This is a genomic window from Bacteroidales bacterium, from assembly GCA_026418905.1.
In the GTDB taxonomy this organism is placed as follows: Bacteria; Bacteroidota; Bacteroidia; order Bacteroidales; family DTU049; genus JAOAAK01.
Map to the genome: position 1 here is coordinate 1 of JAOAAK010000022.1, position 57,671 is coordinate 57,671.

Sequence of the window (57,671 nt, forward strand, 5' to 3'; positions counted from 1 at the left end):
TTAGAAGGGCTTCGCAAGTTGTCTTTCGAAAATTGGGATCTAATGGCCATCCCCTACCCAGCAATATATCCATCATTTCCTGGCACAACTTACACTGAACCTCTTTTTTTTGATGATTTTATTCTTTACTGTTCTGATTCATTTCAAGATTCTTCAAATTTGGAACAATTTGATTCAATTCGTAAAGCTTGTTGTATCCTCCCCTATCAATGGGACAAATTTATCCTTCACTCTTTCTTTTCAGATATTTGTGTTTGTATAAAAAATGTTTCATGGAAAAAACTTCGAGAAAACTTTATCTGTTCCGACACCCTTCGCCATTTACTTTTTTTGGGCCCACAAAAATGGATGTCTTTTCTCATTGGGTTTAAGAAAAAAAACGTCAAAAGCTACAAACAAATCCCATTTTGTTGGGTTGTACGAATCGATGCCGCTGCTTTCATTCATGAAATAAACTCATGGATCAAAAACCAAAAAAAAACTGGCGTTATTAATATTCTTCTGACAAAATACTACAACTATGTTTTTCCATTGGCCAATCCACTTTCAAAATCGTTTCACTCATTCTATTCGTCTACTTTGTCAATATACGATGACATTATAAAAAAATACGCTGGCATGATCGGATTGGAATGGCTTCTTGCCGCCTCCTTAATTTATGAGGAAAGTAAATTTCAAACTAAGCTAACTTCCCGTTCAGGGGCTTATGGAATTATGCAACTCATGCCCTTTATTATGGAACGATACGGTATCGATACTTCTAGTTCTGTTGATAAGCAGATATATGTTGGTTTTTTACTGCTAAGCGAATTTAACAAAGTATTTGATAAATTTTCTCTCCCTCCCTCAGTACGCGACCGTGTGATTATTACAGCTTACAATATGGGATTCTTTCCACTTAAAAAATGCATCGAACTAATTCAGAAAAAGCAAAGCTTGAAAGAAGTTACCTTTAAACAAATACTAGACTGTCTTGAAAATAATCAGGAAGGATTCCGATTACCTCGACCAATGTTAAAGCAGGGAAAAGTTTTTGTCAGTAATATATTCGAACGTTATCAAATTTACCGCGAGCTCTACGACTAAGCTTATAAGATTAAACAGAAAATGATTTACTTTTGTTCATCATTATGAACGGAAAGTTCATTAAACACTCTTTCATCTACATGGTTGTTGGAGCTCTTCCTCTAGCAACTAGCATACTATTATTACCTTTTTATGGCAATAAATATCTTCTTACGACTGAACAATTTGGCTTGTTGGCTATATACATTCTGCTTTCAGATTTTGCAAGATTAGCTTTTACATTTGCTCTCGAAAATTATGTCGGTGTAAATTTTATCCATGTAGTTCAAGATCCACAAAAACAAAAAATATTCATTGGAACTGTTTTTGGATTAATGACACTGCTAGGAACATTTATGTTGGTTTTGTTCACCACAACAGGAAATTTGCTTTTTGGAACAATCTACCCTGGTGGAAAACTAATTTTTTTCCCATATGGTTTTCTCTCTCTTGCTACAGGCCTTTTCACAGCTATTTTTAAAGGTTATGGCAATCTGATGATTTATCAACAGAAACCCAAATCTTATTTTTGGGCTCATTTTATCCACTTTCTTTCGGTGGTTGGTATTTCCATTTCATGGCTCTATCTCCAGCCCTATTCTCTCGACGGTCCCATTTATGCAAGATGGATAGGTTCAATCATAACTCTTCTCTGGACATTTGCTTTCGTAGTTAAAAATGGCAAATTTTCTATGGACCTTCCTATCATTAAAGATGCCTTCAAATTTTCAATACCTCTGTGGATCTTTTACATTCTTTACTGGGTAGTAGCTAACATCGATCGCTACATTATTTTAGGATTCCTTACTGCTAAGGAGGTTGCTATTTACGACGTAGCTATTAAAGTAACTTTATTGATTGAATTTCTTCAAAATGGTCTTTCTTCTGCTATTTTTCCTGAAGTTTTCAAAATTTGGAAAGCAAATCATAACGCAAAAACCTCTCATCAAGAGGTAAATAAATATTTTGATTTTTTCACGTTATTAACTTCTTGGTCGATCCCTCTTACCTTTCTGGCAACAATTCTATTCTTGCCACTTTTTGTCAACAACGAAGATTTATACCAGGCTTTTCGATATCTTCCTGTTTTGCTTGCAAGTATGATCATTCGTTCGTGGTTTTATTATGAATATGCCATTATTAATTATTTTAAAAAAACCCTCGTACTTGCTTGGTCTTTTGCTGTAGTTGCTGTTTTTCAGGTTATCTTGACTTACTGGGGAGTACGTCTTGCATCTTTGGATGGAGCTATGATGGTTAATTTTTTAATCAAAATTTTACAGGTTGTTCTTCTTTATGTAGGTATTCGTTCCTGGTTTAATTTCGTTCCCTCCTGGAAAACTATGTTTTTCATGCCGTCGTTCTTTATTGTATTTTTGTTCATTGCTTATTTCTTCAATATTCCATTTTGGATAAATTTTTCTATTCAGGTGATCATGTTGCTCGTTTTGATGTATGTTTTTTATCCACACCCCATTCGATATATTAAAAAATTTGTCCAAAATTTTCTTGTATTTTAGCAACATCATTAGAGCATATTAGAATCATTTTTTTTCTTAGGTTTGTCAAAAAAAATGAGCACTTTTCGTGATAAGTATTTATCCTATGTTGTAGCGGGTATATTTATTCTCGTTTTATTATTGATCATGTTTTATCCAGCTCTGGAAGGAAAAACCATATTACAGGAAGACGTTATGAGCTGGAAAGCAAATTCAAAAGAAGCTTTTGATTACTACCATAAAACTGGAAAACAAGCTTTTTGGGCGAACAACGTTTTCAGTGGTATGCCCACGTATCAGATTACCATCAAACATTGGGGAAATTTGTTCTTACACGTAGACAAAGCACTTACATTATTTTTACCTTTCTTCATGGGAATTATCTTTTTGATATTCACCGGTTTTTATCTTTTTACGCGTTGGTTGAAGATGAATCATTCTGCTGCATTATTAGGTGCATTGGCATTTACTCTTTCATCATATTTCTTCATCATTTTGGCTGTAGGTCATAATTCAAAAGCTCATGCTATTGCTTATATGGTTCCATACTTGATTTCAGTGTTTTTCCTATACCGCGGAAAATATTTGCTAGGTACTTTATTGACAGCTGCTATTTTGGCTCTTGAGCTGAGTTGTAACCACGTTCAAGTAACATATTATCTAGCTTTCATGGTTCTTTTTCTAGTGATCAGCGAATTTATTCATGCCATCAAGGAAAAGGCTTTTAAACGTTTTTTTGTCGCAGCTGGTTTGCACCTAGCGAGTGTACTAATAGCTATTTTGGTGAATTTCTCAAACATCTATACTTCCTACCAATATGCCAAAGAAACCATTCGTGGCAAATCTGAACTGACTAGCAAAGAAAATGTTAAAGGACTGGACAAAAGTTATATCACCCAATGGAGTTATTCGCCAGGAGAAACTTGGACATTGATCATACCTAACGCCAAAGGAGGGGCAAGCCAACCTATTAAAATAGACGGAAAACGTTTTCTTTCCAGCGTCGAGAATCCACAAGTCAGAGGCTTTTTAGGGGAATGGCACCAGTATTGGGGTGAACAACCTTTTACATCTGGGCCAGTCTATGCTGGTATTGTCATAAGTTTTCTTTTCCTACTTTCTCTCTTCCTATCGTCTCATCCCCTCAAATGGCCTCTTCTTGCTATCTCGTTGCTTGCTTTAGTTCTTTCTTGGGGTCACCACGCTTCTTGGCTTACCAACTTTTTTATCGACTACATTCCTCTGTACGATAAATTTCGAGCTCCCTCCATGTGGCTTATCGTACTTGAAATTACTATTCCTCTATTAGCTGTTTTCTTTATACATGATTTACTCACTCGAAAAGAGGAACTACAGAAAAAAATTAAAGTTTTATATATTACTGGAGGTATTATGACTTTCATTTTATTGTTATTTTATCTCTCACCTTCTTCTTTCTTTTCATTCATCTCATCTAACGATACCAGCATGATCGAACAATATAAGAACTATTTTTCTCAGCAAAGTTCTGATCCAGCTCAAAATGCTCAAATCAACGCATTTTTTGAAAATTTTGAACAAGAGCTTATTGGTTTACGGATCCAGATCTTTAAGCAAGATGTCTTACGTTCTCTCATATTTTTACTTCTTACTTTTACCTTGCTTTGGGCATACTTCAAATGGAAATTTAAACCAATTGTTCTCGTATCTGGTCTAGCTTTATTCATTGCCGCCGACATGATACCTGTCAACAAACGATATTTAAATAACAAAAATTTCGTATCCAAAGCTAAAGCAGAAAAGCCATTCACTGCATCCTTTGCTGACATGCATATCTTGCAGAATAATCCTGAAGGTCATCGAACCCTTAATCTCTCTGTCAATACATTTAACGATGCCACCACATCATACTTCCATCGTAGTATCGGCGGTTATCATGCTGCCAAACTTATGCGTTATCAAGAACTTATTGAGAACCAGATATCTCCCCAGATTAAATTGCTTACATCCTATCTACAAAATAATATTACTCCTGAAAAACTAGATACTGTCTTAAGTAGAATGAACATACTTAATATGCTTAACACACGTTACATTATCGTCAATCCTAACGCTCAACCCATCATCAATCCTCATCATTGTGGTTTTGCATGGTTTGTCGATAGAGCAATTATTGTTGAAAACGCAGATGAAGAAATTCAACGTGTTGGAGAAATTGATCCGAAACGTGAAGTTACAGTAGATAAAAGATTTGCTCATTTATTTAAATCGATTGATTTCACTCATCGCGACACTTCTGCAACCATCCAAAGAACAAACATCACCCCTAACGAAGTTAGTTTCACTGTCCAAACCACTACGCCACAATTAGCCGTCATCAGTGAAATCTGGTACCCAGAATGGGAAGTTTATATCGATGGTAAAAAAGTCGATTTGCTAAGGGTAAATTACGTGTTGCGTGGAGTTGTCGTCCCTGCTGGAGCAAAGGAAATTACAATGAAAATTTATCCTCATGCTTTTATTATGAGTTCCTGGATAAGTCTTGCATCATCTATAATTTTACTTGGAGCTATTTCAACAGCTTTATTTTTCTATTTCAGAAAGAATACATCCTTTAGAAAAAATGAAAATGAATCGCATTCCTAAGCCTTATTTTTATTTTCTATTCACCATCACTTTTTCATTGCTGTTTTTTGTTTGTCTCTCCTTTATGAAAATATCTTTCTCCTTTGCTGGGATTGAATGGAAAGATAGCGGACTAAGAGAATTTTTTCTTCGCGAAAAACCTACTGCTTTACTTGCTGATACTCTCGTACATAAGCCTGATGAAAAAGAAGATCATCGTGATAGTAGCGCACAACGTTTTCTCCTCATTGGAGATTCTATGATTGAATTTTTTCGTCTACGCTTCAACGACTATTGTCGCCATAACGGCCATAAGATGTTTACTGTCATATGGTTTAGTTCTCAAACTTATTGGTTCGGTACCACAGATACCCTCAAGTTTTTTATTGAAAAATACAAACCCACTTACGTATTGCTTAGCTTAGGAGCTAACGAGCTTTTTGTTCCCAACATAAAAAGCAGGCAAAAATATATCGAACACATACTGAAACAAATCGGCAACATTCCTTTCGTTTGGATTGGCCCACCGAACTGGAAGGAAGATACTGGCATTAATGATTTAATCGTAGAAAATGTAGGACCTCGCCGTTTTTTCCCTTCAAAAAACTTAACTTATACTCGTGCCAAAGATGGAGCTCATCCCGACAAGCCCTCTGCCTTCAAATGGGCTGATTCTGTTGCCTATTTTTTACACAACCACGCTCTTCATAAAGTACTCATGAATAAACCTGATACTTTCCTTTACAAAAGCCCTCCTACTGAAATCTTGGCCCCTAAAAAAAATTAGTATGCATTGGAATGAAATTCTATTGGACTTCTTCTCATATCATTTAGATAGGCCATTACTTTTCAACAGTGCTACATTTTGGTTTTGGTTAATTGTTGTTTTAAGTGTTTATGCCCTTATCTATCAACATAACCTTGCTCGAACTATTTTCTTGCTAGCTTTTAGCCTATATTTTTATTACAAAAGCAGTGGCATTTTCGTGATTAACCTTCTTCTAACCATCATCTTTTCATATTTTCTTACCTTTCTGATGTATCAAACCAAAAATTTGCTTTTCAAAAAATTTCTACTTTTCATCACGGTTGCTTTTCCTTTGCTTGTATTGGGTTATTTCAAATACTACAACTTCTTCCTAGATAACGTGGGGGCTTTAACAGGTCAGAATTTCGACAAAGCTGATATATTTCTTCCTATTGGTATTTCATTCTATACTTTTCAGATTTTAAGTTATGTGATCGACGTTTATCGTGGTCAACTTTCCCCTGAAAAAAACTTACTTGATTTCGCATTTTACATCACTTTTTTTCCCCAATTGGTTGCCGGACCTATTGTTCGTGCAAGTTCTTTTCTTCCCCAGCTGAAAAAAAAGATCGTACTGGACAGTGTTGAAATCCAGAAAGGTTTTTTTCTGATATTACAAGGGCTTATCAAGAAAGCCATCATTGCCGACTACATTGCTCAGTACAATGATATAGTTTTCGCCAATCCATCTGGTTACAGTGGTTTCGAAAACCTTATGGCTCTATATGGTTATGCTTTGCAAATTTATTGCGACTTTAGTGGTTACAGCGACATGGCCATTGGTATGGGCAAGATTATGGGGTTTGACCTTGGTATTAACTTCAACAAACCTTACCAGGCACTTAATATTACTGATTTTTGGAGACGATGGCATATCAGTCTTTCAAGCTGGCTTCGAGACTATCTTTACATTCCCCTGGGTGGCAATCGAAAAGGAAAAATTCGCACTTATGTGAACTTATTCATTACTATGCTTCTAGGTGGACTCTGGCATGGAGCTTCATGGAGGTTCGTAATTTGGGGCGGCATGCATGGACTTGGACTTGCCATTCACAAAATTTGGCAAAAAATAGCTCCAACTAAACTGACAGAACATGTTCTTTGGAAAATTTTTTCTTGGTTACTTACATTTCACTTTGTGGTTTTTCTATGGATTTTTTTCCGTGCTAGTACCATGCAAGAAGCTATGGCAATGTTCACACAGATATTTACAGCTATGGATATGGCCTATGTTATTCCATTTTTCGAAGTAAGAAAATTATTTATTGTTCTTCTTCTCTTGGGTTTTGTTATTCATTTTATACCAACCCAGCTCTATCCCACGCTAGAAAATTGGTTTGTACGTGTACCTTGGCCTATCAAAGGATTGGTTTTCATCATCGTTGTCCAGCTCATCATCCAACTGAAAAGCGAGGGTGTTCAACCCTTTATATATTTTCAGTTTTGATAAATTTTTCGGAAAGGAATTCTTTTTTTTCCTACGGTGGAAACATATTGGTTTTCGTATTCCTGGAGCGTTCCTTCAAAGAAACGAACATTCCCTTCAGGCTCAAAGATGATAAGATGCGTACATAGTTTTTGCAAAAACCAACGATCATGACTCACAATTAAAGTACAACCGGCAAAATGCTCTATAGCAAGCTCTAAGGCGCGTAAAGTATTAATGTCAATATCGTTGGTTGGTTCGTCCAAAAGCAATACGTTAGAAGGTTTTTTCAGAGCTAAAGCTAAATGCAGTCTGTTTCTTTCCCCCCCTGATAATAAACCACATTTCTTTTCCTGTACGGGACCAGTAAACTGAAAGCGAGCTAAATAAGCACGAACAGGAATTTCATATTGATCTAAGTTTATAGTTTCTCGCCCATCACTTACCAATTCATAAACTGTTTTATCTGGATCGATAGGAGAATGCTGTTGATCAATATAGGAAATCTGAACTGTGCTCCCTAAAACGACACGACCTTCGGTGGGTTGTTCATAACCTGCTATCAAACGAAGCAATGTAGTTTTTCCAGCTCCGTTGGGACCAATAATTCCGACAACAGCAGTAGGAGGAATCGTAAATGAAAGATCGTTGATTAACCACCTCTCACCTCGCTTTACTGAAACATGCTCAAACCTAATCACATCATTACCCAAGCGTGGGCCTTTGGGGATGAAAATTTCGTAATTCTTTTCTTTCTTTGACGTTTCCTCTTCATACAGTCTCTCGTACGACTTAAGACGAGATCTATTTCGTTCTATCTTTTGTTGAGCATTAAGTTGTGCCCATTCAAGTTCATATTGTAAAGTTTTGATTTTTCGCTCTTCTATTTTTTGGTCTGTTACATACATTTGTAATTTTTGTTGAAGCCATGAAGTGTAGTTACCTTTCCAAGGTACACCTTCACCACGATCTAACTCCAAAATCCATTCGGCAACATGGTCTAAAAAATATCGGTCATGTGTTACTGCAATGATGGTCCCTGGATAATCTCGTAAAAATTGTTCAAGCCAATAAACAGCATTGGCATCTAAATGATTAGTAGGCTCATCAAGCAGAAGAATATCAGGTTGTTGCAGTAGCAATCGTACAAGAGCTACCCTTCGTTTCTCTCCACCGCTTAAAGTGCCAATTAGTCTATCTTGCGACGGACACATCAGTGCCTCCATGGCCATCTGTAAAGTTCGATCAAGTTCCCACCCCTGGTTTGTTTCAATAAAATTGGTCAACTCGCTTTGTCGGTCTATGAGCTTATTGAGTTCTTCGTCCGACATAGGTTCGGCAAAACGCATCGATATCTCTTCATATTCTTTTAATGCTTGGATAAGAGGAGCAACCCCCTCCTCTACTACTTCTCGAACTGTCTTGTTTGCATCCAATTCCGGTTCTTGTGGGAAATACCCAATGCTATACCCGGGCGAATATACTACTTTGCCTTCTGTGGGTTCCTCAAGTCCAGCAATGATTTTTAAAAGCGTCGATTTGCCAGCGCCATTTAAACCGATAACTCCAATTTTAGCCCCATAAAAAAAAGAAAGTGAAATATTTTTCAATACCCAACGGTTAGGAGGATATAGCTTCCCAACTCGAATCATAGAAAAAATAACTTTATCCATTCTAATTTTTTCTATTTAAACGATTTCAAGTCTGAAACATCAAATTTTCCATCTCGCATCGATGATGCTTTACCGAATTTATAATACAATATTTTACCATCTGATGCAGAAAAAATAAGTTTCAAATAGTAAAGCCCAGTCTTATTTTTTGGATCTAAAGTATAACCTAATGCGATCCCTTTGGTTCCGTTCATGGCTGCTTCCAGCATTTGTTCTCGAGAGACCATTTTAATTTTACCTGTGTACCATTTCTGAATGCGCTGAGGATCTTTCAAATCTTCCGTTACGTTCTCTTCAAGCAACCATAATTCCATCTGTGGAAGCGTGCCCTCATTGGCTTTACAAATATCGTCAAGTGTTACTTCTGGTTGAGTCTTGTTGTATTCAATAGCATAATGAAATACTTTTACATATCCTGGAACTTTATATAAGTATTCATTTTCTTCATCCTCATCATCTGAGAAAAAATAATTAAGTGGTGCTAGAATAACATCCTGTAGTTTATCAATTTCACCACTTTTGCTCCCCATGCTGATGCAAAGAAGATTTAATTGCACTTGAGATTTCTCGTAGGGGATTGATCCTTCCGATAGATAGAGAAAGGATGCTTGAGTTTGATTCATTTTTTTTTCAAATTCTTCTGAACTAATTACTTTCCAGGACGTAACCTTCCATGTTTTTTCAACACTTTGAACTAGTATATCATTAAACTGACCGAAAGGGTCATCAGTTTTAACTACATGCATCGTAGAAGAAAGAAATGCTTGTAAACGACTTTTCTTGATGGGAGGTATTTCCTGAGAAAAAAATTCAATCATATAAAAAACGAAAACACACAGTGTCATAAATTTTACCGTAAAACCTTTCATATGAAATTTATTTTAAATCTTAAATCAAAAATACATGAATTTTTGAATCTCTCTTGATAGAGGATAAACCCTAGAACATCAAGCTCACTCCTGTGTGAATTTTTCCAGATGAAAGTATGAAAGAACCCGGATTGGTTTTTCCTAAAGCATAATAAATACGAAAAATTCCCCCTCTCACTGAAAAAGTAAGCCCCCCTCCTACGGAAACATAATTCTTCTCGTACCATGTTTTCTGATGCCATTGTTGACCATTACAATAATCTGAAAACAAAACCACATAAGCATACTTCTCAAAAAATAGTCGCATTTCTATAGTAAGAAGTATGTATTCTTTCATGGTGATGCTATTTTCATCAAATCCACGTAGAGTCGAAAATCCCCCTAAAAACATAGCTTCATTGGGGGTGAGTTCAGGATAAAATATATTTGCATAATGTGAAGAAAAATGTACTCCTAGGAAAGACGTAAGAGGAACATAAGTTTTAAAGATAGACTTTACATCAAAAAGATAATTTTGAGTTGGAAGCGTTGTGCTATCATTTGCAGCCGGTATGGTGAGACGTGTTCCATGAGCTAAATCTAAAACAAATTCCCATCCACGCCTAGGAAGAATCCAGTCATCTGTATTTTTAAGTTCCACTTTAATTCCACCGAGATGATGACGAGTATGTAAAAAATTCCCGCCTTGAGATACTTCATTGTCAATGAGTGGCACGTTTTGTCGAAACTGATAATATGCACTTATCTGATGAGGGAAAAAAGAGTACATCAAACCGTAAGTTTGGTGAGCCTGTAAGAAAAACGTATCAACTTTATGAAGATCAAAAGTAAAACTTCCACCAAGATTTGTACCAGCCAAATATGGAATTTTGGCCTTTAGGTTAAACAACTGAGACTGACTATATCCTGTCCATTGCAAACTAAGTTCTTCTCCAAGATTAAACAAATTACATACGTATAGATTTCCTTGCCCTGTGAATTGAAGCTTATGCTGAGCTGTTCTACCAAAACCTATTAAGCCTTGAAAAGTATTGCTCTTTTTACGTCTTAGAGAAAGATGCAACGATACAGTTTCACTTTTAAATTTAAGTTCAGGTGGTGACGTAGCTTGTATCCAAGGATTGTTGTTCAGTTTTTGATTGAGTTTACGTATTTTTTTTTCTTGGTATAAATCGCCGGGTTTTATTTGTAACCATGTTTGTAGAAAAGAACGAGACAAAATTGGCAAGGGTTTTTGCACAATGCTGTCGATCGATAGTTGATTACCTGGACTCACGTAGAAGCGAACAAATGCATGATTTCTGCGAAAAGAATCTACAGTTACTTTGATGAATATAAAAGGATAACCCGCATTTTCGTATGTAGACAAAATCTTGTTAATCAAACGATGATATTTTTTCATTTTTCTAAAAACAAACTTCTTGTTCAAAAGTGACTTTATTTCCTTAACGGTATCCCCATCAATAAAAATTGAATAAAGATGGATTTTGAGTTTAGGACTATCAGAGGTAAAGGCCATCCATTTGGTGGTGTCATCTAAAGTAGGTACTTCGAAATTCTTTTCTGAATGTAATCGAATTGGTAATCCTTGATAATAAATGCCTACAAAAGAGGAATCTTTCAAATGATCGGGCGTTACCTGAGCAAAAGCAAAGCATGAAAAACACAATAAAAAAATTATAGTTGCCATTCAATTGGGGTCAAATGGTGAGAGATAAGATAAGCATTTGCTTTGGAGAAATGACGACAACCAAAAAATCCATTATGAGCAGAAAAAGGAGAAGGGTGTGCGGCCGTCAGTATGAGATGCTTTGAAGCATCAATAAGGGGGATTTTAGATTTAGCATTGCTTCCCCAAAGCATAAAAACTACATGCTCTTTTTTATCAGAAATAGTTCGAATTACAACGTCAGTAAAAATCTCCCATCCTTTGTTTCGGTGCGACAAAGGATTGTTTTCTCGAACTGTGAGGATAGTATTAAGAAGAAAGACTCCCTGTAATGCCCATTTGGTTAGGTTCCCAAACCTGGGTGGAACAAAACCTACATCGTCTTGTAGTTCTTTAAATATATTAACAAGTGAAGGGGGCAAAGGAACCCCTTCTTTGACAGAAAAACACAATCCATGAGCTTCACCATAACCATGGTAAGGATCCTGACCTAAAATAACCACTTTAACCTTTTCGAATGGAGTCAAGTTAAAAGCATTAAAAATTTCATGACCAGGTGGAAAAATTCGATATTTCTTTTTTTCTTCAATCAAAAAATTCTTCAATTCAGCAAAATACGGTTTCTGGAATTCATCCCATAAAAGTTCTTTCCAACATGGCACAATTTTTGGGTCAATCACTTTTGATTTTTTCACAAATTTCAAAAAAAATGTTATCTTTGTAAAAAATTGGTGGTATGAAAAAAGTGGCCTTTTTGTTTTTAATATTCGTAGGAATTCTAATATTTTCCTCTTGTAGAACACATAAGACTTGTCCTGCATATAAGAACGGTAGTGCTCAGGTTGTGAAAATAGAAAAGAAAAACGTTTAAATTTTTTTTACATTTGATAAGAACCTTACTGCTAATTATATTTCTTATTTGTTATTTTCTTGTATCCTCTCAGGAAAAAGGTATTACAGGGGATGAAATTGGTTATGTATATCGTGATGAATGGGATGCAGGTGTTTTCATTCATTCCAATGGTTTTGGTGCATCTTTTTATTTAGCGAGATGGACTTCTTATCGAACACGAAATTCTTTTGAACTTCAATATACCCATTTCAAACACCCCGAGGAAACGAAACGAAAAAACATTTATCAAACTGATAATGCTAAGTCTTTTATTTATGGAAAGTTATTTTATGTTAATTCTTTACAGATAGGAATAGATCGATGTATAACTTTCAACGAAAAGCCTTACTGGGGTGGAATTGATGTTCGATGGTTTTGGAGTGGAGGTGGGCAAATCTTCTGGCTTGTCCCTGTCTATGTAGAGATACTCCATAAAAGCACAACCAGTTCATTTTCATATATCACCGTCGAACGCTACGATCCTGAAAAGCATACTTTAGAAGATATTTACAGCCGAGATAGTTTCTGGACTGGTTTTAGTAAAAGCAAAATTTATCCGGGTGCATATGTCAAAATGGGCTTAAGTTTCGATTTCAGTCATACGACCAACAGGGCTCGCCTTTTAGAAACTGGAATGATGTTAAATTTTTCTCCAATACCTATAAAAATTATGGCTCACTCCCCTTCACAAAATATTTTTCTCAACGCATATTTAAAACTATTGATGGGTAAGAAATATCTTTTTCAACGATACGTAAATCAATAGCGCTAATTTTTAAAAGGTGAATCTAAAATAGCCTTTCTAATCAACCTCATCGATACTATTAAAAGAAAAGTTAAATAAAAAGGAAAAAAAATAAGCAATGATTCTTCTCCAAAAGAAGCAAAAAGAATAAAATCATATATACCGTGAGCTATAAAAGGCAATAAAAGAGCTGGAAATAATGACTTTTGGTAAAATTTTTTCTTTGCCAAATAAAATCCCATAATGATTGCAAAAAAAGCATGGGCTGGAACAGTTGTAAATGCTCTTACCACTCCTGTGGTGAGATATTCATTTACATCCTGAAACACATAAAATACATTTTCAACTAGTGCAAACCCTAATGAGACAAAAACAGCATACACAATCCCATCCATGGGTTCGTTAAAATGCTTTGATTGAAATGCAAACAAAATTAAAACTAGAAACTTAAAAAGTTCCTCTGTAAAACCAGCCACTACAAAAGCTTCCCAAAATGAAGATAGGATTGGATCACGTATTGAATTATTTATCAGCATTAAATTAAATTCAACAATAATAACAGGTATAACAGAAAGCATACCCATGCTGGTCAAGAACAAGCAAAATCGCAATGGTTCTTTTTCGTATTTATCACGTAAGTAGATATACAGAAGAATCAAAACGATGGGTGCAAGACTTAAAATTAATGCATTGATAAACATGATATTTCTTCTAAATTAGTTAATTTTTTGAATTTTATCTTCGTCATACTTTCAATGGTAAATAAATTTTCTTTTTATATTCTTCGTATTCTTCTTCTGCTACACTAAGGCTGGAAATCCCTCCTCCACTATAGTAAAAATAATTTCCATCCACAAATCCAATGTAACGAATCATGACAGTGGAAATCAGTTCTTTACCATCAAAAAACCCTGCTATACCCGTATAAAACTCTCGATCATATTCCTCAACTTCTTGTATGATCTCTAGGGTTTTTTTCTTTGGAGCTCCAGAAATACTGCCCCCTGGTAATAATGTATATAAAATTTCACCCGCTTTAAATTTCCAATCCGGAGGGAGTTTACCTTTTATATGAGAACTCATCTGCCATAAAAAATTTCCATCAGAAAGATGAATCTTTTCTAAGTATTTATATTTTTCCACGGTAATATCCCCTGAAACCATAGCTAGATCGTTTCTTAATAAATCCACTACAGTAGCATGCTCTCGACTTTCCTTTTCCTTAGTCAATAAAAGATTTCCATCTACATCAATTTTGCTGTGAGAAGTTCCTTTCATGGGAAAAGTATGAATAAAATTATCCCTATCAATGATCACAAAAGGCTCGGGGCTAAAAAAAAGAAACTTATGAGGCCAAAAACCCACAAATTTTCCCGTCACCTTCTCCGATAATTCATCGAGCGAATACGGAAGAGTAATTTTCGTCCTCAGAGTTAAATTAAGCAAATAAGTATCCCCCCTCCTAATGTGAAACATAACTTGCTCAAACTTTCTCTTATATAAATCAAAACAAATAAACTCAGGTTTTAAATCATAAAAGCGATGGGAAACTCTTTGATCATGAGAATGAATGAAAAAAATTCCTTTGCGCTTTGCATCATTGGGAGAAAATACGTGAATTCTTTTCTTATCAAAGGAAATGAAAAAAATGCAAGGTTCACTACGAGCTGTAAAAAAAGTCAGCTCTTCAAACATATTATTCTTCTAACATTTCTTTCCATGCATCAGCGAGGTGATAAATAAGATCTGTAGCGGTCATGGCTTCAACTGTCTTTTGCTTGGATGCCAAATCCCCTGCTAAACCATGAAGAAATGCTGCTGCCATGGAAGCATCTTTGCTATTCTTCAATCGAGCTAAAAGGCCTGCCATAAGACCCGTAAGGACATCACCGCTCCCTCCTTTAGCCATGCCAGGATTACCCGTTGGATTAAAATAAGTTTCTCCTTCAGGAGTATGTATGGAAGTATATGCTCCTTTTAAGACAATCAGTATCTTTCTTTCTTGGGCAATCTGCCTGGCAGCTTCAATCCGTTCAAGATGATTAAGGAAATGACCAAATAATCTTTCAAATTCGCCAATGTGAGGAGTGAGTATAGAATTTTCTGGCAGGAGATCGAGCCACTCTTTATGATTTGCCAAAATATTTAATCCATCAGCATCTATCACTAAGGGCAATTTAGTTTTTGTTAGCAAGTCGTATAGTGCATTGGCAGTTATTTCATTATTTCCAACGCCAGGCCCAAATGCAACTGCTGTTGCTTTTGAAGGTATTTGAATTGAACTGATAAAAGAAGAATGATCGTCAAGCGATAAAAGAGCATCAGGTACATGAATTTGTATGGGTAAAACACATGATTGAGGTACGTGAGCTGTAACAAGTCCAACGCCTGATCGGGTTGCTGCCATTACAGATAAAGCAGCTGCTCCAGGCATTTGCTTTGATCCACTACAAATCAATACATGACCGTAACATCCTTTATGAGAATGAATAGGGCGAGGTGGAAATATTTGCTGAATATCCTGAAAGTCAATTAAAAAATATCTTGTCTGTGCTTGTGAAAGATATCCTGGATGTAGTTGTATATCAAGAAACTCCCATTCACCTACATATGGCTCATTTTCTGGAAGGAAAAGAGCTAGTTTGGGAGCCCCCAAAGTAAGGGTATAAGTTGCTTTTACAATTGGCGATGAGTAGGGGGTGTAACCATCACCGAAAAGCCCACTGGGAATATCGATGGCAATTTTGTCGGCATCCAACATATTGATAAATTCAATGGTCTCAGCAGCTATTCCTTCAGGTTGCCTGTTGAGACCCGAACCGAAAATGGCATCTATAACAACATCTTCAGGTAAAATCCTACCCATCAATTGCTGAATATCAGCTGACTTCTCGAGAAATTGAATTTCTACAATAGGATTATCCTCAGATAAATAATAAAGTTTTTCAAGATTAAGATTAAAATCGGGTGATGTTTGCTGGGAATATTTTACAACATATATTTTAACGTGATAGCCACTTTCAGCAATCATACGTGCAATAGCCAGCCCATCTCCACCATTATTTCCTATCCCAGCAAAAACATGAAAAAGAGTATCCTCGTCAAAATATTCATACTGTATCCATTGATAACAAGCTCTGGCAGCACGTTCCATCAAATCGTAAGATGATATTGGTTCGTTCTGAATAGTATACTGATCAGCTTCTCGGATTTGGCTGGTTGATAATACTTTTATCATTCATCTTATATTTTAGACTACAAAGGTATGAAAGGACAGTGGAATATAAAATTTTTTAATCAAATAATACCAGAAAATCCCATAAAAGCAAGAGCAAGTATGCCGGCCACAATCAATGCAATAGGCACACCTTGCATGTATTTTGGAACATCTACCAATTCAAGTCTTTCACGAATTCCAGCCATGATGATAAGAGCAAGGCCAAAGCCCACAGCACTCGCTACAGCAAATACTAGTGATTCAGCCAGATCATACCCACGTGAAGGCTGAATTGCTATTAATGTAACACCCAACACAGCACAATTTGTTGTAATGAGTGGTAAAAATATTCCCAGCGCATCGTATAAAGGTTTGGATAGTTTTTTTAACATGATTTCAACCATTTGCACCAAACTAGCTATCACTAAAATAAAAGCAATGGTTCTCATATACTCAAGCTGAAGCGGAGCAAGCACGTAAAAGTACAGGAGGTACGTAACAAGAGTTGCCAAAGTCATCACAAAAATGACTGCTCCCGTCATTCCAATAGCTGTACTGACACTTTTACTGACCCCAAGAAATGGGCAAATTCCTAAAAACTGGGTCAAAACAATATTGGTAACAAGAATAGCTGAAACAATAATAATGATATATTCCATAACTATTTTGATTTAGATTTAATAATTTGAGTTAAAGCTATTAAGAAGCCAAGACCAAAAAAGGCACCAGGAGCAAGCACAAAAACCAATATACCATCAGCGTTTGGATTGATGAATTTATATCCGAATGCTGAACCTGCACCAAGAACCTCTCGGATAAGTCCAAGTATTACCAAGGCCATAGTAAAACCCAGACCCATTCCAAGGCCATCAATAGCCGCACTCAAAACATTGTTTTTAGACGCAAAAGCTTCTGCACGCCCTAGTATTATACAATTTACTACAATGAGTGGAATAAAAATTCCAAGGGCATTGTATAAATCCGGAGTATATGCTTTCATGATAAGATCAGTAATAGTCACAAAAGTAGCTATAACAACAATAAAGGAGGGTATACGTACAGAATTTGGAATAAAAGATTTAATCAATGAAATAATGATATTTGACATCAGCAACACAAAAGTTGTTGCCAAACCCATCCCAAGACCGTTAATTCCAGAGGAAGTTACAGCTAAGGTTGGACAAGCTCCCAAAACTAAAACTAATATTGGATTTTCTTTGATAAACCCTTTTAAAAAATTTTGCCACTGGTTCATAAAATTTTATTTTTTAAGTGTTTTAAGGAGATTCTCATATGCACGAAGGATGGCATCACAATATGCACGAGATGTAATCGTACTTGCAGTAATGGCGTCGACATCTCCACCATCTTTCTTGACAGAAAATTTGAAATTATCAGGATTTTTACCAATAAATTGATTTTTAAAAGCTGGCAAAATCATCTTATCACCCAAACCTGGTGTTTCATTGTGAAATAAAACTTTAGTATTAACAATATTCATGTTTTTATCTATTCCAATCATGAGTTCGATAAGCCCGGAAAAACCTTGTTCTGTGAAAGTTTTCAATGCAAATCCAACCGTGTCATTTCCCTTTTTCAAATAATAGCCCTGCAATTCACCAAATTTCGCTGGTAATGCTTGATCAAAATCAGGTGATACTTCTTTGAGTGCCATTTCTTCCTTTTGTTTCTGAGCTTTTTCAATAGGTTCTTTGGTAAATGCATTTACCTCAGCCAACAAAAAAGCAGCTACAGAGGTAATAATAAACAAGGTTAAAATCATATTAACGAGAGTATTGGGAACTTTTTTCATGATTTCACCTCCTTTCCAAATCTTCTTGGCCTGATTTTATCCAGGTATGGAACAAATGCATTCATGATCAAAATGGCAAATGAAACCCCTTCAGGATACGCACCAAACACGCGAATAAGAATGGTCAGAAACCCACATCCTATACCAAAAATGATTTTTCCCCAATTACTCATGGGAGAAGTAACCATATCCGTAGCCATAAACCAAGCACCCAGCATAAGCCCTCCTGTCACCATATGAAAAAATGGATCTACATAATGTTGAGGATCTATCAAATATAAAACACCAGCAAACACAAAAGAAGTCAGAATGTAAGCCACGGGAATATGCCAAGTAATAATTTTCTTAAAAAGAAGTATTAATCCCCCGATTATGATCATCAAAGCTGAAATTTCACCAACAGACCCACCCATGTTACCCCACAACATTGACACGTAATCAGGTACTTGACCAGAAGCCATGATCTGGTCTATTGTCATTCCTTTCTTTAATTCCTCTTTCACTATTCCAAGCGGAGTAGGACCAGTTACTACATCAGTTAACATAGAAGCAGATTCAATTGGCTTAGGCCACGAAGTCATAGCTACGGGAAATGAAATGAGCATGAAAACTCGACCCACCAATGCGGGATTAAAGGGGTTCTTACCCAAGCCACCGAAACTCATCTTTCCAATACCTATGGCAACCAGGCTACCAACCAGCAACATCCAAATGGGTATGTTGCTAGGTACGTTCATTGCTAGCAAAACTCCTGTTACCACAGCAGACCAATCATACAACGTATTTGGTCCTTTGATCAAAAACTTCTGGATTAAGTACTCAAAAAGCATGGCAGACAAGACAGCAACTAAATAGACTATCAGAGCATTCCATCCAAACATGTAGAGAGAAATAGCTATTGACGGAAGCAAAGCAATCACTACCCATCGCATGATGCGAGGTGTATCTTCATTGGCATGAATATGAGGTGAGCCACTTACAACAAGTTTATCCATAATATCTTTATTTTGATTGAGATGCAGTTTTTAACATCATGGCAACTTTATTTTTTCCAAGCCTAACACCATCGAGTAAGGGCAGATAAGATGGACAGGTATACTGACAAGAGCCACATTCGATGCAGTCCATCACCGAACGAATTTTCATTGTTTCCCATCGTTCTTTTCGAGAAAGGTTGTATAAGAAATAAGGTTCAAGACCCATAGGACATACATCTACGCAACGAGCACAACGAATGCAAACATAGGGTTCTTTTCGCTTAGAATCAGTTTCGTTTAACACTAGAATTCCACTTGTGCCTTTAGTTACCGTAGTTTCAAGTGAATACAAAGCCTTACCCATCATAGGTCCACCATTGACAACTTTGTAAGTATCCTCTGGAAGGCCTCCAGCATGTTTGATAAGAAGATCTATCGAAGTCCCAATACGCACAAGAAAATTGCCAGAATTGACTAATGATTTTCCAGTTATCGTAACTACTCTCTCTATCAAGGGTTTATTTTTCTGAACTGCTTCATACACAGCCAATGCTGTACCAACATTTTGAACCACACAACCAACATCAATAGGCAACTTACCACTGGGAACCTCCCTATTTACAAGAGCTTTGATTAGTTGCTTTTCTGCTCCTTGAGGATACTTAACTTTTAATGGATGAATACTAATTCCGGAATAAGAAGTGGCTATTTCACTCATTCTAGCAATAGCATCGGGTTTGTTGTTTTCAATACCTACAAGAGCTTTATCTACTTGCAAGGCTTTCATCAGTATGGTAATACCTACCATAATTTCTTCCGTTCGCTCAAGCATAAGACGGTGATCAGCAGTTAAATAGGGCTCACATTCAACTCCATTGATAATCAAAAATTCTGCTTTTTTTCCGGATGGGACACTGAGCTTCACATGAGTAGGAAAAGTTGCTCCCCCCAAGCCCACAATCCCCATTTCCTTTATTTTTTCAATGATTTCGGAAGATGAAAGACGAATCTCCCGTTTTAACTCAGGAGATAGATCAATTCCATCTATCCATTCATCAACTTCCCGTGTAATAAAAATAGCAGGTTTTCTGTACCCACTAGAATCAGGGAAAGTATCGACTTTTTCAACAACTCCTGATACTGGAGAATGAACATTAGCAGAAATAAAGCCTTCTGCTCGGCCAATGAGCTGACCTGTCTTGACAACATCACCTTTTTTGACTACAGGTACGGCAGGAATACCCATGTGCTGGGTCAGAAGAACTATTACTTTGTCAGGTAAAGGAAAAATTTCAATTTCTTTTTTCTCCGTCAATTTATTTTCTTCTGGGTGAACGCCTCCCAAAACAAAAGTTTTTAGTTTCATATCATGAAAATTATGCGATTGCTTCACTGCTGTCGGTTTCTGCTTTCACCTTTCTAGGAGGAAAATTAATTTCCACAATGGCGTCGGTAGGACACGCTTCTACACACTTGCGACATAATTTGCATTTATTAAAATCAATATAAGCAAGATTCTCTGCAAGGATTATGGCGTCATAAGGACAAGCTTTAACACAAGCTCCACAGCCAATACAAGCCGTAGAACAATTCTTTCTGGCTATGGCACCTTTTTCTTTATTTACACAAGCGACATAAATGCGCTTTCCTTTTGGACCAAAATTGCGAAGCTCAATGATTTCACGAGGACAAGCTTTAACACAAGCTCCGCAAGCAGTACATTTGTCTTCGATGACTACTGGCAGACCACTTTGAGGATCGATAAAAATGGCATCGAACTTACAACTTCTCACACAGTCGCCTAATCCAAAGCAACCATGGGGACATCCACCTTCACCAGGATAAAGCAAATGAGCAAATGCACAAGTGGTTATGCCTTCATACTTTACTTTGGCTGGTGAATGATTGTAACTCCCTTGACAACGAATAACAGCTACTTTTTTCACCTGTTCCTGAGCAGTCAAACCTAAAGTATCTGCAATGTTTTTGCTGAGTTCATTCCCACCTACAGGGCAAAACAACCCATCAAGGCTCTGTGCTTTAACAATAGCCTCTGCAAAATTCTTACATCCAGCAAAGCCACAACCACCACAATTAGCCCCCGGTAATATTTCAGCAACCTGCTCAATTCGAGGATCTTCTTCTACCTTAAATTTTTTTTCTACAAAAAAAATGACCGCTCCAAAAAACAAACCCAATAATGCCAAAACAACAACAGCAATTAAAATTACATTCACGTCAGTGTGTTTTTCGATGCAAATGTAAAAATGTTTTTAAGATTCGCAAAAACTGATTACCATCATATTTTTACTTTAATCTTCAGTAAGACCTGCCCCATGTTTACGGATTCTTCCTTCTTTTTTCCATTTCCTATGGATTTGATCAAGGATTCCATTGATAAAAACCTTGCTCTTATCTGATCCAAAGGTTTCACCTATCTCTATATATTCATCAATAGTCACTTTAGGTGGTATGGTAGGAATAAATAGAAATTCCGTCATCGCCATCTCGAGCAGCAATCTGTCGACAATCAACATACGCTCCAAATCCCAATTTTTCAAAATACTTTGTAATTCAACTTCAAATTCTCTTCTATGCAATATAGTTTTTTCGAATAGAATTTCTACAAATTCCAGGTCAGATATTTCGCCCAAGTCCTGAGCCGGTTTCAAAGCAGGAGGAACTTTAGTGGTTTCAATGTCTAATGGATTATAATCACACATCCATCCATACACAACTAGACCAGTATAATTTAAATCAAAACCCCATTCCACGTAAAAACTTTCTAAAAAATCTTTTATGAGTCCAGCATAAGCAATTTTTTTCTTAAAAAGCCGGGCTGCAAATTTTCGATGATAATCAAAAGAATCTTCCGACGAATTCATATATGCTTGATAAGCTTTCCAAGATAAGACATCGAAAAAGATTCTTCTGAAAATTTCATAATCCCAAGTAAGAGAAAATTTTTGTATTTCTTTCTGTACGAATGCATTATTTTGTAAATGAACTATTAATGGATTGTGCAAAAATTTTAAGTTTGGATTTAGATCTTCTGGAGTGGGCAGTAGTTTTTTCTTATTCTCTTCTAACATAAAAGCATAAAAATCTATAAACTTAAGATAAGAATCAATCTGATGCACAATAAGCTGATAGATTCTCTCAAAACTCTTATGTAACCATTTCTTTCCTTTCTCAAGATCCGCTATTTCCTGCATCACGAAAGCATACAGCACTTGAAAAGTTTTGATTCGATGAAGCCGTCGACTAAGCATAGCAAGTATTTTTACAAAATTAGATGAATTTGAATCTCAGCGATAATAATTTTTTACAAAACCTTGTGCTTCTTTTTTTCCAGTCAATATCTGAAAAAATCCGGTCAAAGTTCCCAATCCATATGCTGAGATTTGAATGAAAATTGCCAAGACTGACATGATTGAAATTTTGACGCTATGGTATCGGAAAAAAGATTCAATCATGGCTACGCTCAAAATAAAAAGTATTAAAAGCAACAAAAAATATAAAAAGAATTTACCCCACCAGAAAAAAATAGATACAATAGCCGTTACAAAAACCAATAAAACAAACGATGCAGGTATGAGATGAATCCATTTTAACATGGATTTGTGCCTTTTCCAAAGATTAATGCGAGCAACACCCCAGTTAAAAATTTGTTTGAAAAATTTTTTCCATGAGGTACGTCGCTTGTGATACACATAGGCATCTGCTATTAACCCTACTCGAAAGCCATGTTCATAAATACGGGCAGAATAATCCATATCTTGCCCATGCCTCAGTGATGACATGCCCCCTATGCTTTTCCATACTTTTCGTGAAATCCCCATGTTGAAGCTACGAGGATAAAATTTCTTCTGCAGCGATCGCCTCGATCCTCTTGTGCCAGCTGTACCAATAAAAGAGGTCATAGCATAATTAATTGCTTTTAGAAGGGGGGGGAAAGATGGATGGTCCGTATCTGGCCCACCAAAAGCATCTACAGGATTAATTTGAAGGTATTCATCGATTTTTTTTAGCCATTGTGATGGCAAAATAACGTCAGAATCAACAAACAAAAAGTACTCTCCTTGAGCTTCCTGCATCCCACGGTTCCGTGCTGAACCAGGTCCTTCATGATTTTGTACTATATATTTCAAGGAGAAAGGTACTTTATCTTGATATTCTTGCACAATTTCGAACGTATTATCCGTAGAACCATCATCAACAATAATCAACTCAAATTTCGTAGGATCAAATTCAAGCTGCAAAGCTGAATCGAGTAGCTCTCGTATTTCATCTGCTCTGTTATACGTAGCCACAATGATGGAATATTTCATAGATGAAAATAAGTTTCAAGATTAAACTCTTTTTCTTTAAAACGATCAGTACGTATGAACATCTCCTGCCATATTGCTATGCCCACAAGAATCCACAAGAAATTGTAATGCCATCTTAGCCGAGGAGATGGTCTTGCATGTAATATTTTTTGAATGAAAGCATAATTAAAAATGCCTTGTTGGTCGACAAAAGATGGAGTTAAAATTTTTTCTGCTACATTTTTGAGGTCTTTCTGAAACTGCAAATATGGATTGACAGTAAATCCCCATTTCTTCTTTCGTAAGATCGGTTCCGGGAGGTGTCCTTCCATTGCTTTCCGGAAAAGATATTTCGTCTGGTTTCCTTTCATTTTCAAGTGAACAGGTATCGAAAAAGCAAAATTAACTAAATCTATGTCAAGAAAAGGAACTCTTTCTTCCACCCCGTGAGCCATGGACATTCGATCTTCGGTAAGCAAATAGTCGTTGACCATTTTCGAATGAAATTCAACAAAAAAAACTTGATCAAGAGGATCAAAATTCTCAGCGAGGTTGAACAAAGGTGCAAATTCCTCCCGTATCCGTTTGATTTCTGATTTAAGTCGAAAAGACACCGATGGATGATAGATCGTATCGAAATATGCTTCATCGTAATCCCATGCATTACGTAAAATCAAATAAGTCCGTTCGATTTGGCCAGTTGCGAGCAACATTTGAATTCCTCTTCTGTATTCATCCAGTTTGATCCAACCTGGATATTGCTGAAGTTTAAAGAGAAAATCCGACTTCCAACGACCAAGGCGTTGCATCCATTTAGGTATGGTCTTATGAAGTTTGCGCAATGGATATATATAACGGTGAATGTCGTACCCCCCAAATAACTCGTCCCCTCCAAGCCCTCCAAGAGCCACTGTAATGTATTGACGAACAAATTCGGATAAATGATAACCTTGTAATAAGTTAATCTTCGGTTCCTCGGCATGCCAAATCACCGCAGGAAATTTTGTCAAAGGTTCTAGTTCTAAAGTAAGAGTATGGTGTTGAGTCTGAAAATGTCGTGCTACTATTTCGGCATCGGTAAATTCATCGGTTGGTTCATTGAATCCCAGCGTAAATGTGTGAATATCACTCACACCGAGCTCGTACATCTTTTGCACGATGGTCGATGAGTCCATTCCTCCAGACAAATATACTCCTAAAGGCACATCCGAAATTAATTGCCTACTTACAGCTTGTCGTATATAAAAATGAATACCATCTACGGCTTCTTCTTCCAATAGATGGATGTTAATATGAGGGGACAAGCACCAATATTTTTTCAATTCAATGTCAGAACCATTGAAAACAAGGTAATGTGCAGGGGGAAGCCTATAAATTCCCTCGAACAATGTTTCATTCGACTGATGATACCTGAGATTTATCTGCTGATGAAGGGCACAAAAATTAATTTTTCGTGGTACAGCTGGATGAAGCAATATGGCTTTTTGTTCGCTAGCAAAAATAAAACGTTTTCCATCAAAATAATAATGCAAAGGTTTTACACCAAAATGATCTCTTGCCAATATAAGCTTATTTTCTTTTAAGTCAAGAAGGGCAAAAGCAAAAATTCCATTAAGCCGTGATAAAAAAGAAATTCCTTCATCTTCATAAAGATGAACGAGTATTTCTGTATCTGTTTTTGTATAAAACACGTGGTTTTTTCGAATAAGCTCCTTACGTAAATCAGCAAAATTGTATATTTCTCCATTAAATATCACTGCAATAGAACGGGTTTCATTAAAAATAGGCTGACTTCCAGTATTGAGGTCTATAATGGAGAGACGTCTGTGCCCAAGATAAAAATTCCCATGACGGAACCGCCTAGCTTCATCCGGTCCACGGTGTGCAAGTAGGTCCAACATAGACGATAAGAGCGAATCCCCATCATCGATTGAATCGTAAAAACCACAAATACCGCACATGGTATGCAAAATTAGCAATAAATAAAAAACCGCCCCGAAGGGCGGTTGTAAAAGGTCCTACTTCTTATCTTATAATAATCAAAGGAATCTTAGCTTCGATTTGATTGCTACAGAGATGAATAAAGTACTGACCTGCAGGATATGAACCAACATTCAAACGAATGGGTGTTCCATCCAAAGCAACAATAGCAGAATACATAACATCACCTCTGAGAGAAACCACCGTGAGATTATAATCTCCTACTTCAATCTTATCAAATTGCAGATAAATGTTATCTGAAGCAGGATTAGGATAAATCCTGATAGTGGGCATTTCATCAGTTAAACCAACTGGAACTACGTAGAAAATAACAACGGTGGAATCAGTAGTTGAACATAAACCTTCATTTGTGACAATGACTTTCACATGCAATGTATCGGGAACTGATGAAACTAAATTTATGGTCTGAGTAGTATCTGTTAAAGAATTATTCACAAACCATTGATAACTAGCACCAGGATTCCCAGCATCTAAATTCACAGTATCATTCACTTCTGATGTAACAGTATTAGGCAAATTAACCACAGGATATGGAATAACCATTACGGTCGCATTCTTTGAATCTTCGCAATAGAAAGCATTTCTCACATGGAAAGTAAAGGTTGTTGTAGTATTCAATAGAACATTGGTAATTATATTACTATCTGGCAAAGTCATAGGCGGATTGCTCGTCCAATAGACTGTTGCAGGAAGAGTATCAGAAAATTGACCATATAAGTTAATGTAATCTACATGACAATCATTGCCATAAGATGAGACAAAAAGAAATCCTAGATAGAAATTGGTATTTTGCAAAACTGAAGGCAACGATAAATCTACGTTAATCCACTGATCGGAAGTACCGTATCTAGTGACAGAGTCAATATTAAACCATGAATTTTTATCAAAAGAATATTGTATAATCATTCTATCGGGATCATTTGGATATCCATCATCGTTGGTCCAGTAAAAACTGAGATGTAAATTAGAAAAGTTGAACGTATTAATCACAGGAGTAATTAAACGTGCCATATTACCATCACTTATAGAATAGGAATTAAATCTTAAAAAGCGATTTCCATGTTGAGGTGTAAAACCTGTTGGATAAGAACTACTTGTTACGTAATAAAAAGTAGCATTTACTCCGTTTCCATCAACATCGGTCTGAGCTACCCACCCTGTTGGTAACGCTCCAGATTCAAAACTTTCAGACAATAAAGTATCAACATACGAATATGAAGTATTATAATAACCATGCAAATCGATAAGCGTACCCTCACAAACTTTCAAAGCTGAAGCTACAACAGAATCTATAACAGGAAAAACATTACCCACCGTAATTAACTTATCAGTGTGTGTTTTGCAACCATTATGAGGTCCTCCAGACAAATCTTCAGCAATTAATGTATAAATGGTATTCACAGTCGGAGCAAAAGTTGCAATGTTTCCAGTTACATTGCCGGGCAACCATGTATATGAATAACCAGCATTAGGGCTTGAAGCTTGTAATAGCACGTTTTGCCCAGTACAAATCGTGTCAACGCTAATTATAGAAACTGGTGGTGCTGAAACATAGGTAACAGGTACCTTAACACGGAAACTATAGCAAAAACTTTGTACATTAAATCCAAATTTCGGCCTCCGGCTTAAAGTTGATGTGGCTGTTGTAACTGCACACAGAGTCGATGCTGGTTGGTTATCTGCCCTATAATAAGCTTCGGCTACGTAAGGTGTATTATCATATTTAACATGGGAAGAAGTACCACCAGTATTATTATTGCTCCAACAAAATTCAATTACTAAATTGGATGTCCCATCCCAATAAAAGGGATTTGTGAAAGTAATAGTATTAACTCCTACTACTGGGGTAAACGATGAGACAGCATAAACCTGTTGTAAACCAGAAACAAAGGTTGTCGTCATTGCATTTTGAGATGTAGTTCCCATGCTTAAAGTAAAATTTTGATAAGGTACCCCAACAGAGGTAACTTCAAAAGAAATAGAATTAATGTTACCACCAGTGAATCCAACTGACTGCAACTCGGATGCCAGGATCAAGTACTGAGTTTTAAGACCACCATAAAGATGATAAAATGGACTTTCATAACTTGTACTGGTTAAGGAACCCGCACCTATTGCAATATTAGAGCTAGTCATCGTCCATGCTGATGCGTAAAAAGCTGTATCAGAAGAGATAGTGGGGACTTGAAAAACATTTCCTGAATTCAAAAAAGTACCTCCCACTGGGGCGCTGAACCACGAAATTCCTGTTCCAGGATTGCCTGTTGCGGTTATGCTAATGACTTGCTCTCCACAAACAGAACCAGAGGTATAGGATAATACTTTGTTCTTAAAGTCTATCAGAACAGGAATAGAAGCTACCGTATCAGGGCCAGCTTTACATATAGTGACACAACGATAGAAAGTGGGTTCACCAGGAGTAACCACTACATTCGGACTATTTCCAGGTATATTTATAAAATTAACACCATCAATTGATTTTTGCCACTGATAAACAACACCTGTGCCCGAAGTGGGAGCAATACTGAGAGTCACAGAGTTTCCTAAACAAATGCTATCTTGGCTGGCTAACGTATTACCTTGCACAGGTGCAGTGCACGTATAAATGGGTATACCAGTAAATTCATCTGCTCCTATATCTGGTGATTGTGGGTGACGAGGCTGACCATCTATATCTGTTACAACCGACGTCAAAGGAATTCCTCCCTCATCAGCAAAAGTGGGAACATTGGTCTTGACATGTAAATCATAAGGTGAAACAGCTACATTAATAAAAGGAGTAAGTTCAGTTTGACTCATACTTTCACGCGGAGATACAAAAAGCTTAAAATTATTAAAATTATTAAAATTATTGGTTCCATCAGAGTAATAGAAGCAATTTGCAGCAAATGCATTAACATAAAATATATTGTAATTAGAAGAAGTAGCATAAGTACTAATAGTGGTTCCGCTTCGTCGGTATGCAACTGTTAAACCTGTACCCATGGGAGTAGAATTATTAATTATGATATTGTTAATTATTTCAACAGATGGGCCAACATCAGCAAAAATTGCAGATGTCCCAAAATTGGTTGCCGAAGGAGCAGTTGCATCAAGATAAATGCTATTGTTATATAGTTTTACACTTGTTGCAGAAGAAGTAATCTGAACGCCACGAACAGCATTGGTATTATTAGCCACATTCGGACTGTAAAGTTCAGTGATTATGTTATTCTGAATCACAGAATTTCCACCATTAACATAAATGCCCACCACCGTAGGAGAAGTATTAGTCGAGCGTAAATTTTGAATTGTATTTCTATTTACAAATAAATTTGTACCGGAGATCGATAATCCATAAAGAATAGAACCAGAGGTCTGCAAGTTAGAAATCTGATTTTTTTCAATAGTAGCATTGGCTAAGTTCGATACGAAAATTCCATATAAATTTCCTCCTGCCGTAATGTTAGTATTTCCAATAACATTGGAGTCAATGATAGCTGTTTGGCCACTTTGAACATTGACCAGGTATGAAGTACCTGTACCAACTGTAATGTTATTAAATTGATTAAGACGTACAAGATGATTATGACCAGAAGCAGTATAAGTATATATGCCATAAAAAGATGAACTACCAGCAATTGTTATATTATTGAATGCATTATTCACAATATTTTCCCAACCAGAACCAGGACTACCAAGGTTATAGTAGCCATATGTAGTTCCAGAAGTTGCTGTTCGATTAAATAAAGTCACCTGATTTCCAGAGATAGTTTTATTAAGCGTTCCATTGCTAGAGTATATGAAATAAACAGATCCAGTTGACGAGAAATTATTACCTTGAAAAATGTTACTTAAGTAAGTTTCATTATTTACCGTATTACCATTGTAAATATAGTAAGTCACGCTATTGACTGATGTGTTACCTAATAAGATAAAATTATTGTTAACAGTTAAATTACCTAATACACCGGAAGAAAAGAAAATACCGTATAATGTAGATGTGTGGTTATTGCTTACAATGTTGTTGTTGGTAACAGCAAGATCGCGAGCATAAATGTAATAAATTCCATAGGTTGCTGAAGCATTTCCACCTCCATAGTTCCATACAGCACACCGATCTATGGAAATTGCAGAATCACATAAATTGGCGCTGTTGAATCCTCTCACGTATATTCCTGCATGGGTTTGGACTATAGTGTCTCGACTCAAAAATATGTTTTTATTTTTTCCAGACGGAACCGATACGGTTACACCTGTTGCAGAAGATGGACTTGTTGTTCCGTTGCCTATGTAAATTCCCATTACATACCCACTAGATCCACTTGTCATTTGAATTTTTGAGCCTTCTATCAAAATATTCTGACATCCATTGGTTCCATCAGGTTTGTGAGTCAGTATTCCATATTCAATTCCCTGATTTAATGATGCAATATCAATTCCCCTCCATGTTAAATAATCAGTCCCACTAAACTGAATTACAGCGTCTCCATATCCTCCTAAAATAGATGTGCTAACACTACCCCCATCCGTTCGCTGAATTTTTGGCTTAGGTCCAATTCCATCCCAAGTAAATTCAATTGGTTTAGCTGCAGTACCTGTAGCAGTAAGGAGCAACACATTTGTTATAGACTCTACATAGCCACCTTGAACAATAAATGTAACGCCCCCTTGTCCGACACCGTAGGTGTTCAAACTATCAAAGGCGGAAGCTATGGTGGGGTAATTGGCACTAGGAATGTTTCGCACCCCTGCAATTTGCGCTTGCATAACCACAACAATCACCGCCCCTAATAAAAAACTCCATTTTTTCATAAACATTTGTTTTAATGTTGAAGCAAATTTATGATAAATTATTAAATTGTCAATTAAAAAATCTATCCAACAACAGATTTATATCCACACTTGAATCAAGTGACAAACAACATACTCCCTACTATGTGCCTTGAAAAATGCTACTAATTTTACCATGAATCATGGAAAATTATTAGTAAACAATTACAGCACCATGGAAATGAAAATGGTTTTTATCTATTTCTTTAGTTTATTCTTTTACTGATTGTAAAAACTTCATGTATATTTGCTCTGATGAAGAGAAAAGTAATTTTTTTGTTCACATTCCTCCTTTCGTTCCTATTGACGAAACCACAAAATAAAAAAGAGACTCAACCTATATACCTTGACTCTATGAAAATCTGTATGAATATTATGTTCAATGCCCATTTCGACATGGAACGCCTTAAAGCACATGAACAATTCAGACGTTACTTTTTGCAAAATATTCGACGAGATGATGTTTTCAACATCAATTTTGATTCATTGCCAATTATTACATGGGTTTCACCCTCGGATGAACAATTTCGAATTTTCACCTATGCCTTCCCTCTTGAAGATAATGCTCGGTACGAAATATATGGTTACATGGTCATTCGAGGTAAACCTAACAAAGTCGTTGAACTAAAAAACATCAAACTTTCACCTTCTGAAAATCCAGAAAAAACCATATTAAAAAATGGTAATTGGTACCCTGCCGTATATTACCAGCTTGTCGAAGAAAAATATAAGGGCGAAAAATATTTTTTGCTCATAGGATGGAACGGAGAAAACCCATTCTATCGTGAGAAAATTATTGAAACACTTGGGTTTGATTTTCACGGAATGCCCGTTTTTGGTAAAAATTATTTTAAAGGTAAAGGATATGGCCAAAAAAAGCGGATTATTCTCAGGTATAGCCCTGAAGCACTAGTGATTGCTCGATATCAATCGATCACTTATCGCTTAATTACTACCACACGAAAAGAAAAAAAACAAAAAAAAGATAAAAAGAACAAAAACGATTTTCAAGCCCAAAAGGGTTGGACAAAAAAAACTACAATTAAAGAAATTAATGAAAATCTTGTGGTATTTGATAATCTGGCACCAATTGCTAAGGATTTTGAAGGAATGTTCTCATTTTATTTCCCTCGCGACGATATGATGAATGGCCTTCGTTTCAAAAAAGGCAAATGGGAACATGTACCACTTACTAACATAGTAGTTGAAAGAAACACCCGAAAAGTTGAACATGGCATTACACCTCCTGACTGGAAGAAGTATTAGCTTTTTAAGCAAATCTTTGCAATTTTCATGAATTATTTTTTTACCAAGACATGCGGCAAAACTTCGTACATTTCATCAACATAATGAAAGATTAGCCCTTCAAGATAGTGTTTTTCAATCTCTTCGACGTTGGCCCTGTTTTCACTAGAAAGAATAATATGCTTGATACCAGCACGTTTGGCAGCAAGAATCTTTTCTTTAATCCCTCCAACTGGTAAGACCTTACCACGTAATGTGATTTCACCTGTCATAGCAACATCCGTACGAACAGGAATGTTTTTAAAAAGACTAACCAATGACGTAAAAATAGTTATACCAGCCGAGGGACCATCTTTAGGCGTAGCCCCTTCTGGAATATGTACATGCACATTATATTTTTCAAAATCATCTTCACTGATACCAAGTTCTGCTGCGTTGGCTTTGATGTATTCATAAGCCAAGGTTACTGATTCTTTCATCACATCACCAAGATTACCAGTCATGGTGATGTTGCCCTTACCTTTACTGAGAGAAGATTCAATAAAAAGAATTTCGCCTCCATAAATAGTCCATGCCAATCCAGTTGCGAGCCCCACCATAGGTTTTTTAAGTGCTTTCTCCTTCTGGAAAATGGGGATACCTAAGAAAACTGGTATGTCTTTAACCTTAATTGTTCCCATCTTTTCACCTTGCACATAACGCGCTGCATAACCTCGAATAATCTTAGCAATATTTCTTTCAAGCATTCTTACACCTGATTCTCGTGTATAGTCGCAAATGATTCTCGATATGACGGTTGGAGTAAATTTTAACCCACTGTTTTCCATGCCGTTTTCAATTAGTTGTTTGGGAACAAGGTGTCTCATAGCAATCTGAACTTTTTCTTCCTGAGTATAACCACTAAGTTCTATGATTTCCATACGATCCCGCAAAGCAGGATGAATTGTTGTCAAAGTATTGGCGGTTGCAAGAAAAAAAACTTTTGAAAGGTCATACTCAATTTCCAGGTAATTATCATAAAAATTGGTATTCTGTTCAGGATCAAGAATTTCAAGAAGAGCTGCTTGAGGATCACCTTGCACGTTCATGCCTGCCACTTTGTCAATCTCATCTAGCACGAACAACGGATTGGAAGATTTGGCTTTACGTATGCCTTGTATGATTCGGCCAGGCATAGCACCAATGTACGTTTTTCGATGACCCCTAAGCTCAGCTTCATCCCGTAAACCTCCCAATGACATTCTTACATATTTTCTTCCCAAGGCTCGAGCAATGGATTTGCCCAATGATGTTTTACCTACTCCAGGAGGTCCTACTAAACATAAAATAGGAGATTTAAGTTCCTTTTTGAGTTTCAAGACAGCCAAAAATTCAATAATACGTTCTTTAACTTTTTCCAAGCCAAAATGATCCTCATCCAAAATTTTTCTTGCATGAATTATGTCGAAATTGTCTTCAGTATACTCGTTCCAAGGCAAATCAACTAGAAAATCTAGATAGTTTAGCTGGATGCTGAATTCAGCTGCCATAGGATTCATCCTGCGAAGTTTTGCCAATTCTTTTTCAAAAGCTTCCTTAACTCGATCGTCCCATTTTTTCTGGGCAGCCTTTTTCTCAATTTCCTGTATTTCTTGTTCATGGGGAGCACCACCTAGTTCTTCCTGAATAGCTTTTAGTTGCACATTTAAAAAATAGTCTCTTTGCTGTTTATCGATGTCACTTTTAACTTTTTCATGAATTTTTTCTTTGATCAGAATAAATTGATAATCTTTTTCAAGGTATTTAAGTATTTCAGTAGCAAGAGCTTCATAATCATCAATTTCTAGCAATTTTTGCTTCTCTACATGTGAAATCTTTAAGTTGGAAGCAATCACATTCAATAAAAAAACCGGATTATCAATTTTTTGTATTGAAGTATAAACGGATTGATCGCGTCCTTCGGGATCATGCTGTGCAATGTTTTGAATCGTTTCTTTAATGCTAGTTATGAGAATTTGAAAGTTAATATCATCAAGAATTTTATAATTAATTTCTCTATCCAAAGTTTCGATACGAGCCTTGTAAAAAGGTTCTTCTTGAACAACGGAAAGAATGCGGAATCGGTTTTTTCCTTGTACAATAGCAGTAACGGTATTGTCAGGCATTTTGAGGATCTTGAGCACATCTGCCAAAGTGCCAACTGAAAAAATGTCAGAAGGAGTAGGATTATCTATGTTAGCATCTACTTGCGCTACAATCCCAATAATGGTTTTAGTTTGCTCAACAGTTCGAATGAGTTCAAGCGATTTACGTCTGCCAATCGTAATGGGCATAATAATGCCAGGGAAAAGTACAGTATTACGTAGGATCATAATGGGCACTTCGTCATCCACTGATTCTTCCAATAAATTCAAATTCTCTTGAGTAGTGGTCAAAGAAATGAAATCTTCATTCACAGGATCATGAGTCTGTAAATCAAATAAATCGAAATCTTTCTTCATAGAACAGTACTTAAACTTGCTTTTTACTTTCAATTAAAATGCCAGAAACTATTTTCTCTCGTTTCTCTCTAGATCGAAAATATGAGTTAGCACTTTTTTTTCCGTTTCAGAAAGACTAAGACCTCGCCGTTCTTTCATACGTTCTATACTAAGAAAGGCTTTCTCCAACTGATACACAATATATTTACCCGGCTCACCCCAAGTAAAAGAAGGAATAAAATTTTTATGAAATCCACTTCCATATAAATTGCAACTCACACCAATGACAGTTCCTGTGTTAAACATCGTATTGATAGAACATTTGGTATGATCTCCCATGATAAGTCCGCAAAATTGTAAACCGGTTCGTATAAAAGATTTTTCAACATAACTCCATAGTTTTACTTCGTCGTACGTATTTTTTAGATTGCTATTATTGCTATCTGCCCCAATATTACACCATTCACCAATCACAGCATTACCAATAAAACCATCGTGTGCTTTGTTGGAAAATCCCAAAAATACACTATTATTTACTTCTCCACCAACTTTGCAATATGGGCCAAGTGAGGTTGGACCGTAAATTTTTGCTCCCATTTTAAGAACTCCATGCTCGCCCAAAGCAAAAGGTCCACGAATGGAGCAATTTTCCATAACTTCAGCATCTTTACCAATATAAATCGGTCCCGTTGAAGCATTTAAAATGGAAAACTCTACCCGTGCTCCCTCTTCTATAAAAATGTTTTTCTCATTCAAACTTTTATTTCCTGCTGAAAGATGAGCAGATGTCCTGCCACGAGTTATTAGATTAAAATCAAAACGAATCCCAACATCAGCTTTCGAAAAAATATCCCAAGAATAATTAATTTTATCAGCCCGTGTAATATTTTTTTTTGAAAATTTTGGTATAAACGGTTGAGGGTCAAAATAATCATTAAAATTTAAATTTATTTTTCCTAGTTCTTGGACAAAGGCAATCAAGTTTTGATTTTCATCTAAAAGCACATCATCGTGCCCAAGTTGTACGATTTTTTCTGCCAGTTGAATATCAGGAAGGTAAGACCCGTTCACTAAAATACAATCGCCATGCTCCATGGAAATTGGATATAACTCTCGCAAATATATAGGCGATAAAACCTCAATAGTAATATTGGGCAAAATTTTACACCAACGTTCATAAATAGTTAATATACCCACACGCAAAAAACTGACGGGTCTTGTAAATGTTAGAGGTAAAAGGTGTAACCTTTCTTTTCCGTCAAATAAAACAATTCTAGTTTGCAAGGATGGGTCAATTTTTCTTATTCTTCGTCGAATTGACTTTTATAATGCTTTTTGTACTTACTCATAAATTTATCCACACGGCCAGTAGTATCAACCAATTTCATCTTACCTGTAAAAAAGGGATGAGACGTGTTTGATATTTCTAGTTTAACAAGGGGATACTCTTTCCCATCCTCCCATACAATGGTTTCTTTGGTTTGTGCCGTGGAACGAGTAAGAAACGCGTAATTGTTTGATACATCCTTAAAAACTACTAGTCGATAATTTTCTGGATGAATTCCTTTTTTCATACGATGATCTCCATTTTGAGTTTGCAAAGTTAATACTTTTTTGTTTTGTAAATAAAAATTTTTCATACCTTTGCAAAGCTGAAAACTTACTTGCTTTATGAAAAGAACGTACCAACCTTCAGTTAGAAAAAGAAGAAACAAGCACGGTTTCCGCAAAAGAATGTCGACCCTCGATGGTAGAAAAATCCTTGCTAGAAGGCGTGCAAAAGGCAGGAAAAAACTAACCGTATCGGACGAGAAAATTCGTAAATATTAAAAGCTGTATCATATCACCATCTTCTACTATCTAGCAGTGATGAAGCTCTATTAAAGATGGGCAAAAAGAAGTTGCAGCGTTTTGCCGAAAATAAGACATTTTCTCACGTATTTGAGTGTAGCTATGACAAACTGGTACCTCATGGTTTTCCTTTAAAAGGATTCTGGCAGAAAAATTTTTTCAACAACAACAATCCCATCATTTTAGAATTAGGATGTGGTAAAGCAGAATATACCTTGAGTTTAGCTCAGATTTTCCCTAAATTCAACTACATTGGCGTCGATCAAAAGGGAGCTCGATTGTGGAAAGGTGCTAAATATGTGCAAGAAAAAGGTCTCACAAATGTGGCTTTTATTCGATCCCAAATTGGCTTGTTACCCTACTGGTTTGATCATAACGAAGTGGAAGAAATGTGGATAACTTTCCCAGATCCACAGCCTGGCGGTAGAAAAAACAAGAGGCTGACATCTTACCGATACCTCCAGTTTTATCGTCAATTTCTCAAAGATCATGGAAAAATTCACGTAAAAACTGATAATGAAGAAGTTTTTTATGATTTGACTCATCTTTGCCAACAAAGTAACTTTCCTATTTTATTCCAAAGTGATGATATTGACAAACTTCCACACAATTTTCTCTTGCACGATATTCAAACTTATTATGAAAAGATGTGGCGACAACAAGGGAAAAAAATTAAGTATATTTGCTTTGCCCTACCTCATCAAGATGAAGGCTGGGAGTAAAAAAGATTTTTTCGAACTCGTATGGGAAGTGGTGAAAAAAATACCACAGGGGAGAGTCACTACCTATGGAGCCATCGCACGATATCTTGGCTCTGGTCTATCGGCTCGAGTAGTAGGATATGCTTTAAATGCTTCCAAGCGTTCGAAGGACTTTATTCCTGCCCATCGTGTCGTGAACCGCAATGGCGTTTTGACAGGTAAGCACCATTTTGGTAGCCAATATGCTATGGAAACACTTCTCCGTATGGAAGGTATTGAAGTAGAAAACGACCAAATAGTACGTTTCAAGGAACTTTTATGGGATCCCCTTGAAGAATTAAAAAATGAGTAATAATATCGTTCTTTTTTTTGGTAGTTTTAATCCACCTCATGTCGGACATTTTGTTTTAGCTAATTATGTTTTAAACCTTCCTTATGTCAATGAGGTTTGGTTTGTAGTATCACCTCAAAATCCTTTAAAAAACTCATCCAGTCTAGCACCCGCTCGTACCCGTCTCGAAATGGTTAGAAGGGCCATCGGTAATTTTCCATATTTCAAACCTTGTGATATTGAGTTTTATTTACCCCCTCCCCACTATACTATTCATACGCTTATTAAATTAGAAGAAAAATACTCAGATAAAACTTTTTACTTGCTTATGGGTTCAGACAACCTCCAAACTTTTCATAAATGGAAATCCTATCAGACCATTCTAGATTATTATCATATTCTTGTTTATCCACGAAAAGGTTTTGAAAACAACCCTTACCCATCTCAAAAAAACATCATAATTTTAGATGGACCCCTTTTGGAATTAAGTAGTAGTTACGTTCGTGAACTTATCAGCCAGAAGAAAAATTTTCGTTTTATGGTCCCTGAGCCAGTTTATCAAATGATTGTGAAAGAAAACTTGTATTTTTAAAAAAAACTATCTTTGTGGTAACAAAAAATAATTTTTATGAAAAAAACATTTTTGTTATTGGTAAGTATTTTGATTTTGGGTCATTTGTCATTAAAATCCCAAAATTCTCTGGTTGAGTATAATAATGAGGTGATTTATTATTATACTTTGCTAGATAATAATATTAGTCTTCTTTATACAAAAATTTTCGATGAAAAGGTAACTGTAGATGATTTGAAAAAGCAATACAATTTTTGTAAAAAAATTGTAAAATACAGTGGTTCGACTGTCAATAACCTGAAATCTATTCCACAAGATAAATACTTTCTGTCATCAGTTAAACAATTTTATAACATTGTAAATTCAACTCTTGAAAATGAATTCAAAAAAATCATAGAATACTACGACCAGCCATGGCAAGATCATTTTAGCGAGAAAATTACTAACTTAGCAGAAACGGCTGCTCAAAAGATCATTGAAGGAGAAAACAAAGTAATTCAATCCCAACAAAAATTTGCTAATGATAATGACATGAAGCTTGAATGAGAAAATACATAAAAAAATAAAGTTTTTATCTTTTTAAAAAAAGTTAATATTTTTGCAAAGCTTATAGGGCCCATAGCTCAGTTGGTTAGAGCAACTGACTCATAATCAGTAGGTCCCAGGTTCAAGTCCTGGTGGGCCCACTTGTCTTATAAAGAACTCATTCTTCGTACGGAAATCATGCCTTCAATTTTCGAAAGTTCATCAATGAGTTGTTGCAGATGTTTGGTATCGTGTACGTAAAGTGAGATTATACCTGAAAATTTTCCTTCCGTAGCTTCGATATTAAGAGCACGAATATTTAAGTTGTTTTCTTCTGAAATGATCCTACTAATATCTCTTAAAATACCTATCCGATCGATACCTTCTACTGCAATGAATGTCTTGAATTCAATGCTATTACTTTTTTGCCATTTAACCTTTTTGATTCTGTCTCCAAATTGCGACGAAAATTTCAAAGCTTGTGGACAATTTGACCTGTGTATTTCCAGTTTATTTTGGGCTGTTACGCATCCAACTATAGGATCACCTGGAATGGGGTGACAACACGGAGAAATGACATAAGATATTTCCGCTGTTGTATCTAGATCGATAGTTTCGTCTTTTTTTTGTTTGGAAGCAGAAGTACGTTTAAGAAAAGGCATTCGAATATATTTAAGCCACTTATTTCTGCCATATGCTGAAGCAAACCCCCTGAGAGTTTTTGAATCTATTTTTCCATTAAATGTATCCAAATAAACTTTCTGATAATCATTTTCGTATCCAAGATAACGAGACAACTTCAGGAGTTGCCCTTCGTTAAAAGGGAGGCCTATCTCTGCAAAAATTTTTTCAAGTTTCGCTTTCCCCTGTTCCATTTGAGCTCTTTTGACATCTTTAAGATATTGCTTAATAAGAGATCGAGCTTTTGGCGTAACTACCCATAAAAGCCATTCTTCGCGAGGATGTTGATTGTCGCTGGTCAAAATTTCGACCTGATCACCGTTTTTCAATTGAAAATTGAGTGGCACCAAATGATGATTCACCTTTGCACCAATGCATCGATGACCAACATCAGTATGAATAGCATATGCAAAATCAATAACAGTTGAACCTTTGGGCAATGTTTTCAGTTCACCTTTGGGTGTAAAAACATAAATCTCCTCCGAGGCAAGAGTAATCTGAAATTCATCCAAAAAATCCAGTGCATTAGATTCAGGTTTTTTAAGCAATTCATTGATTTTAACCAACCAATGGTCGAGAGAATTTTCATCATTTTGGTTTTCTTTATACTTCCAATGCGCTGCATATCCACGCTCAGCAACTTCATTCATCCGTGTTGATCGTATTTGGACTTCCACCCATTTACCTGTATGACTCATGACGGTTATATGTAAAGCTTCGTAGCCATTAGGTTTGGGTACAGAAATCCAATCTCTTAGCCGTTCTGGGTTGGGTGTGTAAATTTTAGTTACCACAGAATATGCCAGCCAGCAAGCAGCCACTTCATCTGCTGGAGGAGCATTAATAATGATACGAATAGCAAATATGTCATACACTTCTTCGAATGGAACACCCTTCTTATTCATTTTGTTCCATATAGAAGCAATGCTTTTAGTTCGACCATAAATTTCAAACGGATAAGGAAGAGTTTGCTTTAATTTTTCTTCAATGGGTTTAATAAAATCACGTATAAATTGACTTCGAGCTTCTTCCGTTTCCTGGAGTTTCTTTCCGATGGATTGATATACTTCAGGATCTGTATACTTTAACACCAAATCTTCAAGCTCTGATTTTATGTTGTAAAGGCCAAGTCTATGAGCCAACGGAGCATAAATGTTAGAAGTTTCTCCACAAATTTTAATTTGTTTCTCTAAAGGCATAGCATCTAATGTCCTCATATTATGCAATCGATCTGCAAGTTTTATCAAAACAACTCGTATGTCTTCTGAAAGTGTTAGGAGAATTTTTTTATAAGTTTCTATCTGTTGAGTTGTAGAAAGTTCCTGATGATCTACGAGTGAAGCAATTTTGGTCAAACCTTCCACGATAATAGCTACCTTCTTGCCAAAAATCGATTCTATTTCTTCGATAGTTCGATCAGTATCTTCCACCACATCATGTAAAAGTGCACTTATGATGGAAGTAGTTCCTAGTCCTATTTCTTTAGCAACGATAATAGCTACTTCTAAAGGATGAAAAATAAAAGGTTCACCTGTTCTCCTTCTCATTCCTTTGTGGGCTTCAGCTGCAAAATCCAGTGCATAACGAATTTTTTTTCTATCCTTTGCATCCATCAAATGTTTAGCTGCACGAAGTAGTTCTCGATACTTAGCTTGAAATAATCTTAATTCTATCTCATTCAGCCCGTACATTCCCATATTATCTTTAATCTGCAGATTTATAACAAAATTAGGAATAATTAGGAATTTTGAATTTATTGCTATTTCCTATCTTTTCTTATCTTTGCAAAAAACATGAGGAAGAAAATTGCTGCAGCTAACTGGAAAATGAACCAGGATAAGTCTTCAGTTAAATCGTTTTTTTCTTTTTTTGAAAACTACACATTTAATCAACAAATAGAACTTATCATTTTTCCACCTTTTCTATATATGCCACTTGCCCATGAGTTAAACAAAAACAACTTGTTTAAGTTGGGTGCTCAGAATGTTCACTATGAAGAAAAAGGTGCATATACTGGTGAAATTGCTTTATACATGCTCAAGGAATTTGACGTCCAATTTGTTTTGATTGGACATTCAGAACGAAGAAAATATTTTCTTGAAACCAGCGAAATACTAGTTAAAAAGCTTAAGCATGTCCTAAAATATGATCTTACCCCTGTATTTTGTTGTGGTGAAGAACTTACACATCGTTATCAGAATAGGCATATGGACATTGTTTACGGACAACTCATGCAAACTATTTTTCAATTTTCTGCCGAAGAAATTAAAAAAATGATCATTGCTTACGAGCCTGTCTGGGCTATTGGAACTGGGGTAAACGCCACACCTGAACAAGCCCAAGAAATGCACCATTTTATTCGTCAATCCATCAACGAGCACTTTAATTCTAACATTGCTGACGACATCCCCATTTTGTATGGTGGCAGCATTACTGCTGAAAACGCTCATGAGATTTTTTCTATGCCCGATGTAGACGGCGGGCTTATAGGTGGTGCTTCGCTAAAACCTGATTCATACGAAGCCATTGTCAAAGCGTTAAATCCATAATGTTACATATTCAGTTTTCACTTGATCGACATTCAGACGAAGAAACTATTGTAACGTTGTTGTATTTTGTAGGATTTGAAGGATTTTATACAGAAAATAACATTATGCATGCCTTTATAGAAGAGCGTTTTTTCAATCAAACTCAACTGGAAAAAATTCTTCATGAAGCTGGTATTTTTTCTCCTTATGTCATTGAGAAAGTTCCTGATCAAAACTGGAATTTTTTATGGGAATCATCATACGACCCTGTCCTCATCCAAGATAAAATTTATGTGAGAGCTCCATTTCATTCTCCTAGACCCGATATACCCTACGAAATTGTCATTATGCCTAAAATGAGTTTCGGTACCGCCCATCATTCTACTACATATGGCATGTTGGAAATGATGTTAAATTTAGATTTATTCGATAAAACAATTCTAGATGTGGGAACGGGTACAGGAATTTTGTCCATTTTCGCATTTCTTAAAAAAGCTAAAGAAATATGGGCCTGTGACATTGATGATTGGTCAATCGCCAATGCAAAAGAGAATTTTGAGTTAAACCATTGTTCCCATATCAATCTCATAAAAGGAACCATTCAATTGATATCTGAAAAAACTTTCGACACTATTTTAGCTAACATTAATAAAAACGTATTGCTTGAAGAAATTCAGCTTTATGTTAAAAATCTTAATCACGGTGGTACTCTCCTTCTGAGTGGCTTTCTCGTAGATGATTTAGTTGAAATTGACTCCAAATGTTCTAGTTATGGAATGGAATTGGTACAATTTTTAAATAAAAATGAATGGATTATTGCCCGATTTGATAAAGAAAAGCTATGAAAAAATTTTTTATTATATTTTTATCTGTACCCTTGTTCTCATGGTGCCAGATTAAACTTTTTTCCGACAATCCATCTTCTTTTATTCAGGAACTTACAGGAATGTACAACGAAATTGAGCAAAAGGACATCAAAAAGGAAGGTTTACTTTTTGTTCAGAACGAGATCACACCATGGTGGAATGGGCAAATTACGGATCAAAATAAAAAACAAATTATCCAAACATGTAACAACATCCTCAAACGAAAACTCAAGCTTCAGCCCCATGTAGAAACTTACCTCAAAACACTCATCGACATGACCAAAGTCGGTAAACTTACTTCAGCATTTACTTCATGGAATCAATCTGTTGAAAAACTTTTATCAAAAGGTAGTGGCAACGCACTTCTTAAATTTTTTAATACCACCGATTCTCTTTTTTTGGGGAATGTTCTGTATGTCTCTAATTCTACAAAATGGGTCGCCAGTCATAATCAATATGATTTCATTTTTGAGGAAGAACCTGTTGTTGTTTTTAATCGCGTTAATATCACTTGTTATGCTTATGGTGATAGCAGTGTTATTTACGAAACATCAGGTAGGTACTACCCCTTGCAAAACATGTGGTATGGCAAAGGAGGTAAAGTTTTTTGGACCAGAGCCGGTTTGAATCCAAATTCAGTATATGCACAACTTAACAACTATAAAATCGAACTTAAAGGAAGAGATTTTACAGCAGATTCTGTAACTTTCTACAACAAACAAATTTTTGGAGAAACTCCCTTGTTCGGAATTCTAAATGATAAACTCATGCCTCCGAAAAAACCTGAAGATGCTAGATATCCCGTTTTCAAATCTTATGGGACAAGATTTCAGTTAAAAGATATTTATAAAAATATAGACTACGAAGGAAGCTTCACTCAACGAGGTGCTTCTATTCTTGGAACAGGAAACGAAACCGAACCCGCCATTTTATCCCTGAAAAAAGATGGAAAAGTTTTTATGAAAATTTATACACAAAGTGTATCGTTGGAGAAGGAAAGCTTTACTACGGATGATGCTTCCATAAATATATATTTTGAAGGGGACAGCATTTATCACAACTTTGTCTCTGTTTCTTACATACAAAATAGAATCATCAAAGATCCTAATACAGGTGCATCAAAACAAATAGAAGTCAACGAAGTTTCAATCATACCGCATAAAATTGAGGGTCTTGGTAGTGCACCATTCATAGATACTTACCATAAATTAGAAATCTATGCCGAAGAACTTAGATGGCAGAAGGGCGAACCTAAATTGGATTTTACCACTATCAAGGGCCCTGCTTCAAGTGGTTTTGCTCGGTTCGAATCTTTCAACTACTTTTCTGTTGACCGTTATGAAAGGTTAAGAGGTATAGATGAAATACCACCTATTCAAACCCTAAAAAATTACGCCCAGTCGATCGGAAGCCGATACTTTCATATCAGAGACTATGCAAAATACCGAAAAACTCAAATAGAACAGATTCAAGCTCAAATGATTCAACTCGCTTATAAAAATTTCATAGATTACAATCCACGCACTGGCTATATTTTTGTTCACGATAAAGTTTACGATTATGTAGCTTGTCGAGCTGGCAAACAAGATTACGACGTGATTATTTTTAATTCAGAAATATCTGCAGAAGCCAATGCCAGCTTAAGTCTGATCAATTACGACTTAAAAATAAGAGGTGTAAGCCGTGTGTTTTTAAGTGATTCTCAAAACGTAGTGATTTATCCTACAGACCAAGAAATTATCGTGAAAAAAAACAGAGATTTTCTTTTTTCGGGACGTGTCCATGCAGGTTTATTTGATTACTATGGTAAAAACTTTAGTTTTAGTTATGAAAAATTTAAATTGGATTTACCTGTCATAGATTCCATGACATTTAAAGTAAGAAGCAGAAAACCAAATGAATACGGAGAATACCCCCTTGTTCGGGTTAAAAGTGTTGTTGAAAATCTTTCTGGAGATTTGCTCATCGATCATCCAAACAATAAAAGTGGCTTAAAACAATTTTCAGAATACCCTATTTTTAATTCTAAAAAATATTCTTATGTCTACTACGACATCAATTCAAAATATCCTGGAAAATATCCTCGAGACCAGTTTTTTTATAGAATAGATCCATTTACCATCGATAGTCTCGATAATTTTTCTACCGACGGTTTGCAATTTACTGGGTATTTACAATCTGCTGGGATATTTCCTGATATCGTTCAACCTTTAAAGGTGATGCCCGATTATTCATTGGGTTTCACATACCAAACCCCATCGAAAGGATTGGCAACGTATGGAGGAAAAGGTTCATTTGAAGGGATAATTAATTTATCCAACCAAGGACTTCGTGGTGAGGGTACCTTAACTTATTTATCCTCGACGAGCAAAGGAAATGATTTTCTCTTTTTCCCTGATTTCATGACTGCTACAGTTAAAGATTTTTATGTTCAAGCTCAGAAAAGTCCTGTATCGATTCCTCCAGTTGAAGCTCATGACGTAAAGGAAATTTGGTACCCTCAAAAAAATGAACTGACCGTTTCGACACAAAATATACCTGCTAAACTTTACAAGGAAGAAACCAATCTTACTGGAGAATTAACTCTAACCCCATCCGGATTGTCTGGCAAAGGTAAAATGGAATTCAAAAATGCTATTATTATTTCTCGACATTTCAAATACAAGGAAAGAACTTTTGATACTGACACATGCGACTTTTTTCTTAAAACAATTGACTATAACGAGTTGGCTTTCGAAACAAAAAATTACAAAGGACATGTTGATTTCGACGAAAGAAAAGGTGGATTTATTTCCAACGGTGGAGTTTCCTTAGTTCGCTTTCCTGTTAATGAATACATCTGTTATATGGACCGTTTTGATTGGTATATGGACAAGGATGAGATTGATATGCAAAGCATTGATAAGCAAATCCCAACATATGAGAACCTATCAGTCCGTGAACTAGCTGACATTGATTTAAGTGGTTCAGAATTTATCTCCGTACACCCAGCTCAAGATTCTTTACGTTTTAGATCATCCCGCGCTAAGTATAGTTTAAAAGAAAAAATCATATATGCTTACGACGTTAAATACATCAAAGTAGCCGATGCTACAATCTTCCCAGGTGATGGCAATGTCACCGTACTTAGAAAAGCAGAAATGCTTCCATTGGAAAATGCGCAAATTCTAGCTAACAATACAACCAAATACCACTTGATAAAAAATGCACGCGTCAATATTTACGGAAGAAAAAGTTACAAAGCTAATGGTTATTACGATTACGTAGATGAGATCGAAAACCTTCAAAAAATATTTCTTGATAGCATTACAGTAGATGCAACTTTACAAACAGTTGGCCATGGTTATATTAAAGATTCCTTACAATTCACACTCAGCCCATATTTTGATTTTTATGGCGATGTTTTTCTTAAAGCAAATGAAGAATTCCTTACTTTCTCTGGTGGAGTTCGAATACATCACCAGTGTGATACATTACCCCGTCAATGGCTTAAATTTACTGCTTCAATTAATCCTATGGAAATTTTTATTCCAGTAAGTGAAAATCCTGTTAATACTGCAGGAAAGCGTATTTATGCAGGTCTTTATTTTAATTCCTCTGATACTATTGGTGTTTATCCTGCTTTTCTTAGTTATAAGCGTGTCGGGGGAGATGCCGAAGTTGCTTCATCGAGTGGTTTTCTTACTTTCGATCATCAAAGCAACGAATATCGTATTGCATCTAGAGAAAAACTAGAACAACCCATTCTGCCTGGAAATTGGATGAGTCTCTCCATTTATAAATGTGAAACCAGAAACGAAGGTAAACTCACCATCGGCAATAACCTTGGAAGAGTAAAAATGAATAATTACGGGCGAATAGACCACTCTATGAAAGATACCACTACTATAATTTACACAGTTAGTGAACTTAATTTTCATTTTAACACTGAATGTATCAAGCGAATGACTGATCTTATTAAAAATAAAACAGATCTTGAATCCTTCAACGTAAGATCTGAACTGTTTACGAAATACCTTGGATTGCTTTTTCCGCCTGAAGAAAGCCAAAAGATTGAATCAGAGTACATGCTTTACGGTTACCTAAAAAAATTTCCTTCCAATCTCGAAAAAACTATTACCTTTACTGACTTAACATTTCGATACAACAAAAAAACAAAAAGTTACGTGTCAACAGGTAAATTAGGAATTGGATGGATTGGAAGCGAACAAATTTATAAATACGTTGATGGCATTATAGAACTAACTCAACGTCGAGGTGGGGACCGCCTAACCATTTATTTAGCTGTTGGGAGTGACTGGTTCTTTTTTGATTACGCCAATAACTCTATGCTTGCATTATCCTCGATTAAAGAATGGAATGACCTCATCATTAACACAAAACCTGAACAACGCGAACTCAAATCGAGAGATAATGAACCTGCATATAACTATTATATTGCCCCAATTTCTCGTAAAAATCGTTTCCTAAAAAAGCATATGGAAGGTGAAGAATTAAAAGAAGAAGGTTCAGGAGAAGAATAATGCATTTATCAAAACACATAATTTTATGAAAATTGAAAAAAACACAGTCGTAACATTGAAGTATCGCCTCACTGAGAACGATAAAGCTGGTTCTTTGATTGAGGAAGTTACCGAACAAGATCCTTTTATATTTCTGTTTGGACAAGGTCAATTACTACCCAAATTTGAAGAAAATCTGAAAGGTCTGGAAATAGGTCACACCTTTTCATTTACTCTGACCCCAGAGGAAGCTTACGGTGAATACCTTGAAGAAAATATTGTTGATATACCTATCCAGATTTTCATGAAAAATGGAAAAATTGACAAGGACATCCTGTTTGAAGGTAATGTGGTTCCCCTTCAGGATCAGCAAGGTAACGTTTTTGAAGGCGTCATACTTGATATCGGTCTGGAAAATGTCCGTATGGATTTCAACCATCCGTTGGCAGGTAAAAGTCTTCATTTTGAAGGCGAAATTCTAGGAATACGAGAAGCAACAGCTGAAGAGATAGCTCATGGTCATGCACACACACCAGGTGGTCGTCACGCATAACTAAAAAGAAATACAACTCTTTTTTTGTTGATCGATGGAAGAGAGGTGTTTTTCCATTCGATAACCTGTCGGGTTCGCGAAAAAGTATTTGCTGTTCCTGCTTCAACAGTAATTGATATATAAATCTCGTCGGGAAGCCAGGTAAGCAAATTCTGAAACAATTGTTGATTACGATATGGTGCTTCGATAAAAATATGTGTGTATTTTTTTATATCTTTATGATGAACAAGCGATTGAATTAATTTTTTCAATTTTATGCGATCAATAGGTGGATAGCCGTGAAACATAAATTTTTGCCCATTTAATCCCGACGCACAAAGAGCAGCTATGATGGAAGACTCATGAACCAAAGGTATCACATGATATTCATACCGATGAGCAAGCATAACCAAGTCTTTACCAGGATCTGCCACAGCAGGAACACCTACATCAGACATCATCCCTATATTGACTTTACTCTCAAGCCATTTCTGAAAAACAAGCTTGTTTTCAACAGCATTGACATTATGTTCATTATAAACTAGAATTTCATAATCTTCCATTTTAAAATGACCTACTACATTCAGAAGAAAGTTTCTTAATCCTTTTTCACTTTCACAAACAAAGCATTTTACGTCCTTTAGAAAAGAAGGATAATTTTGTACACTAACCTCCCCAATATGCCTAGGAATCAGATACAAAGCTGGAAATGACACTTTTAATACTAATTTTCAAATAATTCCAAGATCTTATCAGTTGCTTTATCCAAAGCTTCGAAAGTTTTTTCAAAGTCGTCACCTGTGCCATAGTAAGGATCAGGAATCGCCAAATTTTTACCAGGATATACTAGATTCATGATATAATCAACTTTATTCTTTTGTTCATCATTTTTTGCCCTGCTTATGACATCATGATAATTCTGAGCATCCATGACAAAAATTTTATCAAATTTTTCAAAATCTTCAGGATGAAAAAGTCTTGCAACATGGTCGGTAATGTCATAACCATGCTTTTTCATGATTTCAATAGCTCTAGCATCAGCAGGATCTCCAATATGATAGGGTTCAAAACCACACGAATCCACCTCTGAATCAAATTTTCCAATTCTCTTCAATTTATCCCTTAACAAACCTTTTGCCATTGGAGAACGGCAGATGTTCCCATAACAAACCATTAGGTACTTCATGTTTTTTACAAAGTTAGCAATTAAAAACTTTACGTATTATTATTTTTTTCTGGACTATTTTTAAATCTTTTGTTAAAAATAAGTCTAGCAAATCCATAATAAATACTTTTTTTTACAACCATTTTACTTGATGCATTCATCTAAAAATAATTTTTACTTTGAATGTTTCTTTCAGGATAACTTTCTTCCTAAATAATTTGCGTGACAATTAATGTTTTTCGACAGACATAGTTACAATTAAATTTTATTTTGACATACGAAAGTATTCCTTTCATGTTTACGAGCATGCCTTTTTTATATTTTTTTCGCAAAAGTTCAGCCATGGCATTCCATGCCATGATGGAATATACTTCTCCGAATACGATCTTTTTATCTAACACGTCATCGATCTTTTTACCGACAAAAGATGAAATCGTCTCGCCACTAGCTAATCTCGTGCTGACAATAGGTGTCAAAATTTCTAACGAGATTTTGACTTCTTTTTCATTATTCATAAAAACATTGTTTTTCATAGTTTTTTTAGCAAACATAAAATTATACACTGGCCAAACCAAGATATAATCAATTATACGCGAAAAAAAACGTTTACAATCGATTATAAACTCTTATAATACTGATAAACAATAAGCTTTATTATTTCCTTCCAAAATCAGCTGGTATTTCACCCCATTTTTTTGTATTCCATTTCAATAAATTTAACTGACCCTGGTGATTATTTAACCAATTAAGAGCTTTTTCTATCAAACAAAATATTTGTTCGGTTTCCCTGTTTTTTTGTAAAGTAGTTTTTACTTCTTTGTTCAGAACCCATTTAATAGCAATATTAGAATCTGAATATACAGGAAGGGACAAACGTTTTTTTTCCATCCACGCAAAGGCATGAACTATAGCTAAAAATTCTCCAATGGAATTAGTAGCCAAAGGAAATGGACCACGATGAAAAATGATTTTTCCGCTATCTGTCATCACTCCCCGATATTCCATAGATCCCGGATTGCCTGAACACGCTGCATCTACACATATGCTGGGGATGATTGGACCTGAATCTTCGTGCTCTCCAACATTCGCTTTTTTATTTTTATAATTTTCATAACCCAATTCAAAAGCTCTCGAGGCTTCTTCAAAAGAATCAAATCCCTTGTAGAAAGCACCGGAAAAGGATAATACTTGTTCTCGAGCTTCATCCCATGTACGGTAAATACCGGGCTTTTTACCTACCCATACAACATAGTATTTATGTTTTTGCTTCGACATATATTTGCGCAAGGTATAATTGAACAAATTTTTCAAATTGCTTCAAAACAGAGTGCCTATGATCGTTTTTAAGAACAAAAACTTTAGAACTAAATCTATCTTTTTGCAATTTGTTTCTCATTAAAAAATCTTTCTTAGTCATGAGAGGATTTCGATCTTTTACTCTTTCCCACCTAATTTTCAGTGGAGCTTTTACGAGTATTATTTGATCGCATATAATGTCCAATTCAATTTCGAATAACATTGCCGCATCGAGCACGATAAGACCCTTATCAATTTCTCCAATTAAATGAATTATCCTTTCTTTTAAAACAGGATATAAAACATGATTAATAGCTTCATATACTACTTTAGATGTAAAATACTTAGCTGCAATCGTCTGAAAGTTGATTCCTCCATTACCCGATAAAATTGGCTGTTGTAAAATGCTTTCAATTTTTTCTCTGATATCATTCCGATAATATAAGCTTTTGGCTTCTTTGTCTACATCTATGATATGAGCATCGAGTAGCCTAAATAAACTAGCTACCAAAGATTTACCAGCTCCGATTTTTCCAGTAATTCCTATGACTCTCATTTCAACTCTATCTGTGCTGGATTAAAAACAACCTCTTTGAACAAAGATGGATTATTTAATCCAAACAATGCATGTCGATTATCGCTAATGTTAACAACAACTTTTATGCTATCCAACAAATAATAAGGAGGTGCATAACCCTCTATCTGAACTGTACCCTCATATGTTTTTTGCTCATACTCAAAACGATAAAGTCTCTCTATTGAGAAATACCTATACATACAAAAAGGAAAGGTTGCAAGGACATAAGATTGATTGGATTTAACATATCTTACGCCATACAAAAGCGGTAATGTGATACGTTTGACAGTACTTTGACAACTTAGCTCATTCGAAAAATCTATTCTCAGCCATATAGAATCTAAGTGCTCTACTATTGAAGGTTTTCCTTCAACATAAATATAAGCAGGTTCAATTGCAGGTTGACCGCAAAGGAAACATCCTTTAACCTGATGATACACGACTGGAAGAATTAGTCGTATTTTTTTTCGTAGATAAAACGTGTCTCGAAGTGTTATGGTAGAATTAGATGTTAATGAAAATCCCTTTCCGAAAAGGGAATCTATTTTCTTTTGAAGCAATGTAGAATTAATCTTTACGAATAAAAGGTCCTGTTGTTTTTGCCAGGCCATCCCATCACCTTTAATATGTATATACAACGTATCGCTAAATAACATTCGCAACCATTCATAACCCTTAGCTGTAAAATCCAGTTGGACAATCGTATCTTTGAAAAAGCGTATTTCTTCGTTATCGAAATTAACTTTCAAATACACTGGTACAGAAAAAACATATATACCTAATATCTTATTAGCAGCCCACCACGTGATTGAAAAAAATAAAGCAATTAAGTAAAGTTTAAATACTTTCACTGATTCAGTGAATGTTCTGTCCCTTTTTCCTGAAATTCAGATGCTATGGCATTCTTTTCAACTCGCAGGCGTGAACCTTCTGATTCTATAATAACGATGTTGTCTTTTACCTCGATGATTTTACCATGAATGCCACCGATAGTAATGATTTTATCGCCTTTTTTAAGATTCTGCCGGAACTTCATCAATTCTCTGTTTCTTTTTGCCTGCGGTCGAATAAAAAAGAGCCAAAAAACAACAATAATCAACAATAGCATGATCAGGGTTGTCCAAGCGCTTCCCTGTTGCCCCTGTTGCTGACCTGCCACCAAAAAAATACTAAATAAACTCATATGTGTAGGTATTAAGGTTTAATCACATTAGACTTTATGGTAAGAACCACTTCACTTGGTTCACAATTGGTCGATAAGGTCACTGTTTTGTAATTTTTCCCAACCCTTCCTTCACTGTTGAAAGTGACTTTGATATAAGAAGATTCACCAGGTTTAATAGGATTACGTGGATAATCAGAAACAGTACACCCACATGATGCTCTTTGACCACTAATAATTAAGTCGGCATTGCCCGTATTTGTAAATTTAAAATTATATTCGACAATTTCACCTTCCATAATATCACCAAAATCATGTTCTGTTTTTTCAAAAGAAATAATAGGTTTCTTATCCGAATTGTTTTCAGCAGAAGCGGTATTATTCACGACATTAGAAGGAAGCTGTTGATTTCCTTTTTGCTTGCATCCTAGAACCCCAAAAAACAAAAACCCTATGAATAAATAGTAGCGTACCATATTTTTTTGCAAAAATACATCCTTTTAAATTAATCTTTTGATGACTTTCAGACGATGCGTATATATTTTTCTTTCAGAATGAAATATCCCTTCTTGATCCCAAAAATCTACTCTAACTTGACCAGATGCATGAATTATCTGATTAGACGAAATTATAATTCCTACGTGCACAATCCGATGTTCATGGTCCTCAAAAAAAGCTAAATCTCCTGGACATGCTTCTTGTGGAAAAAAGACTACCTCGCCATGCTGAGCTTGTTGCCATGCATCACGAGGCAACCAGTAACCTATAAAACTGAAAACTAACTGAACCAAACCTGAGCAATCCACACCGAAAATATTCTTTCCACCCCATCTGTAAGGTGCATACATGAAGCGAGAAGCAATGTCGGCTACATTTTTCAAAATTGATGGTTCTATACATTCACCATTTTCAATTTCGGAAAGATGTACGATAGATCCTAATAGTATTGTTTGCTTCGACAATTTTCTATTCACCGTTCCAGTTAAGGACCAGAGAATTCCTTTTTTTTCATTGACTTTTTCTTCCTCATACGAAGTTTTAGCAGAAATCCACCCTTCGTATGGATAGTCAACTGTTTGAATTCGTAGCCAATCGTTTTCTAATTCAACAATCCTGAAGCGATAACCATATAAAAGTTCATCAATTTGCTCAGAACGATGGGAAGGTTCTTTTCTAACGGGAACAATGCTTTCGAGAATTCTGTATATCATAATAAACAACGCGTTTCCAAACCTAAACAAAAAATGGTATCAAGAACACTCAAGCCATCTATAAAACCAAATTTTTCATAAAATGGCTGGTAATATGGCTTCTTCATACCCTTAAGTTGATGCTTCTTAAAAGCAGGCCTTAAATCATTATCATTTTTTTCATTTATAGGAATAAATTCATCAGCAAACTGAATTTTTGGATGCAAACCAAGCCACTTAAAAATGAGCTGATTGAACTCATAGTTAAATTCCCATAAAAAATTTTTTTTATTCTCAAAACAATGCCTTATTTCATCCCACACAAAAAGAAAAAAAGGTGCTTTTCCGTAGGCGGTCTGCATGGATCTTAAATGTTGTTGTACCCATGATTTACTATAATCTACCCGAATGGATATGGTTTTAGTATGATGACCATTAGGCTTAATGACCGGTATAACTAACCGTTGAATTCCATTGGGAGAAAGAATGTAATATCTGTTACGTAACGACTGTTTGACATAGGTCTCATTTAAATCATAAACTATCGTATCAACTTGTTTGATAAGATGATAATAATAAAGAGGGGGTGCAACGAAAGTAGGAAGTATCAAACAATTATTGAAAGATCCCATATACATATAGGCTACATAAGAAAAGGAAAAAGCTTATACGAACTCCCTTGATAATGTAATAAAGGAAAGGATATTTTTCCACAAATTGATATACCTGATAGTCTAACCACATCACCAAAAAACCAGCAAAAAACAATAAAATTAAAAGTTCAACAGAAAAAGGAGGTTCGGATTTGAGCTGCAAAATGAGTAATGACAAAAAAGCAAAAGGAATGACGGGAATTCGCTTATTGAATAAGCCAACAACAGAAAAAAGTAAAAAAATAAGACCAACAAGAACCCACAACCATTCGATGCTTTCAACTTCCATTTTTTTTTCAAACATACGAATTTTAAAAAAATAAAGCCATCTTACGATGGCTTAAAAGAAAGAAAGGGTAAAAATTTAGATGGCTTCTGTTTCCACTACCTTTGCCAGAATATCAGCATATGGAATAAGCAAGTATTTTTTTCCTTCAAATTCAATCTCTGTTCCACTGTATTTCTTAAAAACCACCGTATCACCTACACTAATCTCAAGATTGTCGATGTTACTAATAGCTACCACCTTAGCCATTATAGGCTTTTCTTTTGCAGTATCAGGAATAATGATACCACCGCTTGTCTTTTCTTCTTTTCTATCACTTAAATCCAGCAAAACATTCTGATTAATTGGCTGTAATTCTCTCATGGCTATATATTTTTAAAGGTTCAACAATTGATCTATTCTTTTTTGATCGAATCCAATTACCCATTCACCGTCAATTTCAGTCTGAGGTACTCCTTGCTGACCTGTTCTTTTTACAAGCTCCTCTGCAGCTCGTGGATCAGCAGCAATGTTTATTTCTGTATACCGAACACCTTTTTTGTTCAAATATGACTTTAACCGATTACACCATGAACAAGATGGAGTAGTATAAATCGTAACACGCTTCTGAGGCTTTTCTTCAATATCATCAGGCTTAGGCTGAAATACGCTACCTTCAATAATATTTTTGAAAAATTCAACCCCATGACATCCTTTGAACATGTTCATCATCTGACTTCCTTTAAAATGAAGAAGAACAGGAACTGTTTGAATCTGGTAGTAAGAATGAATATCACGAGTATTATTCACGTCGATGAAATAAAATTCTTTGTCTTGGTACTCTTTAATTGCTAGCTGATAATGTTCAAAAGCACAGTCACTTACTTCCGAACCTTTTTTTATCATCAAAACATAAGTCACCTGATTAGTTTTTAAGATCTCTTGTAATTCTTGCATTGAATTAATTTCCTTCATCATAAAGTTTTTACTTTTTTTTTTCAAAATTATGCCAAACCGTAACAAAACACACAACCAATTAATTATCAAATGATCACATTGTTTAAAATTCATTTTAGTTTGTCACAACTGGCAAAAATGTTGAAAAAATGTCATGCATGTACCATAAGAATTGGACTTTTAATATCTTTGTAAAAAAATGAGATATCGTTTTATTTATATACCCAAGCCTCGTAAGTACGCTTATTCACCTCGATTTTACAAACCTGAAGAAGATGAAAATAAATCGAAACACACTTTATCGCCCAATCCTCATTCACCCATTCGTAAAGGAATGTTCACTTCAAATTTTGAAAGAAAACATAAGAAAAATAATTTGAATTTTCTTTGGCTCATTATCATTACTTTGCTTTTACTTTACCTTATATTTTTAACTTGAAATGGAAAACAGAATTAGACTTTTAAGTCCAGATCTTGCTTCCCAAATTGCAGCAGGAGAAGTAATTCAGCGTCCAGCTTCAGTGGTGAAGGAACTCATTGAAAATGCACTCGATGCACAAGCTTCAAACATTTTCATCAACGTAGAAGAAGCAGGCAAGAAGGCCATACTGGTAGATGACGATGGTATCGGCATGAATCCAGTTGATGCCGTCCTTGCCTTCGAAAAACATGCAACTTCAAAAATTAGTAACGTGCATGATTTGTTCAACATAGTCACATATGGTTTTCGCGGTGAAGCTTTACCTTCCATTGCATCAATATCTCGTGTCGAACTTAAAACACGAGATGAATTCAACGAAATAGGCACTTACCTCTATCTTGAAGCTAATAAAATCATTGAACAAAAACCTTATCCGAGAGACAGGGGAACAACCATACTCGTAAAAGATCTTTTCTACAATATTCCTGCTCGTAAAAAATTCCTCAAATCTGATCACCTCGAACTTATGCATATTTATGAAGAAATTTACAGAGCTGCTTTGTCCAATCTTAACGTACAATTTAATTTTCACGTGAACGAAAAACCTGTCCTTAACTTGCCTCCACAGCAACTTATCCATCGGATTCTTGCTATATTCGGGAAATCATACCAAAACAAACTTATTTATTTCGAAGAATATACCGACGACGTATCTTTCTACGGATATGTGCTCAAACCTGAGTTTTGCAAAAAAACACGAGGAGAACAATATTTGTTCGTCAATCATCGTTTTTTTCGTTCACCCCTTCTCCATAGAGCAATAAAAAAAGCCTATGAAACACTTATTCCCATTGATGTAGTTCCTGGTTATATAATATTTTTTAACATACACCCTTCTTTTATTGATGTTAACATCCATCCTACAAAGACAGAAGTTAAATTCACTCACGAACAGGTCATTGCCTCATTCTTAACAAGCGCCATAAAAAAAGCCATCAGTTCTAGTCATCTTATCCCTTCAATGGACTTTGATATAGATCGATCCATACAATTTCCTGTTTTCAACGAAAAATCATCTTCCTCAACTCAAAATTATTCTCTACCTACCAATGACGACATAAAAACTTACAACGTCCACTCAAGGTTGGCAGATTATTATTTTACAACACCAGCAGAGGAACGAAAAGATTCTGATCTTTTTTCTAATTCTGATCAAATTTCTACTTTATTTGAACAATCTTTTGCTCAGTATAAGAAAAAATACATCATCACTAGCATCAAAGCAGGTCTTATGATCATTCACCAACATCGAGCTCACGTTCGCATCCTCTACGAACAATTTCTCAAATCATCTGCAGCAGCATCATCTGCACATGCTCAACCTCTGCTTTTCCCTATTACGCTTGAGGTTACACCCCAAAATCAATGGTTGATAAGAGAAATGCAGAGCGAACTTCGTCGGCTAGGATTCGAAATCCAAGAAAATGATAATATTTTTTCAATTCACGCCGTCCCATCCTATCTAAATTACCCTGACTTGCAATTACCCATTATCATCGACGAGCTTTTGGCATCCTTTCAAGAAATTGGAAAAGCCGAAATCAACAGAAACATACCTTTTCTCCTTGCTAAAAACATTGCTATCAAAGAAGGAAAAATTCTTACTAACGAAGAAATGGAGACTCTTATTCACCAGCTTTTTCTCACGTCTGAACCACAAATTACTCCCGATGGAAAAACAATATATGTAATACTTCCCGAATCATATATCGAAGAGCTTTTTAAATCATCTCATAATCTTTAACAGGAGACAATCCTCGAAACATTTAGAAAAAATGTTTTACTTTGCAGATAACTAAATTTACATGACTCCATATCAACGAGGTTCTTCTTTTGCAACACCAGTCGTATTAAATCTTCTGATTTTCAACTTTTTATTTTTTATGTCCACCATTATTGCCCAACAAAGAGGGATCGACTTTTTTTCCTTGTTCGGGCTTCCTTGGATCAAGAGTGAAAACTTCCGCTTGTGGCAGATGGTGACCTACATGTTTATGCATGCCAATTGGTTACATATTTTCTTCAACATGTTTGCTTTATGGATGTTTGGCAACATGTTAGAAATGGTCATGGGTTCAAAACGATTTATCACTTATTATTTCATCACAGGGATTGGAGCAGCACTAGTTCAATGGTTTATTCATTACCTGAGATACCATGGTTTAGACAATGCGATCGATGCCTACATACAAAATCCAGACCCTGATGTATTCCTGTATATCGCAAATAAATACTTTGGTCGTATTGCTAATCCGCAATATATCAATGAAATGTATACCCAATTGAAACTCTTTTCTCACGAAGAGATTCTTGTTAATCAATCCATTGAAGTTTTACAACAACTAAGAAATGGCTTGTATGATATTCCTATGGTAGGAGCATCAGGTGCTGTTTTTGGTATTTTGTTGGCTTATGGAATGATTTTTCCCAACGATTATGTGTACGTGTATTTTTTCATCCCGATGAAGGCAAAATATTTTGTCATATTATTTGGTGTACTTGAATTTTTCTTGGGTATTTCCAACAGAGGGGGTGACAATGTAGCTCACTTTGCTCATTTAGGGGGAATGTTGTTTGGATTGATTTTACTCTTAATCTGGAAAAAAAGAAGATAAAATTTTCTAAATTTGCAACATGTGGAAAAGGAAACCGCGGTTTTACGTTGACCCACTTACCCTTACTATTAAAGAAGTAGAAAAAAAAACATCGAAACTTATTCGGCGACTCTTCACCCACATTTTTGCAGCAATGAT

At 35.7% G+C, this 57,671-nt stretch carries 55 protein-coding genes and 1 tRNA gene (1 of these 56 running past the window's edge); 22 read left to right on the plus strand and 34 right to left on the minus strand.

Going from position 1 to position 57,671, the window contains the following annotated elements; all coding sequences use genetic code 11:
- The 5 genes from N2Z72_04540 to N2Z72_04560 form a co-directional block, all read left to right on the plus strand.
- Positions 1-1,086: transglycosylase SLT domain-containing protein (locus N2Z72_04540; protein MCX7696947.1), on the plus strand; the 1,086-nt coding region annotated here is incomplete at its 5' end.
- 44 nt (positions 1,087-1,130) lie between these two features.
- On the plus strand, positions 1,131-2,585 hold the full coding sequence (locus N2Z72_04545) for an oligosaccharide flippase family protein (GenBank protein MCX7696948.1): 1,455 nt from the start codon (positions 1,131-1,133) through the stop codon (positions 2,583-2,585).
- A gap of 54 nt (positions 2,586-2,639) precedes the next feature.
- A complete protein-coding gene (locus tag N2Z72_04550; GenBank protein MCX7696949.1) occupies positions 2,640-5,189 on the plus strand; it encodes a YfhO family protein in 2,550 nt (849 codons plus the stop codon).
- On the plus strand, positions 5,173-5,955 hold the full coding sequence (locus N2Z72_04555) for an SGNH/GDSL hydrolase family protein (protein MCX7696950.1): 783 nt from the start codon (positions 5,173-5,175) through the stop codon (positions 5,953-5,955). Before N2Z72_04550 ends, N2Z72_04555 begins: the two co-directional genes overlap by 17 nt.
- A gap of 1 nt (position 5,956) precedes the next feature.
- Positions 5,957-7,423: an MBOAT family protein gene (locus N2Z72_04560; protein ID MCX7696951.1), complete on the plus strand. Its 1,467-nt coding sequence runs from the start codon at positions 5,957-5,959 to the stop codon at positions 7,421-7,423.
- Here the strand turns inward: N2Z72_04560 and ettA are convergent.
- The 4 genes from ettA to ung all read right to left on the minus strand — a co-directional run bounded on the left by ettA (position 7,414) and on the right by ung (position 12,290).
- Positions 7,414-9,075: an energy-dependent translational throttle protein EttA gene (ettA, locus tag N2Z72_04565; GenBank protein MCX7696952.1), complete on the minus strand. Its 1,662-nt coding sequence runs from the start codon at positions 9,073-9,075 to the stop codon at positions 7,414-7,416. The two genes, N2Z72_04560 and ettA, sit on opposite strands and share 10 nt — an antisense overlap.
- Positions 9,076-9,086: 11 nt before the next feature.
- Positions 9,087-9,944 (minus strand): hypothetical protein, encoded by an 858-nt coding sequence (locus N2Z72_04570; protein ID MCX7696953.1) that lies wholly within the window; start codon positions 9,942-9,944, stop codon positions 9,087-9,089.
- Between the two features lie 70 nt (positions 9,945-10,014).
- Positions 10,015-11,634: a BamA/TamA family outer membrane protein gene (locus N2Z72_04575; GenBank protein ID MCX7696954.1), complete on the minus strand. Its 1,620-nt coding sequence runs from the start codon at positions 11,632-11,634 to the stop codon at positions 10,015-10,017.
- Positions 11,622-12,290 carry a uracil-DNA glycosylase gene (gene ung / locus N2Z72_04580; protein MCX7696955.1) on the minus strand — a complete coding sequence of 223 codons (669 nt, stop codon included), beginning with the start codon at positions 12,288-12,290 and terminating at the stop codon, positions 11,622-11,624. The genes N2Z72_04575 and ung overlap by 13 nt, the downstream gene beginning before the upstream one ends.
- A gap of 59 nt (positions 12,291-12,349) precedes the next feature.
- On the opposite strand from ung, the gene N2Z72_04585 reads away from it, so the two are divergent.
- Both N2Z72_04585 and N2Z72_04590 read left to right on the plus strand, forming a co-directional pair.
- Positions 12,350-12,484, plus strand: coding sequence for a hypothetical protein (locus N2Z72_04585; protein ID MCX7696956.1), 135 nt, complete (start codon positions 12,350-12,352; stop codon positions 12,482-12,484).
- A gap of 13 nt (positions 12,485-12,497) precedes the next feature.
- Complete coding sequence (locus N2Z72_04590) at positions 12,498-13,271, plus strand: hypothetical protein (GenBank protein MCX7696957.1); 774 nt, start codon at positions 12,498-12,500, stop codon at positions 13,269-13,271.
- A 2-nt stretch (positions 13,272-13,273) separates the two neighbouring features.
- Here N2Z72_04590 and N2Z72_04595 read toward each other — a convergent pair whose 3' ends face one another.
- From N2Z72_04595 to N2Z72_04655, 13 genes are all read right to left on the minus strand, one after another.
- A complete protein-coding gene (locus tag N2Z72_04595; protein MCX7696958.1) occupies positions 13,274-13,951 on the minus strand; it encodes a PrsW family glutamic-type intramembrane protease in 678 nt (225 codons plus the stop codon).
- 43 nt (positions 13,952-13,994) lie between these two features.
- Complete coding sequence (locus tag N2Z72_04600; GenBank protein ID MCX7696959.1) at positions 13,995-14,945, minus strand: aminodeoxychorismate synthase component I; 951 nt, start codon at positions 14,943-14,945, stop codon at positions 13,995-13,997.
- A gap of 1 nt (position 14,946) precedes the next feature.
- Positions 14,947-16,488, minus strand: coding sequence for an NAD(P)H-hydrate dehydratase (locus tag N2Z72_04605; GenBank protein MCX7696960.1), 1,542 nt, complete (start codon positions 16,486-16,488; stop codon positions 14,947-14,949).
- Positions 16,489-16,547: 59 nt separating this feature from the next.
- Positions 16,548-17,126, minus strand: a complete 579-nt coding sequence (locus N2Z72_04610) for an RnfABCDGE type electron transport complex subunit A (protein ID MCX7696961.1) — start codon at positions 17,124-17,126, stop codon at positions 16,548-16,550.
- Between the two features lie 2 nt (positions 17,127-17,128).
- A complete protein-coding gene (locus N2Z72_04615; GenBank protein MCX7696962.1) occupies positions 17,129-17,722 on the minus strand; it encodes an electron transport complex subunit E in 594 nt (197 codons plus the stop codon).
- A gap of 6 nt (positions 17,723-17,728) precedes the next feature.
- Complete coding sequence (locus N2Z72_04620; GenBank protein MCX7696963.1) at positions 17,729-18,280, minus strand: RnfABCDGE type electron transport complex subunit G; 552 nt, start codon at positions 18,278-18,280, stop codon at positions 17,729-17,731.
- Positions 18,277-19,278, minus strand: a complete 1,002-nt coding sequence (locus N2Z72_04625; protein MCX7696964.1) for an RnfABCDGE type electron transport complex subunit D — start codon at positions 19,276-19,278, stop codon at positions 18,277-18,279. The genes N2Z72_04620 and N2Z72_04625 overlap by 4 nt, the downstream gene beginning before the upstream one ends.
- Positions 19,279-19,282: 4 nt before the next feature.
- Complete coding sequence (rsxC, locus tag N2Z72_04630) at positions 19,283-20,623, minus strand: electron transport complex subunit RsxC (protein ID MCX7696965.1); 1,341 nt, start codon at positions 20,621-20,623, stop codon at positions 19,283-19,285.
- A 10-nt stretch (positions 20,624-20,633) separates the two neighbouring features.
- The gene (locus tag N2Z72_04635; GenBank protein MCX7696966.1) at positions 20,634-21,494 is read right to left on the minus strand and encodes an RnfABCDGE type electron transport complex subunit B; all 861 of its coding nucleotides are present in this window, start codon (positions 21,492-21,494) and stop codon (positions 20,634-20,636) included.
- 75 nt (positions 21,495-21,569) lie between these two features.
- Positions 21,570-22,529, minus strand: coding sequence for a transcription antitermination protein NusB (locus N2Z72_04640; protein MCX7696967.1), 960 nt, complete (start codon positions 22,527-22,529; stop codon positions 21,570-21,572).
- Positions 22,530-22,565: 36 nt separating this feature from the next.
- Positions 22,566-23,588 (minus strand): glycosyltransferase, encoded by a 1,023-nt coding sequence (locus N2Z72_04645; GenBank protein MCX7696968.1) that lies wholly within the window; start codon positions 23,586-23,588, stop codon positions 22,566-22,568.
- Positions 23,585-25,528 (minus strand): asparagine synthase (glutamine-hydrolyzing), encoded by a 1,944-nt coding sequence (gene asnB / locus N2Z72_04650; GenBank protein MCX7696969.1) that lies wholly within the window; start codon positions 25,526-25,528, stop codon positions 23,585-23,587. The genes N2Z72_04645 and asnB overlap by 4 nt, the downstream gene beginning before the upstream one ends.
- Positions 25,529-25,592: 64 nt before the next feature.
- Positions 25,593-30,362 carry a hypothetical protein gene (locus N2Z72_04655; protein MCX7696970.1) on the minus strand — a complete coding sequence of 1,590 codons (4,770 nt, stop codon included), beginning with the start codon at positions 30,360-30,362 and terminating at the stop codon, positions 25,593-25,595.
- A 384-nt stretch (positions 30,363-30,746) separates the two neighbouring features.
- On the opposite strand from N2Z72_04655, the gene N2Z72_04660 reads away from it, so the two are divergent.
- Positions 30,747-31,646, plus strand: coding sequence for a hypothetical protein (locus N2Z72_04660; GenBank protein ID MCX7696971.1), 900 nt, complete (start codon positions 30,747-30,749; stop codon positions 31,644-31,646).
- Positions 31,647-31,678: 32 nt separating this feature from the next.
- On the opposite strand, the gene lon is transcribed toward N2Z72_04660, so the two are convergent.
- From lon to N2Z72_04675, 3 genes are read right to left on the minus strand one after another with little or no spacing between them, the layout of a single operon-like run.
- A complete protein-coding gene (lon, locus tag N2Z72_04665; GenBank protein ID MCX7696972.1) occupies positions 31,679-34,105 on the minus strand; it encodes an endopeptidase La in 2,427 nt (808 codons plus the stop codon).
- 48 nt (positions 34,106-34,153) lie between these two features.
- Positions 34,154-35,368 (minus strand): GlmU family protein, encoded by a 1,215-nt coding sequence (locus N2Z72_04670; GenBank protein MCX7696973.1) that lies wholly within the window; start codon positions 35,366-35,368, stop codon positions 34,154-34,156.
- A gap of 17 nt (positions 35,369-35,385) precedes the next feature.
- On the minus strand, positions 35,386-35,658 hold the full coding sequence (locus tag N2Z72_04675; protein ID MCX7696974.1) for a type B 50S ribosomal protein L31: 273 nt from the start codon (positions 35,656-35,658) through the stop codon (positions 35,386-35,388).
- A 97-nt stretch (positions 35,659-35,755) separates the two neighbouring features.
- Between N2Z72_04675 and rpmH the strand changes: the two genes are divergently transcribed.
- The 6 genes from rpmH (at position 35,756) to N2Z72_04705 (ending at position 38,224) form a co-directional block, all read left to right on the plus strand.
- A complete protein-coding gene (rpmH, locus tag N2Z72_04680) occupies positions 35,756-35,914 on the plus strand; it encodes a 50S ribosomal protein L34 (protein MCX7696975.1) in 159 nt (52 codons plus the stop codon).
- A 56-nt stretch (positions 35,915-35,970) separates the two neighbouring features.
- Complete coding sequence (gene trmB / locus N2Z72_04685) at positions 35,971-36,657, plus strand: tRNA (guanosine(46)-N7)-methyltransferase TrmB (protein MCX7696976.1); 687 nt, start codon at positions 35,971-35,973, stop codon at positions 36,655-36,657.
- Positions 36,641-36,988: an MGMT family protein gene (locus N2Z72_04690; GenBank protein MCX7696977.1), complete on the plus strand. Its 348-nt coding sequence runs from the start codon at positions 36,641-36,643 to the stop codon at positions 36,986-36,988. The genes trmB and N2Z72_04690 overlap by 17 nt, the downstream gene beginning before the upstream one ends.
- On the plus strand, positions 36,981-37,559 hold the full coding sequence (gene nadD / locus N2Z72_04695; GenBank protein MCX7696978.1) for a nicotinate (nicotinamide) nucleotide adenylyltransferase: 579 nt from the start codon (positions 36,981-36,983) through the stop codon (positions 37,557-37,559). Before N2Z72_04690 ends, nadD begins: the two co-directional genes overlap by 8 nt.
- A 36-nt stretch (positions 37,560-37,595) precedes the next feature.
- On the plus strand, positions 37,596-38,084 hold the full coding sequence (locus N2Z72_04700) for a hypothetical protein (GenBank protein ID MCX7696979.1): 489 nt from the start codon (positions 37,596-37,598) through the stop codon (positions 38,082-38,084).
- Positions 38,085-38,150: 66 nt separating this feature from the next.
- Positions 38,151-38,224 (plus strand) — tRNA-Ile (locus N2Z72_04705).
- A gap of 6 nt (positions 38,225-38,230) precedes the next feature.
- On the opposite strand, the gene N2Z72_04710 is transcribed toward N2Z72_04705, so the two are convergent.
- A complete protein-coding gene (locus tag N2Z72_04710) occupies positions 38,231-40,441 on the minus strand; it encodes a RelA/SpoT family protein (GenBank protein ID MCX7696980.1) in 2,211 nt (736 codons plus the stop codon).
- Between the two features lie 96 nt (positions 40,442-40,537).
- Between N2Z72_04710 and tpiA the strand changes: the two genes are divergently transcribed.
- From tpiA to N2Z72_04730, 4 genes are read left to right on the plus strand one after another with little or no spacing between them, the layout of a single operon-like run.
- On the plus strand, positions 40,538-41,293 hold the full coding sequence (gene tpiA / locus N2Z72_04715) for a triose-phosphate isomerase (protein ID MCX7696981.1): 756 nt from the start codon (positions 40,538-40,540) through the stop codon (positions 41,291-41,293).
- Positions 41,293-42,117 carry a 50S ribosomal protein L11 methyltransferase gene (gene prmA, locus N2Z72_04720; protein MCX7696982.1) on the plus strand — a complete coding sequence of 275 codons (825 nt, stop codon included), beginning with the start codon at positions 41,293-41,295 and terminating at the stop codon, positions 42,115-42,117. The genes tpiA and prmA overlap by 1 nt, the downstream gene beginning before the upstream one ends.
- Positions 42,114-46,661: a hypothetical protein gene (locus tag N2Z72_04725; GenBank protein MCX7696983.1), complete on the plus strand. Its 4,548-nt coding sequence runs from the start codon at positions 42,114-42,116 to the stop codon at positions 46,659-46,661. The genes prmA and N2Z72_04725 overlap by 4 nt, the downstream gene beginning before the upstream one ends.
- 25 nt (positions 46,662-46,686) lie before the next feature.
- Positions 46,687-47,193 (plus strand): peptidylprolyl isomerase, encoded by a 507-nt coding sequence (locus N2Z72_04730; GenBank protein ID MCX7696984.1) that lies wholly within the window; start codon positions 46,687-46,689, stop codon positions 47,191-47,193.
- Here N2Z72_04730 and N2Z72_04735 read toward each other — a convergent pair.
- The 13 genes from N2Z72_04735 to N2Z72_04795 all read right to left on the minus strand — a co-directional run bounded on the left by N2Z72_04735 (position 47,184) and on the right by N2Z72_04795 (position 54,458).
- On the minus strand, positions 47,184-47,888 hold the full coding sequence (locus N2Z72_04735; protein ID MCX7696985.1) for an SAM-dependent methyltransferase: 705 nt from the start codon (positions 47,886-47,888) through the stop codon (positions 47,184-47,186). The genes N2Z72_04730 and N2Z72_04735 overlap by 10 nt on opposite strands.
- Positions 47,889-47,896: 8 nt before the next feature.
- Positions 47,897-48,358 carry a low molecular weight phosphotyrosine protein phosphatase gene (locus N2Z72_04740; GenBank protein MCX7696986.1) on the minus strand — a complete coding sequence of 154 codons (462 nt, stop codon included), beginning with the start codon at positions 48,356-48,358 and terminating at the stop codon, positions 47,897-47,899.
- A gap of 188 nt (positions 48,359-48,546) precedes the next feature.
- Entirely contained in the window at positions 48,547-48,870 is a 324-nt protein-coding gene (locus N2Z72_04745; GenBank protein MCX7696987.1) for a hypothetical protein, read from the minus strand.
- A 121-nt stretch (positions 48,871-48,991) separates the two neighbouring features.
- Positions 48,992-49,612, minus strand: coding sequence for a ribonuclease H family protein (locus N2Z72_04750; GenBank protein MCX7696988.1), 621 nt, complete (start codon positions 49,610-49,612; stop codon positions 48,992-48,994).
- Positions 49,593-50,189 carry a dephospho-CoA kinase gene (gene coaE, locus N2Z72_04755; GenBank protein ID MCX7696989.1) on the minus strand — a complete coding sequence of 199 codons (597 nt, stop codon included), beginning with the start codon at positions 50,187-50,189 and terminating at the stop codon, positions 49,593-49,595. Before coaE ends, N2Z72_04750 begins: the two co-directional genes overlap by 20 nt.
- On the minus strand, positions 50,186-51,061 hold the full coding sequence (locus N2Z72_04760; protein MCX7696990.1) for a hypothetical protein: 876 nt from the start codon (positions 51,059-51,061) through the stop codon (positions 50,186-50,188). The genes coaE and N2Z72_04760 overlap by 4 nt, the downstream gene beginning before the upstream one ends.
- On the minus strand, positions 51,058-51,393 hold the full coding sequence (gene yajC / locus N2Z72_04765) for a preprotein translocase subunit YajC (protein MCX7696991.1): 336 nt from the start codon (positions 51,391-51,393) through the stop codon (positions 51,058-51,060). The genes N2Z72_04760 and yajC overlap by 4 nt, the downstream gene beginning before the upstream one ends.
- Before the next feature lie 11 nt (positions 51,394-51,404).
- Positions 51,405-51,848 carry a DUF1573 domain-containing protein gene (locus N2Z72_04770; protein MCX7696992.1) on the minus strand — a complete coding sequence of 148 codons (444 nt, stop codon included), beginning with the start codon at positions 51,846-51,848 and terminating at the stop codon, positions 51,405-51,407.
- Positions 51,849-51,872: 24 nt separating this feature from the next.
- Positions 51,873-52,583 (minus strand): C40 family peptidase, encoded by a 711-nt coding sequence (locus N2Z72_04775; protein ID MCX7696993.1) that lies wholly within the window; start codon positions 52,581-52,583, stop codon positions 51,873-51,875.
- Positions 52,580-53,194 carry a WbqC family protein gene (locus tag N2Z72_04780; protein MCX7696994.1) on the minus strand — a complete coding sequence of 205 codons (615 nt, stop codon included), beginning with the start codon at positions 53,192-53,194 and terminating at the stop codon, positions 52,580-52,582. Before N2Z72_04780 ends, N2Z72_04775 begins: the two co-directional genes overlap by 4 nt.
- A complete protein-coding gene (locus N2Z72_04785; GenBank protein ID MCX7696995.1) occupies positions 53,178-53,504 on the minus strand; it encodes a hypothetical protein in 327 nt (108 codons plus the stop codon). Before N2Z72_04785 ends, N2Z72_04780 begins: the two co-directional genes overlap by 17 nt.
- A 75-nt stretch (positions 53,505-53,579) precedes the next feature.
- Entirely contained in the window at positions 53,580-53,864 is a 285-nt protein-coding gene (locus tag N2Z72_04790) for a co-chaperone GroES (GenBank protein ID MCX7696996.1), read from the minus strand.
- Between the two features lie 12 nt (positions 53,865-53,876).
- Positions 53,877-54,458 (minus strand): thioredoxin family protein, encoded by a 582-nt coding sequence (locus N2Z72_04795; protein MCX7696997.1) that lies wholly within the window; start codon positions 54,456-54,458, stop codon positions 53,877-53,879.
- A 178-nt stretch (positions 54,459-54,636) separates the two neighbouring features.
- Between N2Z72_04795 and N2Z72_04800 the strand changes: the two genes are divergently transcribed.
- From N2Z72_04800 to N2Z72_04815, 4 genes are all read left to right on the plus strand, one after another.
- Positions 54,637-54,876: a hypothetical protein gene (locus tag N2Z72_04800; GenBank protein MCX7696998.1), complete on the plus strand. Its 240-nt coding sequence runs from the start codon at positions 54,637-54,639 to the stop codon at positions 54,874-54,876.
- 1 nt (position 54,877) lies between these two features.
- On the plus strand, positions 54,878-56,662 hold the full coding sequence (gene mutL / locus N2Z72_04805; protein MCX7696999.1) for a DNA mismatch repair endonuclease MutL: 1,785 nt from the start codon (positions 54,878-54,880) through the stop codon (positions 56,660-56,662).
- A gap of 61 nt (positions 56,663-56,723) precedes the next feature.
- Positions 56,724-57,533 (plus strand): rhomboid family intramembrane serine protease, encoded by an 810-nt coding sequence (locus N2Z72_04810; GenBank protein ID MCX7697000.1) that lies wholly within the window; start codon positions 56,724-56,726, stop codon positions 57,531-57,533.
- A gap of 19 nt (positions 57,534-57,552) precedes the next feature.
- On the plus strand, positions 57,553-57,671 hold the start of the coding sequence (locus tag N2Z72_04815) for a peptidoglycan DD-metalloendopeptidase family protein (GenBank protein MCX7697001.1). It continues 859 nt past the right edge of the window; only the first 119 of its 978 coding nucleotides appear in the window; its start codon is at positions 57,553-57,555; the stop codon falls past the right edge of the window.

What these genes read in the sequence shown, in the direction of transcription:
- ettA (MCX7696952.1), bottom strand. Translation starts at nt 9,075, where the DNA reads ATGGATAAAGTTATTTTTTCTATGATTCGAGTTGGGAAGCTATATCCT.
- N2Z72_04615 (MCX7696962.1), bottom strand. Translation starts at nt 17,722, where the DNA reads ATGAACCAGTGGCAAAATTTTTTAAAAGGGTTTATCAAAGAAAATCCA.
- rpmH (MCX7696975.1), top strand. Translation starts at nt 35,756, where the DNA reads ATGAAAAGAACGTACCAACCTTCAGTTAGAAAAAGAAGAAACAAGCAC.
- asnB (MCX7696969.1), bottom strand. Translation starts at nt 25,528, where the DNA reads ATGTGCGGTATTTGTGGTTTTTACGATTCAATCGATGATGGGGATTCG.
- nadD (MCX7696978.1), top strand. Translation starts at nt 36,981, where the DNA reads ATGAGTAATAATATCGTTCTTTTTTTTGGTAGTTTTAATCCACCTCAT.
- N2Z72_04610 (MCX7696961.1), bottom strand. Translation starts at nt 17,126, where the DNA reads ATGGAATATATCATTATTATTGTTTCAGCTATTCTTGTTACCAATATT.
- N2Z72_04780 (MCX7696994.1), bottom strand. Translation starts at nt 53,194, where the DNA reads ATGGGATCTTTCAATAATTGTTTGATACTTCCTACTTTCGTTGCACCC.
- N2Z72_04770 (MCX7696992.1), bottom strand. Translation starts at nt 51,848, where the DNA reads ATGGTACGCTACTATTTATTCATAGGGTTTTTGTTTTTTGGGGTTCTA.
- N2Z72_04690 (MCX7696977.1), top strand. Translation starts at nt 36,641, where the DNA reads ATGAAGGCTGGGAGTAAAAAAGATTTTTTCGAACTCGTATGGGAAGTG.
- N2Z72_04545 (MCX7696948.1), top strand. Translation starts at nt 1,131, where the DNA reads ATGAACGGAAAGTTCATTAAACACTCTTTCATCTACATGGTTGTTGGA.
- trmB (MCX7696976.1), top strand. Translation starts at nt 35,971, where the DNA reads ATGGGCAAAAAGAAGTTGCAGCGTTTTGCCGAAAATAAGACATTTTCT.
- N2Z72_04555 (MCX7696950.1), top strand. Translation starts at nt 5,173, where the DNA reads ATGAATCGCATTCCTAAGCCTTATTTTTATTTTCTATTCACCATCACT.
- rsxC (MCX7696965.1), bottom strand. Translation starts at nt 20,623, where the DNA reads ATGAAACTAAAAACTTTTGTTTTGGGAGGCGTTCACCCAGAAGAAAAT.
- N2Z72_04645 (MCX7696968.1), bottom strand. Translation starts at nt 23,588, where the DNA reads ATGAAATATTCCATCATTGTGGCTACGTATAACAGAGCAGATGAAATA.
- N2Z72_04745 (MCX7696987.1), bottom strand. Translation starts at nt 48,870, where the DNA reads ATGAAAAACAATGTTTTTATGAATAATGAAAAAGAAGTCAAAATCTCG.
- N2Z72_04660 (MCX7696971.1), top strand. Translation starts at nt 30,747, where the DNA reads ATGAATATTATGTTCAATGCCCATTTCGACATGGAACGCCTTAAAGCA.
- N2Z72_04800 (MCX7696998.1), top strand. Translation starts at nt 54,637, where the DNA reads ATGAGATATCGTTTTATTTATATACCCAAGCCTCGTAAGTACGCTTAT.
- N2Z72_04595 (MCX7696958.1), bottom strand. Translation starts at nt 13,951, where the DNA reads ATGTTTATCAATGCATTAATTTTAAGTCTTGCACCCATCGTTTTGATT.
- N2Z72_04725 (MCX7696983.1), top strand. Translation starts at nt 42,114, where the DNA reads ATGAAAAAATTTTTTATTATATTTTTATCTGTACCCTTGTTCTCATGG.
- N2Z72_04600 (MCX7696959.1), bottom strand. Translation starts at nt 14,945, where the DNA reads ATGTTTGAAGAGCTGACTTTTTTTACAGCTCGTAGTGAACCTTGCATT.
- N2Z72_04730 (MCX7696984.1), top strand. Translation starts at nt 46,687, where the DNA reads ATGAAAATTGAAAAAAACACAGTCGTAACATTGAAGTATCGCCTCACT.
- coaE (MCX7696989.1), bottom strand. Translation starts at nt 50,189, where the DNA reads ATGAGAGTCATAGGAATTACTGGAAAAATCGGAGCTGGTAAATCTTTG.
- tpiA (MCX7696981.1), top strand. Translation starts at nt 40,538, where the DNA reads ATGAGGAAGAAAATTGCTGCAGCTAACTGGAAAATGAACCAGGATAAG.
- mutL (MCX7696999.1), top strand. Translation starts at nt 54,878, where the DNA reads ATGGAAAACAGAATTAGACTTTTAAGTCCAGATCTTGCTTCCCAAATT.
- N2Z72_04810 (MCX7697000.1), top strand. Translation starts at nt 56,724, where the DNA reads ATGACTCCATATCAACGAGGTTCTTCTTTTGCAACACCAGTCGTATTA.
- N2Z72_04775 (MCX7696993.1), bottom strand. Translation starts at nt 52,583, where the DNA reads ATGATATACAGAATTCTCGAAAGCATTGTTCCCGTTAGAAAAGAACCT.
- N2Z72_04750 (MCX7696988.1), bottom strand. Translation starts at nt 49,612, where the DNA reads ATGTCGAAGCAAAAACATAAATACTATGTTGTATGGGTAGGTAAAAAG.
- N2Z72_04710 (MCX7696980.1), bottom strand. Translation starts at nt 40,441, where the DNA reads ATGGGAATGTACGGGCTGAATGAGATAGAATTAAGATTATTTCAAGCT.
- N2Z72_04575 (MCX7696954.1), bottom strand. Translation starts at nt 11,634, where the DNA reads ATGGCAACTATAATTTTTTTATTGTGTTTTTCATGCTTTGCTTTTGCT.
- N2Z72_04700 (MCX7696979.1), top strand. Translation starts at nt 37,596, where the DNA reads ATGAAAAAAACATTTTTGTTATTGGTAAGTATTTTGATTTTGGGTCAT.
- yajC (MCX7696991.1), bottom strand. Translation starts at nt 51,393, where the DNA reads ATGAGTTTATTTAGTATTTTTTTGGTGGCAGGTCAGCAACAGGGGCAA.
- N2Z72_04655 (MCX7696970.1), bottom strand. Translation starts at nt 30,362, where the DNA reads ATGAAAAAATGGAGTTTTTTATTAGGGGCGGTGATTGTTGTGGTTATG.
- N2Z72_04585 (MCX7696956.1), top strand. Translation starts at nt 12,350, where the DNA reads ATGAAAAAAGTGGCCTTTTTGTTTTTAATATTCGTAGGAATTCTAATA.
- N2Z72_04675 (MCX7696974.1), bottom strand. Translation starts at nt 35,658, where the DNA reads ATGAAAAAAGGAATTCATCCAGAAAATTATCGACTAGTAGTTTTTAAG.
- N2Z72_04640 (MCX7696967.1), bottom strand. Translation starts at nt 22,529, where the DNA reads ATGCTTAGTCGACGGCTTCATCGAATCAAAACTTTTCAAGTGCTGTAT.
- prmA (MCX7696982.1), top strand. Translation starts at nt 41,293, where the DNA reads ATGTTACATATTCAGTTTTCACTTGATCGACATTCAGACGAAGAAACT.
- N2Z72_04785 (MCX7696995.1), bottom strand. Translation starts at nt 53,504, where the DNA reads ATGGAAGTTGAAAGCATCGAATGGTTGTGGGTTCTTGTTGGTCTTATT.
- N2Z72_04560 (MCX7696951.1), top strand. Translation starts at nt 5,957, where the DNA reads ATGCATTGGAATGAAATTCTATTGGACTTCTTCTCATATCATTTAGAT.
- N2Z72_04570 (MCX7696953.1), bottom strand. Translation starts at nt 9,944, where the DNA reads ATGAAAGGTTTTACGGTAAAATTTATGACACTGTGTGTTTTCGTTTTT.
- N2Z72_04795 (MCX7696997.1), bottom strand. Translation starts at nt 54,458, where the DNA reads ATGATGAAGGAAATTAATTCAATGCAAGAATTACAAGAGATCTTAAAA.
- N2Z72_04790 (MCX7696996.1), bottom strand. Translation starts at nt 53,864, where the DNA reads ATGAGAGAATTACAGCCAATTAATCAGAATGTTTTGCTGGATTTAAGT.
- N2Z72_04620 (MCX7696963.1), bottom strand. Translation starts at nt 18,280, where the DNA reads ATGAAAAAAGTTCCCAATACTCTCGTTAATATGATTTTAACCTTGTTT.
- lon (MCX7696972.1), bottom strand. Translation starts at nt 34,105, where the DNA reads ATGAAGAAAGATTTCGATTTATTTGATTTACAGACTCATGATCCTGTG.
- N2Z72_04740 (MCX7696986.1), bottom strand. Translation starts at nt 48,358, where the DNA reads ATGAAGTACCTAATGGTTTGTTATGGGAACATCTGCCGTTCTCCAATG.
- N2Z72_04550 (MCX7696949.1), top strand. Translation starts at nt 2,640, where the DNA reads ATGAGCACTTTTCGTGATAAGTATTTATCCTATGTTGTAGCGGGTATA.
- N2Z72_04605 (MCX7696960.1), bottom strand. Translation starts at nt 16,488, where the DNA reads ATGATAAAAGTATTATCAACCAGCCAAATCCGAGAAGCTGATCAGTAT.